At 65.8% G+C, this 52,367-nt stretch carries 44 protein-coding genes; 24 read left to right on the top strand and 20 right to left on the bottom strand.

Features of this window, described 5'->3' with window-relative positions:
• Positions 1 to 109 precede the first annotated feature (109 nt).
• A complete protein-coding gene (locus EHH60_RS35020) occupies positions 110 to 1,846 on the bottom strand; it encodes a caspase family protein (RefSeq protein WP_199752424.1) in 1,737 nt (578 codons plus the stop codon).
• Positions 1,847 to 2,011: 165 nt separating this feature from the next.
• On the opposite strand from EHH60_RS35020, the gene EHH60_RS35015 reads away from it, so the two are divergent.
• Positions 2,012 to 2,455 carry an RbsD/FucU family protein gene (locus tag EHH60_RS35015; protein WP_124163759.1) on the top strand — a complete coding sequence of 148 codons (444 nt, stop codon included), beginning with the start codon at positions 2,012 to 2,014 and terminating at the stop codon, positions 2,453 to 2,455.
• On the opposite strand, the gene EHH60_RS35010 is transcribed toward EHH60_RS35015, so the two are convergent.
• On the bottom strand, positions 2,448 to 2,831 hold the full coding sequence (locus EHH60_RS35010) for a VOC family protein (RefSeq protein WP_124163758.1): 384 nt from the start codon (positions 2,829 to 2,831) through the stop codon (positions 2,448 to 2,450). The genes EHH60_RS35015 and EHH60_RS35010 overlap by 8 nt on opposite strands.
• Before the next feature lie 139 nt (positions 2,832 to 2,970).
• On the opposite strand from EHH60_RS35010, the gene EHH60_RS35005 reads away from it, so the two are divergent.
• Positions 2,971 to 3,330, top strand: coding sequence for a hypothetical protein (locus EHH60_RS35005; RefSeq protein WP_199752422.1), 360 nt, complete (start codon positions 2,971 to 2,973; stop codon positions 3,328 to 3,330).
• 10 nt (positions 3,331 to 3,340) lie between these two features.
• On the opposite strand, the gene EHH60_RS35000 is transcribed toward EHH60_RS35005, so the two are convergent.
• Together EHH60_RS35000 and EHH60_RS34995 are read right to left on the bottom strand one after the other, a co-directional pair.
• A complete protein-coding gene (locus EHH60_RS35000) occupies positions 3,341 to 3,694 on the bottom strand; it encodes an ADP-ribosylation/crystallin J1 (RefSeq protein ID WP_124163756.1) in 354 nt (117 codons plus the stop codon).
• 122 nt (positions 3,695 to 3,816) lie between these two features.
• The gene (locus tag EHH60_RS34995) at positions 3,817 to 5,247 is read right to left on the bottom strand and encodes a hypothetical protein (protein ID WP_199752420.1); all 1,431 of its coding nucleotides are present in this window, start codon (positions 5,245 to 5,247) and stop codon (positions 3,817 to 3,819) included.
• A 75-nt stretch (positions 5,248 to 5,322) separates the two neighbouring features.
• Here EHH60_RS34995 and EHH60_RS34990 point away from each other — a divergent pair, with 75 nt between their 5' ends.
• On the top strand, positions 5,323 to 6,519 hold the full coding sequence (locus tag EHH60_RS34990; RefSeq protein ID WP_124163754.1) for an MFS transporter: 1,197 nt from the start codon (positions 5,323 to 5,325) through the stop codon (positions 6,517 to 6,519).
• Here EHH60_RS34990 and dgcA read toward each other — a convergent pair.
• Positions 6,489 to 7,484 (bottom strand): N-acetyl-D-Glu racemase DgcA, encoded by a 996-nt coding sequence (dgcA, locus tag EHH60_RS34985; RefSeq protein ID WP_124163753.1) that lies wholly within the window; start codon positions 7,482 to 7,484, stop codon positions 6,489 to 6,491. The two genes, EHH60_RS34990 and dgcA, sit on opposite strands and share 31 nt — an antisense overlap.
• 134 nt (positions 7,485 to 7,618) lie before the next feature.
• Here dgcA and EHH60_RS34980 point away from each other — a divergent pair, with 134 nt between their 5' ends.
• From EHH60_RS34980 to EHH60_RS34970, 3 genes are read left to right on the top strand one after another with little or no spacing between them, the layout of a single operon-like run.
• A complete protein-coding gene (locus EHH60_RS34980; protein ID WP_124163752.1) occupies positions 7,619 to 8,752 on the top strand; it encodes an MlaE family ABC transporter permease in 1,134 nt (377 codons plus the stop codon).
• Between the two features lie 2 nt (positions 8,753 to 8,754).
• Positions 8,755 to 9,537 (top strand): ABC transporter ATP-binding protein, encoded by a 783-nt coding sequence (locus EHH60_RS34975; RefSeq protein ID WP_199752418.1) that lies wholly within the window; start codon positions 8,755 to 8,757, stop codon positions 9,535 to 9,537.
• 29 nt (positions 9,538 to 9,566) lie between these two features.
• Complete coding sequence (locus EHH60_RS34970) at positions 9,567 to 10,433, top strand: MlaD family protein (RefSeq protein WP_124163750.1); 867 nt, start codon at positions 9,567 to 9,569, stop codon at positions 10,431 to 10,433.
• A gap of 244 nt (positions 10,434 to 10,677) precedes the next feature.
• On the opposite strand, the gene EHH60_RS34965 is transcribed toward EHH60_RS34970, so the two are convergent.
• Complete coding sequence (locus EHH60_RS34965) at positions 10,678 to 16,449, bottom strand: apolipoprotein A-IV repeat region-like domain-containing protein (protein WP_124163749.1); 5,772 nt, start codon at positions 16,447 to 16,449, stop codon at positions 10,678 to 10,680.
• A 426-nt stretch (positions 16,450 to 16,875) separates the two neighbouring features.
• On the opposite strand from EHH60_RS34965, the gene EHH60_RS34960 reads away from it, so the two are divergent.
• The gene (locus EHH60_RS34960) at positions 16,876 to 17,220 is read left to right on the top strand and encodes an Hpt domain-containing protein (RefSeq protein WP_245454670.1); all 345 of its coding nucleotides are present in this window, start codon (positions 16,876 to 16,878) and stop codon (positions 17,218 to 17,220) included.
• A gap of 166 nt (positions 17,221 to 17,386) precedes the next feature.
• The gene (locus EHH60_RS34955) at positions 17,387 to 17,707 is read left to right on the top strand and encodes a 2Fe-2S iron-sulfur cluster-binding protein (protein WP_008143731.1); all 321 of its coding nucleotides are present in this window, start codon (positions 17,387 to 17,389) and stop codon (positions 17,705 to 17,707) included.
• Between the two features lie 15 nt (positions 17,708 to 17,722).
• Here EHH60_RS34955 and EHH60_RS34950 read toward each other — a convergent pair whose 3' ends face one another.
• Positions 17,723 to 18,190 carry an acyl-CoA thioesterase gene (locus EHH60_RS34950; RefSeq protein WP_124163747.1) on the bottom strand — a complete coding sequence of 156 codons (468 nt, stop codon included), beginning with the start codon at positions 18,188 to 18,190 and terminating at the stop codon, positions 17,723 to 17,725.
• A gap of 182 nt (positions 18,191 to 18,372) precedes the next feature.
• On the opposite strand from EHH60_RS34950, the gene EHH60_RS34945 reads away from it, so the two are divergent.
• The 3 genes from EHH60_RS34945 (at position 18,373) to EHH60_RS34935 (ending at position 20,727) form a co-directional block, all read left to right on the top strand.
• Positions 18,373 to 19,401, top strand: coding sequence for an NAD(P)/FAD-dependent oxidoreductase (locus EHH60_RS34945; protein ID WP_124163746.1), 1,029 nt, complete (start codon positions 18,373 to 18,375; stop codon positions 19,399 to 19,401).
• Between the two features lie 102 nt (positions 19,402 to 19,503).
• Positions 19,504 to 20,097 carry a DUF2147 domain-containing protein gene (locus EHH60_RS34940; RefSeq protein ID WP_124163745.1) on the top strand — a complete coding sequence of 198 codons (594 nt, stop codon included), beginning with the start codon at positions 19,504 to 19,506 and terminating at the stop codon, positions 20,095 to 20,097.
• Between the two features lie 273 nt (positions 20,098 to 20,370).
• Entirely contained in the window at positions 20,371 to 20,727 is a 357-nt protein-coding gene (locus tag EHH60_RS34935) for a hypothetical protein (RefSeq protein ID WP_028177426.1), read from the top strand.
• 78 nt (positions 20,728 to 20,805) lie between these two features.
• On the opposite strand, the gene garD is transcribed toward EHH60_RS34935, so the two are convergent.
• The 8 genes from garD to EHH60_RS34895 all read right to left on the bottom strand — a co-directional run bounded on the left by garD (position 20,806) and on the right by EHH60_RS34895 (position 32,120).
• Complete coding sequence (gene garD, locus EHH60_RS34930; protein WP_124163744.1) at positions 20,806 to 22,347, bottom strand: galactarate dehydratase; 1,542 nt, start codon at positions 22,345 to 22,347, stop codon at positions 20,806 to 20,808.
• Positions 22,348 to 22,462: 115 nt separating this feature from the next.
• Positions 22,463 to 23,911: an aldehyde dehydrogenase family protein gene (locus tag EHH60_RS34925; protein WP_124163743.1), complete on the bottom strand. Its 1,449-nt coding sequence runs from the start codon at positions 23,909 to 23,911 to the stop codon at positions 22,463 to 22,465.
• A 79-nt stretch (positions 23,912 to 23,990) separates the two neighbouring features.
• Complete coding sequence (gudD, locus tag EHH60_RS34920) at positions 23,991 to 25,334, bottom strand: glucarate dehydratase (RefSeq protein WP_124163742.1); 1,344 nt, start codon at positions 25,332 to 25,334, stop codon at positions 23,991 to 23,993.
• A 26-nt stretch (positions 25,335 to 25,360) separates the two neighbouring features.
• Entirely contained in the window at positions 25,361 to 26,305 is a 945-nt protein-coding gene (gene kdgD / locus EHH60_RS34915) for a 5-dehydro-4-deoxyglucarate dehydratase (protein ID WP_124163741.1), read from the bottom strand.
• Between the two features lie 123 nt (positions 26,306 to 26,428).
• Positions 26,429 to 27,334 (bottom strand): LysR family transcriptional regulator, encoded by a 906-nt coding sequence (locus tag EHH60_RS34910; RefSeq protein WP_124163740.1) that lies wholly within the window; start codon positions 27,332 to 27,334, stop codon positions 26,429 to 26,431.
• 121 nt (positions 27,335 to 27,455) lie between these two features.
• Positions 27,456 to 28,808 (bottom strand): MFS transporter, encoded by a 1,353-nt coding sequence (locus EHH60_RS34905; protein ID WP_124163739.1) that lies wholly within the window; start codon positions 28,806 to 28,808, stop codon positions 27,456 to 27,458.
• A 192-nt stretch (positions 28,809 to 29,000) separates the two neighbouring features.
• Positions 29,001 to 30,953 (bottom strand): SGNH/GDSL hydrolase family protein, encoded by a 1,953-nt coding sequence (locus EHH60_RS34900; RefSeq protein ID WP_124163738.1) that lies wholly within the window; start codon positions 30,951 to 30,953, stop codon positions 29,001 to 29,003.
• A gap of 84 nt (positions 30,954 to 31,037) precedes the next feature.
• Entirely contained in the window at positions 31,038 to 32,120 is a 1,083-nt protein-coding gene (locus EHH60_RS34895) for a lysylphosphatidylglycerol synthase transmembrane domain-containing protein (RefSeq protein WP_124163737.1), read from the bottom strand.
• Between the two features lie 429 nt (positions 32,121 to 32,549).
• Here EHH60_RS34895 and EHH60_RS34890 point away from each other — a divergent pair, with 429 nt between their 5' ends.
• Positions 32,550 to 33,056, top strand: a complete 507-nt coding sequence (locus EHH60_RS34890) for a YciE/YciF ferroxidase family protein (RefSeq protein ID WP_124163736.1) — start codon at positions 32,550 to 32,552, stop codon at positions 33,054 to 33,056.
• A 95-nt stretch (positions 33,057 to 33,151) separates the two neighbouring features.
• Here the strand turns inward: EHH60_RS34890 and EHH60_RS34885 are convergent, their stop codons facing one another.
• A complete protein-coding gene (locus EHH60_RS34885; protein ID WP_124163735.1) occupies positions 33,152 to 33,586 on the bottom strand; it encodes a hypothetical protein in 435 nt (144 codons plus the stop codon).
• 56 nt (positions 33,587 to 33,642) lie between these two features.
• Between EHH60_RS34885 and EHH60_RS34880 the strand changes: the two genes are divergently transcribed.
• Positions 33,643 to 34,233 (top strand): hypothetical protein, encoded by a 591-nt coding sequence (locus EHH60_RS34880; protein WP_502697434.1) that lies wholly within the window; start codon positions 33,643 to 33,645, stop codon positions 34,231 to 34,233.
• 8 nt (positions 34,234 to 34,241) lie between these two features.
• On the opposite strand, the gene EHH60_RS34875 is transcribed toward EHH60_RS34880, so the two are convergent.
• Complete coding sequence (locus EHH60_RS34875; protein WP_199752416.1) at positions 34,242 to 35,585, bottom strand: aminotransferase-like domain-containing protein; 1,344 nt, start codon at positions 35,583 to 35,585, stop codon at positions 34,242 to 34,244.
• Positions 35,586 to 35,768: 183 nt separating this feature from the next.
• Here EHH60_RS34875 and EHH60_RS34870 point away from each other — a divergent pair, with 183 nt between their 5' ends.
• Positions 35,769 to 36,005 carry a DUF1127 domain-containing protein gene (locus EHH60_RS34870; RefSeq protein WP_124163733.1) on the top strand — a complete coding sequence of 79 codons (237 nt, stop codon included), beginning with the start codon at positions 35,769 to 35,771 and terminating at the stop codon, positions 36,003 to 36,005.
• A 363-nt stretch (positions 36,006 to 36,368) separates the two neighbouring features.
• On the opposite strand, the gene EHH60_RS34860 is transcribed toward EHH60_RS34870, so the two are convergent.
• The gene (locus EHH60_RS34860) at positions 36,369 to 36,794 is read right to left on the bottom strand and encodes a universal stress protein (RefSeq protein ID WP_061883091.1); all 426 of its coding nucleotides are present in this window, start codon (positions 36,792 to 36,794) and stop codon (positions 36,369 to 36,371) included.
• A 50-nt stretch (positions 36,795 to 36,844) separates the two neighbouring features.
• A complete protein-coding gene (locus EHH60_RS34855; RefSeq protein ID WP_124163732.1) occupies positions 36,845 to 37,381 on the bottom strand; it encodes a SixA phosphatase family protein in 537 nt (178 codons plus the stop codon).
• A 93-nt stretch (positions 37,382 to 37,474) separates the two neighbouring features.
• On the opposite strand from EHH60_RS34855, the gene EHH60_RS34850 reads away from it, so the two are divergent.
• The 9 genes from EHH60_RS34850 (at position 37,475) to EHH60_RS34810 (ending at position 51,185) form a co-directional block, all read left to right on the top strand.
• Positions 37,475 to 38,935: an NAD(P)/FAD-dependent oxidoreductase gene (locus EHH60_RS34850; RefSeq protein ID WP_124163731.1), complete on the top strand. Its 1,461-nt coding sequence runs from the start codon at positions 37,475 to 37,477 to the stop codon at positions 38,933 to 38,935.
• A gap of 134 nt (positions 38,936 to 39,069) precedes the next feature.
• Positions 39,070 to 39,582 carry a peptide-methionine (R)-S-oxide reductase MsrB gene (gene msrB / locus EHH60_RS34845; protein WP_035671899.1) on the top strand — a complete coding sequence of 171 codons (513 nt, stop codon included), beginning with the start codon at positions 39,070 to 39,072 and terminating at the stop codon, positions 39,580 to 39,582.
• Positions 39,583 to 39,851: 269 nt separating this feature from the next.
• Positions 39,852 to 42,104 carry a flagellar hook-basal body complex protein gene (locus tag EHH60_RS34840; RefSeq protein ID WP_124163730.1) on the top strand — a complete coding sequence of 751 codons (2,253 nt, stop codon included), beginning with the start codon at positions 39,852 to 39,854 and terminating at the stop codon, positions 42,102 to 42,104.
• A 34-nt stretch (positions 42,105 to 42,138) separates the two neighbouring features.
• Positions 42,139 to 44,022, top strand: a complete 1,884-nt coding sequence (flgK, locus tag EHH60_RS34835; RefSeq protein ID WP_124163729.1) for a flagellar hook-associated protein FlgK — start codon at positions 42,139 to 42,141, stop codon at positions 44,020 to 44,022.
• Between the two features lie 21 nt (positions 44,023 to 44,043).
• A complete protein-coding gene (locus EHH60_RS34830) occupies positions 44,044 to 45,927 on the top strand; it encodes a flagellar protein (RefSeq protein ID WP_124163728.1) in 1,884 nt (627 codons plus the stop codon).
• 70 nt (positions 45,928 to 45,997) lie between these two features.
• On the top strand, positions 45,998 to 46,783 hold the full coding sequence (locus EHH60_RS34825) for a hypothetical protein (RefSeq protein WP_124163727.1): 786 nt from the start codon (positions 45,998 to 46,000) through the stop codon (positions 46,781 to 46,783).
• A gap of 10 nt (positions 46,784 to 46,793) precedes the next feature.
• A complete protein-coding gene (locus tag EHH60_RS34820) occupies positions 46,794 to 48,434 on the top strand; it encodes a hypothetical protein (protein ID WP_199752414.1) in 1,641 nt (546 codons plus the stop codon).
• A 1-nt stretch (position 48,435) separates the two neighbouring features.
• Complete coding sequence (locus tag EHH60_RS34815) at positions 48,436 to 49,689, top strand: ATP-grasp domain-containing protein (RefSeq protein ID WP_124163725.1); 1,254 nt, start codon at positions 48,436 to 48,438, stop codon at positions 49,687 to 49,689.
• On the top strand, positions 49,686 to 51,185 hold the full coding sequence (locus EHH60_RS34810; RefSeq protein WP_124163724.1) for a pyridoxal phosphate-dependent decarboxylase family protein: 1,500 nt from the start codon (positions 49,686 to 49,688) through the stop codon (positions 51,183 to 51,185). The genes EHH60_RS34815 and EHH60_RS34810 overlap by 4 nt, the downstream gene beginning before the upstream one ends.
• A gap of 87 nt (positions 51,186 to 51,272) precedes the next feature.
• Here the strand turns inward: EHH60_RS34810 and flbT are convergent, their stop codons facing one another.
• Complete coding sequence (gene flbT / locus EHH60_RS34805; RefSeq protein WP_035671936.1) at positions 51,273 to 51,713, bottom strand: flagellar biosynthesis repressor FlbT; 441 nt, start codon at positions 51,711 to 51,713, stop codon at positions 51,273 to 51,275.
• 320 nt (positions 51,714 to 52,033) lie between these two features.
• On the opposite strand from flbT, the gene EHH60_RS34800 reads away from it, so the two are divergent.
• Positions 52,034 to 52,367 (top strand): flagellin N-terminal helical domain-containing protein (locus tag EHH60_RS34800; protein ID WP_502697433.1); only part of this gene is annotated, 334 nt, incomplete at its 3' end.

The raw sequence follows: 52,367 nt of genomic DNA, 5'->3' as shown, positions 1-52,367 counted from the left end.
GCGCCGGGTGGGGGCTCTTTCCTCTTGGGGGGCCCTCGATTTTGGAAGCACCCTCTCCCCAACCCTCCCCCGCAGGCGGGGGAGGGAGCGCACCTTCTTTCTTGCGCGATCAGCGCATGAAGCCGCCGCGACGGTTGCCGCCGCCGTTCATGCTCGGCGCCTGGTTCATCGACTGCCGGAAGTTGTTGTTGCTGCTGACCATGCGGTTCGGCACCGTGTTGAGCTGCGGACGGCTGTTTTGCACGTTGGTCTGCACCTGCACCTTGTTGACCGGGGTGGTGTTGGGCTTCACGATGCCGGTGTTGCCGTTGTTGATGCGGACCGGCTGGTTCTGCGTCTGAACATTGACTGGCTTCGCGTCGATCTTCGATCCGCCCTTGGCGATATTCACCGGCATGCTCACGATCTTGCTCGGGGTGCGGGTGCCGGCGTCCGGCTTGGTGTTGGTCGCGGGCAGCGTCACGATCTTGCCGATGCCGCCATTGCTCTTGCTCGTGTTGGTCGGCGCAGGCAGGGTGACGATCTGGCCGCCATGGCCGAGCTTGCCGATCACCTTGCCATCCATCGGCTTCTGCACGACCGGCAGATTGCCGTTCACCTGCACGCCATTGCCCTGCTGCAGCGGCATGTATTTGGGCTGGCCGAGATTGCCGATCTTGAGGGTCGGCGCAATGTTCTGCGGCGCCAGGAACTTGGTCGCCTGCATCAGGGGGATCTGCTTGGGCTGGGCCTGCAGCTTCAGCGCGACCTGCGCATAGGGGCTGTTGCCGTAGTTGTCGTAGAAGCTCTTGTAGGCAAGCGGCGAGTTCGCGAGCACCGTCTTGTGCCAGGCCTGCGAGATCAGGAGGTTCTTGAGCAGCCAACGGACGTGGTCGCACAGCGGGTCGTGCGGATACATCTGGATGAACTCCTGATAGTATTCCGGACGGCCCTCGGACACGACGTAATCATAAGCCTGGCGTGTCGAGCGGCTCGGCAGGTTGGAGACCATCTGCACGACAGGTGCCCTCACCGGCGCGCGGTTGGCGGCAACCGCGGTGTCACCGAAGAAGGTGAAGTCGCTCGTGAGCGAGGAGCTCTCCCACGGGATCTGCCCGCCGCTCGTGGTCTGGTTGACCTGCAGGCGCACGCGCTTGAACAGCTGCTCGATCGGCACGTTGGGCTCGCGCGCGATGTTCAGGAAGGCCTGCGTATAGGGGCTGTGGCCGCCCGTGCCGTCGAGCGCCTCGGCGCCCGGCGCGGTCGAGTAGCCGACGATGGAGCCGTTCGGTGCGTCGACGATGGCGAGGCCCCGGCCGGCGTCGTTGACTTCTGGGAACGGGTTGTTGCGGCAGGCATCGAGGATGACGATGCGCATCCGGCTCGGGATCGTCTCCAGCGTCGACATCACGTCGACGAGACGCACCGAATTGTTGACGAGCTCGGCGGGGCTGGAGACCTTGGCGTCGACGGGAACGAGATAGTTCTCGCCGGCGAGCTGCACGCCGTGACCGGCGTAATAGACCATCGCCACCGTGTTGGGACCGCGCGAGGCGACCTTGGCGGAAAAGTCCTGGACCACGCGGAGCATGTCGTTCTGGGTCAGATCGGTCGCGGCGACCACTTCGAAGCCGGCGGAGTTCAGGAACTGCGCCATCGATTGCGCGTCATCGTCGGGATTCGCAAGTTGCGGCGCGTTCTGGTAGTTCGCATTGCCGATCACCAGCGCCACCCGCTGCTCCGGGCCTTGCAGCACGGTGGGGGCAGGCTGGACCGGGGCGACCTGCGCGGAAACGGGCCCGCAGGCGAAGCCGAACAGGCTTCCCACGAGGCTGGCCGTCATCAGGAAAGGCTTTAGGCGGAACATGGCGTGCTCCTCTGGCACTTATCTCGATGCGAGATTGGTTGCGAGGAAGCGTGACCGCGTTCGAGCCTTGCCGTCCGTGATCCCTATCACCGTGGCTGCGTACGTGATCTGGATCACGCTCGGAACCTGCTATGGTTGACGATCGATTGGGAGGAAGTCCGCCACATGCTGAAATCGATCGATCCGATCCTCACCCCCGATTTGCTCTGGCTGCTCGCCGCGATGGGCCATGGCGACGACCTCGTTTTGGTCGATGCCAATCACCCGGCCACCCGGATCGCGCAGAGCACCTCGTCGCAGCGTCTGATCCAGCTGCCGGGCATGAGCATGGAGGTCGCCATCCGCGCCATCATGTCGGTCTATCCGCTCGACGATTTCGATCCCGATCCGGTACGCGTGATGATGCCGGTCGACGATCCCGATAGGGTGCCCGAGGTGCAGCATGCGGTGCTGGCGGAGATCGCGCGCGCGGCCGGTCACCCCGTCACACCCGGCAAGCTCTCACGGGCGGATTTCTATCGGGCGGCGGCGGCAGGCTTTGGCGTCGTGCAGGTCGGCGACAGCCGAGCCTATGGCTGCTTCCTGATCCGGAAGGGCGTGATCAGCTAGCGGGCCTCATCAGCTCCGAGGGCCAGCCGATCCGAACGAGGAGGCCGTCAGGGCCGTTGATGCCGACTTCATACATGCCCCATTCGCGGTGACGCAGCACGCCGCCGGGACGGATGATCAGATCGTCCACGCGCGCCGCGATGGCCTCGACCTCCGGCGTGCGAATGAAGACGCCAAAGGGGTTGTGCTCCGGCACGCGCCACGGGCCGTCCCCGGCTGGCGTGAGATGCACCTCGCATCCCCAGCCCGTCACGATGACATAGCCGGTATCGCCGCCCGTGCGCGCGAAGCCGAGGCGTTCCCAGAACGGAATTGCAGCAGCAAGATCGTTGCTTGGAACGATGGCGAAAGCGCCGATGTGCGGTGTTTCAGACATGCGTTCACTCCGCAAATTATTCGCGCAGCTGCTGCTGCGCTGGCAAGCTTAACGGGACAGGCCGACATGTCGAAGCGGCAAAAAGCCTCCCACTCGAATTTGAATGGTCTTCCGACAGGCGAGCGTCTATCGTCGATTCATGTCCCGCCTCATGTGTCTATTCGTTGCCATCATCCTGTGTCTGCTCCCCGCCGTCGCGCCCGCTGAGGCCGCGCAAAAGCGTCCCAAGCCGGTCTGGAAGGGTTATGGCTTCCTGCCCGGCTATCGCCAGCCGCTGAGCAACAGCATTCCGCTCTACAAGCAGAAGGACGCGATGCGCCGCCTCGCGCGCAACGACCGGCGCCATTGGTACATCGACCCGGTTCCTCAGTATTACCGCTGGGACGGCGAGTGGCACTATTTCGGCCGCCCGGGCTTCAACGGCGGCCGCTACAATGGCGGCAGCTTTGGCCCATGCTGGACGCGCACGCCGATCGGGGCGGTGTGGAATTGCGGGTGAGGCGGGGCGGCTAGGGAAAGCTGCGAACGACCTCGATCAAGCCGACGATTGCGGCATTGAACGCATCGAGGTCCTCGGCCGGAATCCAGTACTCCAGATGTGAGCGCCCGCCCGCTTCCTGCATGTCGTATTTTTCGATGAAGCTGCGCTTGACTGCAAAACGGGTCACGAAGCCCGATCCGCTCGCCGGGACATTCCAGTCCCGCGCGATCTTGATGGCGTAGTCTTCGGTCAGCACCGGATAGAAGATCGGCTGGTCGGGCAGGCGCGGCGGAAACGCGCGCATGCCGGATTGCTGGATCAACTCCAGCTCTTTTGGACCGACGGGCCTCCAGAGGGTGAGGGTCTCTTCGGTGAGGGACATGTTCGTGAGTTCCAAGATCGAGCGTCGTCATTGCGAGCGCAGCGAAGCAATCCAGACTGTCTCCGCGGAGGGATTCTGGATTGCTTCGCGCACAATGAGAGTGTGGGCTGAGCGCGCGCTCCTTACGAGAAGAACGCTATCTTCTCGGCCTGGGTCATGCGGCGGATCGGGGCGAGCGGGTCGTTGACCGGTGCGCGGGGTTTTTGCAGGATGCCGCTGGCGAGGATGGTGGCGCCCAGCGAGGCGTCGGACATGGATGCGGGCAGGGGCGAGGGCATCGGCAGCTTCGCAGTCGGGGCTGCCGCCATTGATGCGGCGGCCGCCATGGCCGGAGCCTGCTGCTCCATCACTTCGGCGGCGGCTTCCGCGATGGCGTCGGTGAGACGCGCGAGCGAGTCCAGCGCGATCGGCGCGTCCGCGGCGGGCTCTTCGGCGATGGCTGCGATGACCGGCTCGGCTGCGACCGACTCCGGATGCGCGGTAGCAATCGGCGCCACGACATCCGAGGGCGCCGGCTCCGGCGTCGCGGCTGCCATCTCCACCGGCTCGATGATCTCGTCGAAGTCGGGATCGGGCGCGGCCATCTCCATCGCGATGGCCTCAAGGATGGCTTCGTCCTCGGCCTCGGCTGCGGCGTCGAGCGAGAACTCCTCGTTTGATTCCGTCAAGGCCTCCGGCTCAGGGGCCGGCTCTTCAAACGCGACGGGTTCGAGCTCGGCATCATCAGGCGCGATGTTTTCGAGCGCTGCGCTTTCGACAGGAATCTGGCTTTCGGCCGCGATCTCCTGTGTGACAGCCGCGTCCATCGCCTGCTCGGCTATGGCGGCGGCTTCAGGGACCGCCGTTGCTTCGACGGCTGCATCGAGTTCCGGAGCTGCTGCGATCTCTTCGCGCGTCTCCGTAAAAGCCACGGGGGCATCGCCCGCCATCGCGGCCGGCGCCGTCTCGACGGGCGAGGCTTCTGCGACCGATGGTGGTGCCTCCTGCGCCGGAGCCGACGCGGCCTGCGGCGTTGCGCCGCCGTCGAGCTGCTCGACCCGATCCTTCAGCAGATCGAACGCAGCCTTGAGCTCGACGCGAGGATCAAGGGTCGAGATCTGCCCGCAGGCGGCCTCGATCGAGGCGAGCTGCGAATCAATGAGGTCGCAGATTCGCCCGTCGGCGCCGATCTCGCGCCAGCGCCAGGAGATCTCCTTGATGATGCGCACGCCGCGCGGGATCGGCGCGAGGCTCGCCTCGATCGCGGCGGGATCGAACGCCGCGATCGCGATCGTCTCGGCCTCGCGAATGGCGCGGCGGATCTCGACCAGCGCTTCGGGCAGGCGGTCCTCGACGACGGGTTGTCGCTGCGCCGCAAGGGTTTCTTCGATTCTGGCGACCGCATCCAGGACCATGCTTGTGTCGGCATTGCGGTTGCGCTTGGCGTATTCGCCGAGGAACCAGCGGCCGCGCGCGGTCTCCATGAAGGCTTCGCGGATCGCGTCGTAATCCTGCTCGTTCGGCTCGGCCGCGCGGGCAGACATGGGCGAGAGGGCGAATGCTTCGTTGGCCATGACAATCTCGTCGCGCAAATCAGTGCGCGCTACTGTAACGATCACCACGATATCGACCGAATCGCAATTGGTTTGATGCAGTCCGAATCACAAATTCCCATCGCGGCAGCGAAGAAGCGGCGATTCGCCGTGAGCCTCGCCCTGTTCTATTCGGCCGTGTTCGCGGTCTCGGGAACGCATCTGCCGTTCTTCCCGGTCTGGCTGAAGGCGATCGGCATCGACGCGGCCTGGATCGGGCTCATCAACGCGCTGCCGGCGATCACGCGCTTCACCACGCTGCCGCAGGTCACGGCGTTCGCCGAGAAGCGGCATGCCATTCGCGCCGCCATGATGGTGTCGGTGCTGGCGACCGCGATCGGCTTGACGGCGGTCGGACTACAGCAGCAGCCGCTGGCACTGTTCCTGATCTATGCGCTGACCTGCATGATGTGGACGCCGACGATGCCGCTGACCGATGCCTATGCGCTGCGCGGTGTCGCCCGCTACGGGCTCGACTACGGACCCCTGCGGCTGTGGGGCTCGGCGGCGTTCGCCGCCGGCTCGCTCGCCTGCGGCTATCTCGTCGACGTCATCGCGGCGCGCGATCTGATCTGGGTCATCGTGGCCTGGGCGGTCGTTGCGGTTCTCGCCAGCTTGCTGCTTCAGCCGCTCGACGATGTCAGGCACAGGACGACGGAGAGACATGCCGGCAAGGCGCTGCTGCGCGATGCCGGCTTCTGGGCGGTCATCGCCTCGGCCGCGCTGATCCAGGGCAGCCATGTCGCCTATTATACCTTCTCGGCCATCAACTGGCAGCTCCATGGGATCAGTGGGCTGACGATCGCGGGCCTGTGGACGCTGGGCGTGATCGCCGAGATTTTCGTGTTCGCGCTGTCGCCGCGCTTTTCGCTCCACCCGTCCACGATGATCGCGATCGGGGGGCTCAGCGCGGTGGTGCGCTGGATCGTCACCGCGCATGAACCGCCGCTCGCGCTGCTCGCGATCGTGCAGCTCGGACATGGCCTCACCTTCGGCATGACCATTGTCGGGACAATGAATCTCCTGGTGCAGCGCGTCCCGGCGCATCAGATCGCGCGGGGGCAGGGCTATTATGCCGCTTGCAACGGACTGCTCGGCGCGGCGACCTCGATCGCGTCAGGCGCGATCTACGCCCGCATCGGCGACGGTCTATATTACGTGATGGCCGCGATGGCCGGCCTCGGGGCGCTCGTCATCTGGTCGGCGCGGCACCGGTTCACGGCTCATCCCCACAGCGCGGAATCAGGCGGATAAACCAGGCTGCCGTCATAGCGCAGTCCGTGATCGCGGTCGCGCGCCAGCAGCAAGGGGCCGTCGAGATCGACGAAACGCGCCTGCGGCGTCACCAGCATCGCAGGCGCCATCGACAGAGAGGTTGCGACCATGCAGCCGATCATGATCTCGAAGCCGAGCGCCTGCGCGGCATCGGCCATGGCAAGCGCCTCGGTGAGGCCGCCGGTCTTGTCGAGCTTGATGTTCACGGCATCATAGCGTTCGCGCAGGGGCGCGAGCGATGAGCGGTCATGCACGCTCTCGTCGGCGCAGACCGCGAGCGGCCGCTTGATCCGCGCCAGCGCCTCGTCCTTGCCTGATGGCAGCGGCTGCTCCACCAGGGTGACGCCCGCCGCGGCGCAGGCGGCAAGATTGTGCTCCAGATTGGCCTCGGTCCAGGCCTCGTTGGCGTCGACGATCAGCTCCGATTTGGGGGCGGCCTTGCGCACGGCTGCGATTCGCTCCGGATCGCCGTCGCCGCCGAGCTTGATCTTGAGCAGGGGCCGGTGCGCCGCTTTGGCGGTCGCCGCGGCCATGTCCTCGGGGGCACCTAACGAGATCGTGTAGGCGGTGGTGCGCTCGCCGGGCTCCGGGCGGCCGAGCAGGTTCCAGGCCCGCAGGCCCACCGCCTTGGCCTCGAGGTCAATCAGGGCGCAATCCAGGGCGTTGCGGGCCGCACCGGGGGGCATGGCGGCCTGGAGGGCCTGCCGCGTCAGCCCGCCCGCGACGGCCTGTTGCATGGCCTGGATGGCGGCAAGGGTCGCCTCCGGTGTCTCGCCGTAGCGGGGATAGGGCACGCACTCGCCGCGGCCGTTCAGGCCGTCCCGGCTTACCTCCGCCACGACGGTCACCGCCTCGGTTTTGGCGCCCCGGCTGATGGTAAAGCTGCCGGCGATCGGGAAGCGCTCGATTCGCGCCGCCAAAGTTGCAAATTTCATGGAAGTCATTTTGAACTCTGGCGAAATCTGAACCTGCTAGTTACCTGTAGGAACTAACATTAACCACTTGGGGATACCTTCTCTGGGTAAGGGCGCGTGCGCAACCATCTGATTTTCTCCGCCCCGGCACGGGAGCGGACATCTTGAATAGCGATCCGAAGCTCGAACGGATTACCAAGGGCAACGCGCTGGCACTTTGCGCTACCGGGACCTGGACCGCGAGCTTCGCGCCGGTCCTGGAGCGGATGGTGGCTGACGCCGAGAAGCTCGCCGGCACCCCGCAAAGCATCTTCATCGACGTCTCCGAAGTCGCCAAGCTCGACACGTTCGGGGCCTGGCTGATCGAGCGCCTGCGCCGCAGCCTGACCCAAGGCACCGTCGAAGCGCAGATCGCGGGCCTCTCCGCCAATTATTCCAGCCTCGTCGACGAGGTGCGGCGGGTCAGGGCGACCCCTGTGGTCGACGGCAGCACGATCACCATCTCCGGCATGATGGAGCAGATCGGCCGGGCCGTGGCCGGTGTGGCCGGGACCGTGGCGGGCCTCGTCGACATGCTCGGCGCCGTGCTCGCGGCGGGGTTTCGCGTCCTGATCCACCCGCGCTCGTTCCGCCTGACCTCGACCGTGCACCACATGGAGCAGGTCTGCTGGCGCGCGGTGCCGATCATCGTGCTGATCACCTTCCTGATCGGTTGCATCATCGCGCAACAAGGCATCTTCCATTTCCGCCGCTTCGGCGCCGACATCTTCGTTGTCGACATGCTCGGCGTGCTGGTGCTGCGCGAGATCGGCGTCTTGCTGGTCGCGATCATGGTCGCGGGACGTTCGGGCAGCGCCTACACCGCCGAGCTCGGCTCGATGAAGATGCGCGAGGAGATCGACGCGCTGCGCACCATGGGCTTCGACCCGATCGAGGTTCTGGTGCTGCCGCGCATGCTGGCGCTGGTGCTGGCGCTGCCGATTCTCGCTTTCCTCGGCGCCATGGCTGCGCTCTATGGCGGTGGTCTGGTCGCCTGGCTCTATGGCGGGGTCGAACCCGAGGCCTTCCTGCTGCGCCTGCGCGACGCCATCTCGATCGATCATTTCATCGTCGGCATGGTGAAGGCGCCCGTCATGGCCGCCGTGATCGGCATCGTCGCCTGTGTCGAAGGGCTCGCCGTGCAGGGCAGCGCGGAATCGCTGGGACAGCACACCACGGCATCGGTGGTGAAGGGCATCTTCTTCGTCATCGTCATGGACGGGGTGTTCGCCATCTTCTTCGCCTCGATCGGGATGTGACGATGGCAAAAGAAGCTCAAAGCGAGATTCAGGATCCCATCATCCGCGTTCGCGACATCACCGTGCAGTTCGGCACGACGCGCGTGCTCGACGGGCTCAATCTCGACGTCAAGCGCGGCGAGATTTTGGGATTTGTCGGCCCATCGGGTGCGGGCAAGTCGGTGCTGACGCGCACCATCATCGGCCTCGTGCCGAAGGTCGCGGGCTCGATCGAGGTGTTCGGCGTCGACCTCGATTCCTCCAGCACGTCGCAGCGGCGCAACGTGGAGCGGCGCTGGGGCGTGCTGTTCCAGCAGGGCGCGCTGTTCTCCTCGCTCACCGTCGGGCAGAACATCCAGTTTCCGATGCGCGAATATTTGCGCGTCTCGCAGCGCCTGATGGACGAGATCACCATGGCCAAGCTCACCATGGTCGGGCTCAAGCCGGAAGTCGCCGAGCGTTTTCCGTCCGAGCTCTCCGGCGGCATGATCAAGCGCGTGGCGCTGGCACGCGCGCTGTCGCTCGATCCGGACCTCGTCTTCCTGGACGAGCCGACCTCCGGCCTCGACCCGATCGGCGCCGGCGACTTCGACGAGCTGGTCAGGACCCTCCAGCGCACTTTGGGGCTGACAGTTTTCATGGTAACTCACGACCTCGACAGCCTCTACACAGCATGTGATCGCATCGCCGTTTTAGGGAACGGTAAGATCATTGCGGCAGGGTCGATCGCCGACATGCAGGCCTCGCAGCATCCCTGGCTGAGGCAGTATTTTCATGGCAAGCGCGCCCGCGCGGTCATGGGTTGAATAGCTGGGTCGAGTAGCCGGAGCACCTGATGGAAACGCGGGCGAATTACGTATTGATCGGCTCGTTCACGCTGGCAGTGATCGCCGCGGCGATCGGCTTCGTGCTGTGGTTCCAGTCGCTGCACGCCACCAAGCAGCGCAGCCCTCTGCGCGTCGTGTTCGAGGGGCCGGCGGCGGGCCTGCGCAACGGCGGGAGCGTCAATTTCAACGGTATCAGGGTGGGCGAGGTGGTCTCGGTGAAGCTGGACAACCCGCGGCGGGTTGTCGCACTCGCCATGATCGAGAACAACGCACCGATCCGCAAGGACACTCTGGTCGGCCTCGAATTCCAGGGCCTCACCGGGGTCGCCGCAATCTCGCTCAAGGGCGGCGACGAGGCGGCGGCCCCGCCGCCGCTCGACCAGGACGGCATCCCGACGCTCACCGCCGATCCCAACAAGCTCCAGGACGTCACCGAGGCGATCCGCGCCACGTTGCAGAACGTCAACAAGATCGTCGCCGACAATCAGGAATCGGTGAAGAACTCACTGAAGAACCTCGAGACCTTCACCAACTCGCTGGCGCGCAATTCCGAGAAGATCGACGCCGTCATGGCCAAGGTCGACGGCGTGATGCTCAAGGCCGACAATCTCATGCTCGGCCTCAACACGCTGGCCGGCGGCAAGGACGGCGGCGAGCTGTTCCAGGCGGTGAAGTCGATCCGCGAACTCGCCGACGATTTCGACAAGCGCTCCGGCGCGCTGATGGCCGACGGCCGCCGCACCCTCGGCGACATCAGCCGCGCTGTGAACAATTTCGACCGCAACCCGACCCGCGTGCTGTTTGGCGCCAGCAACTCGTCGCAGCCCGCCCCGCCGCCCGAGCCGCCGAGACCGGCGGCAGCGCCGAGGCGGTAGGCGGCGAGTGAGTTCGTGTCCCGGACAAGCGGCAACGCATAAGCGTTGCCGCGCAGAGCCGGGATCCAGAAGGCAACACGGCACACGTTGAGAGATGGGCCCCGGCTCTGCAGCGCACCGCTGAAGAAAGCGCTGCGCCGCGTCCGAGGCACGAGAGCGCGGATGATGCACCCAAACAGAAACGGAGGCCGTGGGGCCTCCGTTTTCATTCGCTATTCGCTATCCGCCATTGGCGAGCTTCCGCTCACCCCAGCCGGCCCGCCGCATGCGCGAGCAGCGTGTACACCAGGCCCGTCTCCGAGATCAGGTGGCTGCGCAGCTCCTGCGGGCCGCGGCCGTCGCGGGCGACTTCGTCCAGCAGGCGTTCGAACTCGGCGACATAGCGGTCGACCGTGCCCTTGAAGTTGCGGTCGGCGCGGTACTTGCGGGCGACCTCGTCGAAGGCCTTCTGGCCGGCGGGCGTGTAGAGGCGCTTGGTGAAGGCCTTGTTCTCGCCGCGCTGGTAGCGGTCCCACATCTCGGCCGCGAGGTTGCGGTCCATCAGCCGGCCGATGTCGAGCGACAGCGATTCCAGCGGATTGGCGCCAGCCTGCGGCGCCGGGGGCTGCGGAGCGGGCGCAGGGCGGCTGCGCGGCGCCTCACGTCCGGTCGGAGCGCCCTGGTTGGCATCCGTCCGGTTGAGCAGATCCGACAGCCAGCCGTCACGGCCCTGGTCGCTCCCTGCGGGCGCGACCGGCGGGGCCTCGGTGCGGCGCGAGGGAGCCGGCATGCCGAGGTCCGGCGGCGGCAGCGTCGAGGCGCTGCCGGTGTCGCGCATGCGGGTCTCGGGAGCCCGGCCGCCGACGGCTGCCAGCACCGGCTCCTCCTGGCGCTGCAGGCTGGCGCGGCCCGCCGTGGTGACATCGAGGCCGCGGCCATGCTGGGCCACGATGCGGTTGAGCTCGGCGAGGGCCTCGATCTGGTCGACGATCACCTTGCGCATCTGCGCCGTGCTCTCGGCAGCCTCCTGCGGCATCTCGAGCACGCCGCGGCGCAGCTCGTTGCGGGTGGCTTCGAGCTCGTTGTGCATCTCGAAGGCCATCTGCTTCATGCTGGAGACGAGATTGGTGAACTTCTCGGTCGACTGCTTGAACATCGCATCCGCCTCGTCGGTGGTCTGGCGGTAGATGTCGTGCATGGCCTCGATCGTCTGCCGGTGCTCCTCCTCGGACGCCGCGCGCACCGCCTCGAACTGGCGGGTAATCGCGGCCGAGCCTGCGCCGGCGGTCTCGGCGACGACGCGGGCGATGTCGCGGGCGCGCTCTTCGGCTGCGGCCAGCGATTCATCGAGCAGTCCGGTGAAGCGCGACAGCCGCTGGTCGAGATCGGCCGTGCGCAGGTCGATCGTGGTGACGAGCGATTCCAGCGCCTGCTTGCGTTCGGCGAGCGAGGCGGTGGTGTTCTTGTTGCTCTGCTCGACGACCTGCGCGGCCTCGACCAGCGCCTGGCCGTGCTTGTCGAACTGGATCGACAGCTCGCCGAGATCCTGCAGCGCCTTGGTGGTCTTGCTGTTGAAGACGTTGAGCTGCTCTTCCAGGTTCTGCGTCGCATCGCCGTTGCGCGAGGTCACGTCGTTCATCGCCGAGACGAAGTCGGCGACGCGCGTCACCAGCGCCCGCTCGAGCGAGTTGAGGTTGTCGTGCGCACCGGTCAGCACTTCCTGGAGCAGGATGTTGCCTTCGCGCAGGCGCTCGAACAGGGCCACCGTGTCGGTGCGCAGGATCTTGCTGGTCTCCTGCATCTCGGTGACGGCCGCGATCGAGACCTGGCGCGACTGGTCGATCGCGGAACGCGAGGCCTGCTCGAGGTCCTTGAGCGACTTGCCGACCGCGCTGGTGGCGATCTCGCTCGCCGCGTTGATGGTGCGGGCGACTTCCGAGCCGTTGCCCATCATGGTTTGCGAGAAGGCCTGGCCGCGCGTCTCGATCGACTTCAGCGCATCGGAGGTGACGCGGTCGATGTCGAGCGTGAGCTGGCTGGTCTTCGAGCCGATCGCATCGACCAGCGAACCGCGCTTGGCGTCGATCATGTTCGACAGGCGGTCGGCCTGCTGCTGCACATAGGTGACGATCTCGTCGGTCTTGCCGGTCATGGCCTGGCCGAAGCTGCTGCTGGCGGCGAGCACCGACCGCTCGACGTCGGCCGAGCTCGACTTGACCCGCGAGCTCGCCTCGTTGGAGGCCGATATCAGCGCGTTCTGGGCGTTGAGCGCGCTGGTCTGGATGTCGTTGGTCGCGTTGGCGGCCGCCGCGCTCAGCGTCCGCTCGATCTCGGTCGAGATCGTGCGGATCTGGCTCGCGGCGTCGGCCGAGGTCGAGGTCAGCGAGATCTGCGCCTCACGCGCGCTGCTGAGGATGGTCGAGGCGGTGTCGGCGCCGACCGAGGTCAGCGTGCGCTCGATGTCCGTCGTCAGCGACTTGATCTGGCTCGCCGCATCGCTCGAGGCGGAGATCAGCGAGCCCTGGGCCTCGCGAACGCCGCTGGTGAGCGCCTCGATGGTGGCGCCGCCGGCGGTCGCCAGCGCGCGCTGCATCTCGGCCGCGAGCGAGCGGACCTGGCTGGTTTGTTCCGCGGAGACAGCAAGAAGAGTGCTCTGGGCGTCGCGAGCGCTGCTGGTGATCGTCTCGGCGGTCGACTGGCCGACCTGCGAGAGCGAACGATGCACTTCGGCCGCGAGCGACTTGACCTGGCTCGCCGCATCCGAGGACGCCGTGACCAGCATGTTCTGCGCCTCGCGAGCGCCGGAGGTGATGGTCTCGGCGGTCGAGGTGCCGGCCATCGCGAGCGAACGCTGCACATCGGCCGTGAGCGATTTGACCTGCGCGGCCGCATCCGAGGATGCCGTGACCAGCGTGCTCTGGGCCTCGCGGGCGCCGCTCATGATGGTCTCGGCCGTCGAGGTGCCCGCCATCGTGAGCGAGCGCTGCACGTCCGAGGACAGCGCCTTGATCTGGTTGGCGGTCTCGGTCGAAGCCGCGATCAGCGCACCCTGCGCATCGCGGGCGCCGGCGGTGATCGATTCCGCCGTGGTGGTGCCGGCCAGCGACAGCGAACGCTGCACGTCGGCGGCGAGCGTCTTGACCTGGTTGGCCGCGTCCGAGGAGGCGGTGACGAGAGTGGTCTGCACCTCGCGGGCGCCGGCCAGGATCGAGGCTGCGGTGGCAGCGCCTGCCGCCGACAGCGTGCGTTCGACGTCGGCCGCGAGCCCCTTGATCTGGTTGGAGGCATCGCCCGATGCCGCGACCAGCGTCGACTGCGCTTCGCGGGCGCTGGTCAGGATCGAGTTCGCCGCACCGGTGCCGACCGCGGTCAGCGCCTGCTCGACCTCGGCCGAGGTCATCTTGAGCTGGGCGTTGACGTCGGAGGAGACCGTCAGCAGCGACTGCTGAGCGGTGCGAGCGCCGGTCTGGATCGTCTCGCTGGTGTTGACGACGAGGTTGGTGAGCGAGCGCTCGGCGTCCTCGACATGCGAGCGGATCGCGGTCGAGATCATCTCGGCGCGGGACATCATGTCCTCGCTGGCCTGGCGTCCGCTGCTCTCGATGCGGCCGGCGACGGCCTCGACGCGCGAGCCGAGCAGGTCCTCGAACTGCGCCACGCGCACGTCGATGTCGCTTGCGACCGAGCCGACCCTGGTCTCGATGACCTGATGGATCTCCTGGAAGCGCGCCGTGACCGTGTCGGTCAGGTGCGTGCTGCGGCCGTCGATGATCTCGGTGACGCCGGTGATGCGGCGGTCGACCGCCTCGATCGCCTGCGCGGTGCCGTCCGTGAGCGTCGAGCTCAGCAGCGTGAGGCGCGTGTCGATCGACTGCACGGCCTGCGTCGCGCCGTTCGTCACGGCGGTGGTCAGGTAGGTGAGGCGGGAGTCGATGGATTCGAGCGCCTGCGTCGCGCCGCCGGTGAGCGTCGTGGTGAGGTGCGTCAGGCGGCTATCGATCGACTGGATCGCCTGGGACGCGCCATCGGTCAGCGACGTCGTGAGATAGTTGAGGCGGGAGTCGATCGAGTGGATCGCCTGCGCGGCGCCATCGGTCAGCGACATCGCCAGCGTGCTGATGCGTCCGTCGATGGTTTCGGTCATGGACTTCGCGCGGCTGTCGAACGACTGTTCGAGTGCGGCGACCCGGCCGACGAGCTGCTCGTCGAAGGTCCTGATGTGGCCTTCGATCGTGCCGTCGAGGCTGGTGATCTTGCCGTTCAGCGAGGCGTCGAGATTGCTGACGCGTTCCCCGACCGTAGTCTCGAATTGCACGAGGCGCTGGTCGAGCACCGCCGTGATCTCGCCGCCGTTCGCCGTGAAGCGGGTGTCGAAATTGTCGACATAGGTCTTCAGCGTCTCGGCGATGTCCTGCGTGCGCTGGCCCATGCGCTCGACGATCTCGCCGCCGAAGTTCTTCACGGTGCGGTCGAACTCGGAAATGTGACGCGTGATCAGCGCGCCGAGCGTGCCGGAGTCGCGGGCGAACTTCTCGACCAGCTCGGTGCCCTGGTTCTTCACCAGCTCGTCGAAGGCGCTCATCTGGAGCGACAGCGAATCGTGTGCGGTCTCGGTCTGGCTGACGACCTTGGCGACCAGCGTGTTGACGGTGGCGTCGAGCGCCTCGCTCGCCTTGTCGCCGCTCGTCATGATGTGGTTGGCGAGCCGGTTGCCGGCATCGTCGATCTTGGCCGAGAGGTCGTTGGAGCGCAGCTCGAGCTCGAGCAGCAGCGAGTCCGACGAGTTCTTCAGGGAATCGTGCACCTGCTCGGTACGCTCGGAGATGCCGTCGACGATTGCGGCGGAGCGCTGCTCGAATTCGCCGGTGATGCGGTCGATGCGCTCGTTCAGCATCTCGTGGACGCGGTCGGCGAGGTCGACGAACTCGTCGTGGACGTGGCCGGTCTTGAAGTTGAGGCTGGTGGTCAGCCGCTCGCTGGCGTCGAGCACCGCGCGTGTGGTCTCGTTGCTGGCTTCCTCGAGGCGGTCGAGCAGGTCGCCGCCGCGCTCGCCGAGCGCCAGGATCATGTTGTCGCCGGCATTGCTCAGCGCCTGGGTGATGTGGGCACCGCGCTCTTCGAGCGCGCCGGTGATCGACTTCGCAACCTCGTCGACGCGGGAGGCGATCGCGTCCGAGATCAGCGCGATGTCGTGGCGCAGATCGATCTGCACGCCGGAGATGGCGCTGCGGACCTGCTCGGCCTGGCCGACCAGATTGTCGCGCTGATGCGCGATGTCCTGGAGCAGGGCGCGGATGCGCACCTCGTTGTCGCTATAGGCGCGCTCCAGCGCGGCGACCTCGTTGGCGACCAGCGTCTCGAGCTCGCCGGCGCGCGCAATCGCGCGCTCGATGCCGTCGCCCATCGCCGCGACCTCGCGGCGGATGGCCTGGCCGACCGTGACCATGGAATCGGAGGCCGAGCCTTCGGGCTCTGAGAAGCGGATCGCGACCTGCGCCATCGCCTGCGCGATCATGCGCATTTCCTGGCCGCGCCAGACGAGGCTGGCGAGGAAGTAGAACAGCATGATCGGCGCGAACAACATCGCGACGAGACCGGCAATGACGAGCACGCCGCCGCTCTGGCCCATGGCGGCCTGGATCCAAGGCAGGAAGCCGACGGTCAGCGCGGCGCAGGCGGCGAGCCAGACGCCGGCGAAGATCGTGGCGAAGGTGTAGACGCTGCGGGCAGGGCGGCCCTTCTGAAGCGCCTGGAGCAGCTGGCCGATGGTCTCGCGGTCGTCATTGGCGGCGCGGCGCGAGGTGCGCGGCTCCTCGACCGTATCGAACACGGTTGCCCGCTCATTGGCGGCCGGTCGCGGCTCGAAGCTCGGCTCGTCGAAGATCGGGGGCGCGGGCGGCACCGGAGGCGCCGCTTCGTCGCGCATGGTGGCGTTGCGGCTGGTATCGGCAGCCGTGTCACTGATGTTCAGGGCTTCCTGGATCGCAGAAAGCGCAACTTCTGTGGGGTCTTTGACCTTTTTCGGAGTGTTCGCCATGTTCAGTCCGAGCCCTCGTTACTTGTACGCGTCCCCCCGCGAGCCCTGCGCTCGGCGCAAGCCCACAGACCGGATCATGCCGCTTGCGCGGATCTCCGAGCCGTCCCCACCCGGACGGCTTGTCCGCCAATTTCCGCAACATCCTATTGGCAGAGCGTCGCGAATGAAATGCCTGCGATTAAGACAATCTTAATCATCGTTAACAGGATCGCGCCGTAACGCCTTAGCAATCAATGGAATTCTCCACCGAACTCGGCTGATTGCGGCAACTTTGCGTCAATAAACGGACGGATATGCGTCAAACAGCCCAAACATTTCGTTAACTATTTTCATGCTTGGTTGAGAGGAACCTGACCGCCGGAACGGCGGTCGCCACGCGACGCCGGGGCCTGCGCGATGACGCCTGAACTGCAACGGATGGACTGGATGCCTTCGCCCCCGCTTGCACCTATCGACAGCCCGCTCGATCTCGATCACCTCTCCCGGATGACGCTCGGCGACACCGAACTGGAACAGGAAGTGCTGGCGATGTTCGGCGAGCAGGCCGGACGCCTGCTCGCGGCGATGGCTGCGAGGCCGGCCGAGGCCGGCGCGCTCGCACACAAGCTCAAGGGTTCGGCGCGCGGAATTGGCGCCTTTGCGGTTGCCGATGCCGCCGCCAGCCTGGAGAGTGCGATCCGGGCCGGCCATGGCCGGTCCCATGCTTTCGCCGCTCTGAAAGAGGCCGTGACCGATGCCCGCGCCGCCATCGCGGCGATCCTGAAGCCGTAAGCCGATACGGTCGGAGCCGGGCCCCTAGTCGTTTGTTTTGACGCGTTTTCTTCCCGCAAAGCGGGATTTATTTCGCATCAAAACGCTATGGCGCCGGGCTAACCGACCCGTTATAGGACAGCCCGGACCCTCCTTCATTCCCAGCACCTCGGCAGCACGAGCACACATGGCCAAGATTCACTTTGTCGACCACAAGGGCGAAACCCGCACGGTAGAAATCGAGAACGGCGCAACCGTGATGGAAGCCGCGATCCGCAACAGCATTCCCGGTATCGAGGCGGAATGCGGCGGTGCCTGCGCCTGCGCGACCTGCCATGTCTATGTCGACGAAGCCTGGCGCGAGAAGGTCGGCAGCCCGACGCCGATGGAAGAGGACATGCTGGACTTCGGCTTCGACGTGCGCCCGAACTCGCGCCTGTCCTGCCAGATCAAGGTTTCCGACGAGCTCGACGGTCTCGTGGTGGCTACGCCGGAACGCCAGGCCTGATCCTCCCTCGATATATCAAGTGCGCGGCGGCGCGACGTCGATGCCGCGCTTGTGCCAGGGTCTGAGCTTCTCGATCACCTCTGCGGTCAGCGGCGCGGGGCGCCGCGTGGCCTCGTCGAGCAGGACGCCGACCGACGTCGCTGACGCAATGCACTTCCCGTTCGAGAACACGACCTGTTCGAAGGTCACGGACGTCCGTCCAAGCTTCACCACGCCAAGGCCGAGCTCGATCGCATTGGGCCAGTGCAGCTCGGCGCGAAAATGCATGTCGAGCCGGACCATGATCCAGGCGAGGCCCGGTGGAGTCAGCCCGTATTCGGGAAGCTTCATCAGCGTGACACGGCCGGTCTCGAAATAGGTGGCGTAGACCGCGTTGTTGACGTGCTGGTTGGGATCGAGATCGCCGAAGCGAACGTTATCGCTGAGGCGGAAGGGATAGTCCTCCAGGCGTGGCGTCGTATCGAGGCGGCTTGGTGCGTTCACCGGTTGATCTCCGTCATATCCTTGGTCGTTACAACCCAGTTATTCTGCGGCGGCAAGTGGGCGCGGCTGCGGGGCGCTCCTGCTTTTATGCCTTTCCTGATCCATCCCCGTTGGCTAGACAGGCAGGGTCACCTCTGCCCGCCGGGCGCCGTCCAACCGATAACGATAGATAAAGAGACGATATGAGCGACGCGATCAAAACCGATGTGCTGATCATTGGCGCCGGCCCCTGCGGTCTGTTCGCCGCCTTCGAGCTCGGCCTTCTCGACATGAAGACGCACTTCGTCGACATCCTCGACAAGGTCGGCGGACAGTGCGCCGAGCTCTATCCGGAAAAGCCGATCTACGACATTCCCGGCATTCCGCAGGTCTCCGGGCAGGGCCTCACCGACGCGCTGATGGAGCAGATCAAGCCGTTTCACCCGACGTTCCATCTCGGCGAGATGGTCGAGACCGTGGAGAAGATCGGCGATCCCGCCTTCCGCTGTACCACCGATACCGGCAAGGTGTTCGAATGCAAGGTGGTGGTGATCGCGGCCGGCGGCGGCTCGTTCCAGCCCAAGCGTCCGCCGGTGCCGGGCATCGAGGCCTATGAAGGCACGTCAGTCCACTACGCCGTGCGCAAGATGGAGACGTTCCGCGACAAGAACGTGCTGATCGTCGGCGGCGGCGACTCCGCGCTCGACTGGACGCTCAACCTGCATCCCTTGGCCAAGCGCATCACGCTGTTGCACCGACGGGACGAGTTTCGCGCCGCACCCCACAGCGTCGAGCAGATGCGCGCGCTGGTCGCTGGCGGCAAGATGGATCTGCGGCTCGGCCAGGTCACCGCGCTCTCCGGCGCTGACGGCAAGCTCACCGGCGCGACCGTCAAGGGCAATGACAACAGCGTGAGCGAAATCGCCTGCGATACCATGCTGCCGTTCTTCGGGCTGACCATGAAGCTCGGCCCGGTCGCGAATTGGGGGATTGCGCTGGAGAACAATCTGGTGCCGGTCGAGACATCCGCGTTCGAGACCAACGTGTCGGGCATCTTCGCCATCGGCGACATCAACACCTATCCCGGCAAGCTCAAGTTGATCCTGTGCGGCTTCCACGAGGGCGCGCTGATGTCGCAAAAAGCCCATCGCTACGTCTATCCGGAGAAGCGGCTCGTGTTCCAGTACACGACTTCGTCCTCCAGCCTGCAAAAGAAGCTCGGTGTCAACTGAGGGAACGCAGTGAGGCGATGCCCCATGTTTCTGGTGCTGGAACCGTTCGCGAAATCGCCGTAGTCTACGGCCATTCCGGTTGTGGAATAGCAAGGTGATCTAATGCGAATTTGTTCCAGCTTTCGGCTGCTCTCCTTCCTCGCGCTGGCATTGTCGCTCGCGACGGTGAGCCCGTGTGCGGCGCAGACCACCGAGCCCACGGCGGCGGGCCTCTGGCAGAAGGTGGAAGACGGCAGGACGGTCGGATGGTTCCTCTTCATCGACCACAACGGCGTCTTCGAAGGCGTGATCGCCAAGACCTTTCCGCGGCCGACCGACGACCCGAACGAGGTCTGCAGCAAATGCACCGACGACCGCAAGAACGCCCGGGTGCTCGGCATCTCCTTCGTCCGCAACATGAAGCGCGAAGGATTGAAATACGAAGGCGGCAACGTGCTTAATCCGCGCGACGGTCAGATCTGGAAGGCCAACATGCGGATCAGCCCCGACGGCCAGACCCTGACGCTGCGCGGCTATCTCGGCATCGCGCTGCTCGGCAAGGACGAGACCTGGACGCGTCTGCCTGACGCCAACATCGCCCAGGTCGATCCCGCCATCGTCGCGAAGTATCTGCCTGCGCAAGCCGCCGCAGTGAAGCCGCCGGCGCCCGCGACGAAGAAGGGCGGCGGCATGATGGCGCCGGCACCGAAGCAGTAAGGCCCGCAAAGCACTGTTGCCCGATCGGCGGTAGCTTCGGCGCCCGGTCATTTCCCGCATGGGCAGACGGTCTGCGCGGCCACGTTCGCCGAAGGGCGAATGCGTGCCGAGCCTGCTCCAGTAGTTCCCCGGAATGCGTGCTGGCGCCGGATTTGCATAGCTGTCGGCAAAGCCGCTGGGGAGCGAGTCGCCGTCTCCATGCCTGTCGCGCGCGGTGCTGCGGGCAGACGGTGGCGTTTGCCTCGCGGCGATCACTTCGACCGCGGAGACGACATGAGACCTGCCATATCAGGTGCGGCCACGCTGCTGGGGCTGACGACGCTGCTCGCGGCTTCGGCGCTGGCGCGCGACGACGGCCGCTACGCCAACTCGCCGCTAAAACCCTGGTTCGAGAGTCTGCACAGCGAATTCGGGCAGTGCTGCTCGGATGCCGACGGCTACGTCATTGCCGACGTCGATTGGGAATCGGATCGCGGCCGCTACCGCGTGCGGATCGACGACGAATGGGTCGTGGTGCCGGACGGTGCGGTGATCACCGTGCCGAACAAGTTCGGCCGCACCATGGTCTGGAAGCACTACATCGACGGCCATCCGCGCGTGCGCTGCTTCATGCCGGGCAGCATGACCTAGACGCCATCAATCGCGCGATGAGAGCGAAGATGACACTCTTCGCGCTATTGCAGGATGGTTTCGTCGCGCTTGCCGCGCTCAGGTCACCGGCGCCGGATTGAACAGCGTCAGATCGTTGTGGATGCCCCAGCGGTCCGACCATGGCTTGGTGCGGCCGGAGGCGACGTCGAGGATCAGGCGAAACAGGTCCCAGCCGCATTCCTCGATGGTCTTCTCGCCAGTGGCAATGCTGCCGGCGTCGAAGTCGATCAGGTCCTTCCAGCGCCGCGCGAGCTCGCTGCGGGTCGCGACCTTGATCACGGGCGCGGCCGCAAGACCGTATGGCGTGCCGCGGCCGGTGGTGAACACCTGCAGCGTCATGCCCGAGGCGAGCTGCAGCGTGCCGCAGATGAAGTCGGAGGCGGGGGTTGCCGCGAACAGCATGCCTTTCTGCGTCGCCTTCTCGCCGGGCGACAGCACGCCGGTGATGGCGGATGACCCGGACTTCACGATCGAGCCCAATGACTTCTCGACGATGTTGGCGAGGCCGCCCTTCTTGTTGCCGGGCGTGGTGTTGGCGCTGCGGTCGGCGCCGCCGCGGGCCAGATAGGAATCGTACCAGGCCATTTCGCGCACCAGTGCGCGGCCGACGTCCTCGTTGATGGCGCGGCGCGTGAGCAGCTGGATGGCGTCGCGCACTTCCGTCACTTCCGAGAACATCACGGTGGCGCCGGCGCGCACCAGGAGGTCGGCGGCGAAGCCGACGGCGGGATTTGCGGTGACGCCCGAGAAGGCGTCGCTGCCGCCGCACTGCAGGCCGATGACGAGATCGGACGCCGGGCAGGTCTCGCGCTTGCGGGTGTCGAGCACTTTTAGCCGCGCCTCGGCCTGGCTCATGATCGCATCGACGATGGCGCCGAACCCGTCGAAGACCTCGTCCTGCATGCGCACGATGGCATCGCCGACGCCCTCCGGCACCAGCCGTTCCGGCGCCAGCTTCTCGCAGCCGAGGCCGACAACCAAGATCTCGCCGCCGAAATTCGGATTGAGCGCGAGGTTCTGCAGGGTGCGGATCGGCACCACCGCGTCGGGCGCATTGATGGCGACACCGCAGCCATAAGCGTGGGTCAGCGGCACGACGTCATCGACGTTCGGGTATTTCGGCAACAGCTCGGCGCGAATGCGCTTGACCGCATATTCCATCGTGCCCTTGACGCATTGCACGGAGGAGGAGATGCCGAGAATGTTCTTGGTGCCGACCGAACCGTCGGGATTGCGGTAGCCTTCGAAGGTGAAGCCTTCGAGCGGCGGCAGCGGGGCGGGGACGGCGGTGGAGATCTCGAGCTTGTCGAGGGCGGGGGCCTCCGGCATGCGGATGCGCGCCTCGTCCACCCATTCGCCGGCCTCGATCGGCGACAGCGCATAGCCGATGATCTCGCCATAACGGATGATCGGTTCACCTTCCGCGATGTCGACCAGGGCCGTCTTGTGCCCCTGCGGCACGAAGGCGCGCAGCGTCAGGCCGCTGGCAAAGCGCGAGCCGGCGGGAAGCCCGAAATCGTTGACCACGATCGCGACATTGTCGCGCTCGTTGAGCTTGATGTAGCGGGGCTGCTCTTTCGCCGCGACGTCCTGGTCCATGATGGACTCCGGATTTGTAGGGTGGGTTAGCGCGGCGTAACCGACCAATGTCGGTATCCGCGGAAGCAGAAGAGTTGGGTTACGCTGCGCTAACCCACCCTACGATATCGGCCTATCAGCCGGGGAAGGTGTAAGCCGTCTTCACCGTCGTGTAGAACTCGCGGGCATAGGAGCCCTGCTCGCGGGCGCCGTAGCTCGAGCCCTTGCGGCCGCCGAACGGCACGTGATAGTCGACGCCGGCGGTCGGCAGATTGACCATCACCATGCCCGACTCGCTGTTGCGCTTGTAGTGCGAAGCGTATTTCAGGCTGGTGGTGCAGATGCCGGAGGCAAGGCCGAACTCGGTGTCGTTGGAGATCGCGAGCGCCTCCTCGTAGTTCTTGGCGCGGATGACGGCGGCGACCGGGCCGAAAATCTCCTCGCGCGCGATGCGCATGTTGTTGTTGGCTTCTGTGAACAGCGCCGGTTGGAGATAGTGACCGGGGTTCTCGCGCTTGAGCAGCTCGCCGCCGAAGGCGAGCTTGGCGCCCTCGTCCTGGCCGATCTTGATGTAGCGCAGGTCCTGGTCGAGCTGGCTCTGGTCGACCACCGGGCCGATATGCACGCCGGCCTTGAGCGCGTCGTCCACCGACAGGCCCTTCAGCCGCTCGGCCATCGCCGCGACGAAGCGGTCATGGATGCCTTCGGTGACGATCAGGCGCGAGGAGGCGGTGCAGCGCTGGCCGGTGGAGAAATAGGCGCCGTTGACGGCGACCTCGACGGCGGTCTTGAGGTCGGCGTCGTCGAGCACGACCAGCGGATTCTTGCCGCCCATCTCGAGCTGGAATTTCTTCATGGGGTTCGACAGCACGCAGGCCTGCGCGATCTTTCGGCCCGTTTGCACCGAGCCGGTGAAGGAGATCGCGGCGACATCGGGATGCTCGAGCAGCGTCTGGCCGACTACGGAGCCGGAGCCGACCACGAGGTTGAACACCCCGGCGGGAATGCCGGAACGGGTGATGATCTCGGCGAGCGCATGTCCAGAGCCAGGCACCAACTCGGCCGGCTTGAACACGACGGTGTTGCCATAGCACAGCGCCGGGGCGATCTTCCAGGCCGGGATCGCGATCGGGAAATTCCAGGGCGTGATCATGCCGACGACGCCGACCGGCTCGCGCGTGAGCTCGACATCGAGGCCGGGACGGACGGAGGCGCCCTTCTCGCCGATCAGGCGCAGCGCTTCACCGGCGAAGAACGCGAAGATCTGGCCGGCACGGGCGACCTCGCCGATGCCTTCCGGCAAGGTCTTGCCTTCCTCCCGCGCGAGTAGGCGGCCCAGCTCTTCCTTGCGGGAGAGGATCTCGGCGGAGATCTTGTTCAGCGCGTCATAACGCTCCTGCGGCGTCGAGCGCGCCCAGGCGGGGAAGGCGGCCTTTGCGGCGGCGATCGCCTTCTCGGTCTGCGCCTTGTCGGCCTTGGCGTATTCGCCGACGAGGTCGTTGGTGTTGGAGGGATTGATGTTCCTGGTGACGCCGGAGCCGTCGACCCATTCGCCGCCGATGAAGTTCTTCAGGATCGCTGTCATCTTTTTTTCCTCCCTGTTCAAGGGCATGATCCCATCGGAAAACCGGTGTCCACTTTTGCCGGTTCATGCCCGAACTTTTTTAACGCACGAGGCACGGACGCTTGTCGTCGAAGGTCCAGCCGGGGATCAGGTCCTGCATGGCCATAGCGTCATTCCGTGCGCCAAGTCCATGCTTCTTGTAAAGCTCGTGCGCGGCCTCGATGGCCGCGCGGTCGATGTCGATGCCGAGGCCGGGGCGACCGGGCACTGCGATCTTGCCGCCCCTGATCCGGAGCGGCTCCTTCGTCAACGCCTGGCCATCCTGCCAGATCCAGTGGGTGTCGATCGCGGTCACCTTGCCGGGGGCGGCGGCGCCGACATGAGTGAACATGGCGAGCGAGATGTCAAAGTGGTTGTTGGAGTGCGAGCCCCAGGTCAGGCCGTTGTCACGGCAGGTCTGGGCCACGCGCACCGAGCCTTGCATGGTCCAGAAATGGGGATCGGCCAGCGGGATGTCCACCGACCCCAAGCGCAACGCGTGGGAGAGTTGCCGCCAGTCTGTGGCGATCATGTTGGTTGCGGTCGGCAGGCCGGTGGCGCGGCGAAACTCGGCCATGATCTCGCGGCCGGAGAAGCCGGCCTCGGCGCCGCAGGGGTCCTCGGCATAGGCGAGGACGCCGTGCATGCCCCTGCAGAGCCTGATGGCCTCGTCGAGCGACCAGGCGCCGTTAGGGTCGAGCGTGACGCGCGCGCGGGGGAAGCGTTTTGCGATGGCGGTGACGGCCTCGATCTCCTGCTCGCCGCGGAGCACACCGCCCTTCAGCTTGAAGTCGGCGAAGCCGTAATGGTCGTGGGTGGCCTCCGCGAGCCGCACCACGGCCTCGGGCGTCATCGCCTCCTGATGGCGGAGGTTGAACCATTCCGCCTTGCCGGTCTCGCCGGTGACGTAGTCGAGCTTCGACTTGCGCCGGTCGCCGACGAAGAAGAGATAGCCGAGAGTCTCGACGCTCTTGCGCTGCTGGCCTTCGCCGAGCAGCGCCGCGACGGGAAGATCGAGATGCTGGCCGAGCAGATCGAGCAACGCGGATTCGATCGCCGTGACCGCGTGGATCATGACGCGGAGGTCGAACGTCTGCTTGCCGCGGCCGTCGGCGTCGCGGTCGGCGAAGGCGGTGCGGACGTCGGCGAGGATGTTGTTCATCGCGCCGACGGCCTTGCCGACGACGAGATCGCGGGCGTCGTGCAGCGTCTGCCAGATCTTCTGCCCGCCCGGCACCTCGCCGACGCCGGTGTGACCGGCATTGTCGGTGAGGATGACGATGTTGCGAGTGAAGAACGGCGCATGCGCGCCGCTCAAATTGAGGAGCATGCTGTCGCGGCCCGCGACCGGGATCACCTGGATCGCGGTGACAACAGGTGCGCCAGAAATCTCGGTCCGGGCCATTGCACGCTCCTCCCTGTTGTCGACTGCTATTCTGCAGCCTGTTGTGACGATCGTGCGGCGGGCAGCTTCTTCACCAGCGTGGTCAGCTCCGCGATCTCCGGTTCGGTGAGATCGGTCAGCGGCGGCCGGACCGGGCCGGAATCGCGGCCGATCACCTTCATGCCGGCCTTGATGATCGAAACCGCATAGCCCTTCTTGCGGTTGCGGATCGCGATCAGCGGCAGGATGAAGTTCTTCAGGCCGGCTTGGATCGTCTCATGGTCGCGCTTGCGCACGGCGGCGTAGAAGTTGGTGGCGAACTCCGGAACGAAGTTGAACACCGCCGAGGAATAGGTCGTCACGCCCATGTCGAGATAGGGCAGCGCGAACGTCTCCGCGGTCGGCAGGCCGCCGATATAGGTGAGGCGGTCGCCGAGCCTGGTGTAGACGCGGGTCATCAGCTCGATGTCGCCGATGCCGTCCTTGTAGCCGACGAGGTTCGGGCAGCGCTCGGCGAGACGCGCCAGCGTGTCGGGCTGGAGAATGGCGTTGTCGCGGTTGTAGACGATGACGCCGATCTTCACGGCGGCACAGACTGCCTCGACATGGGCGGCGAGGCCGTCCTGCTCGGAATGGGTGAGATAGGGCGGCAGCAGCAAGAGGCCGTCGGCGCCGGCCTTCTCGGCACCAACCGCGATCTCGCGCGCGATTGCGGTGCCGTAGCCGGTGCCGGCAAGCACGGGCACGCGGCCCTTGGTCTCCTCGACGGCGACCTTGACGATCTGCGGAACCTCTGATGGCGTCAGTGAGAAGAACTCGCCGGTGCCGCCGGCGGCGAACAGGCCGGCAACGTCGTAGCCGCACAGCCAGTCCATGTTGGCGCGGTAGATCGCCTCGTCGAAGGAGTAGTCAGCCCTGAACGGCGTGACGGGGAAAGACAGGAGGCCGGATCCGATCGTTCGGGCCATTTCCTGCGGGGTCATCTTGCTCACGGGCGCTGCTCCCTTCGTGCGTGCTGCGGAGGACGCAAGCCTGCGCGTCCATGCGCCGTGGTTTAGAAGACCGTTCGATGCGCGTCCAAGCCAAAGCCTATATCGACCGATGCGGATTGAGCATCAATCCTCTGTCGGCTCCGCGGAGGACAATTCGCCGGCGATTTTGACCAGCGCCGACAGCAGCGGATTCTCGTCCTCGCGGCGCCACACCATGAACAGTTCGACGGGCACGCGAGTGCGCAGCTTCAGGGGACGCAGGCGCACGTCGGAGATCTTCAGGCTGGCGGCTGCGGCCGGCACGATGGCAAGGCCGAGGCCGGCGCGCACCATCGCGAGGATCGAGTGGATCTGGCTGAGGTGCTGGACGTAACGTGGCAGCACGTCGGCGCGGGTGAACAGCGCCACCAGGAGGTCGTGGAAGTAGCGGCTCTCATAGGGCGAGTACATCACGAAGGGCTGGTCGTCGAAATCCTTGATGGTGATGCTGTCGGCGCTGGCCAGCGGATGCTTCTTCGGGATCGCCGCGAGCAGCGGCTCGGCGACGACCCGGCGGCTGGCAAGTTCGGGACGTGCGATCGGCGGCCTCAGCAGGCCGGTGTCGATCTGGCCGGAGGTCAGCGCCTCGAACTGGTCGCCGGACACCATCTCCTTCAGCGAGAAATCGACCTCGGGCAGCTTGGCGCGGCAGGCGGCGACGAGTTCGGGGAGGAAGCCGTAGGCCGCGGCCGCGGTGAAGCCGATCTTGAGCGAGCCGGTCTTGCCGAGCGCGATGCGGCGGGCGACTTGCGAGGCGCTTTCCGCAAGCTTGAGGATACGCCGCGCCTCCGGCAGGAAGCTGCGCCCCGCAGGGGTGAGGCGTACCGATCGGCTGGTGCGTTCCAGCAGCGGCGCATCGATGATGTGCTCGAGCACCTGGATCTGCCGGGACAACGGCGGCTGGGTCATGTTCAGCCGCGCGGCGGCGCGGCCGAAATGCAGTTCCTCCGCCACCGTGACGAAGCAGCGGAGCTGGTTGAGGTCGAACATCGATGCATGCCTTAGATGGATAAGGCGTTTCCCCGGCACTTCTAACATCGATCACCACCAATACAAAGTCGGCGGCTGGTGAGCCGCCGTAAGTTGCCTGGTCAAGCTCCCGTGGGAGCCCTCAGGAGGAACGTTCGAGCACGACCCGCTCGATCTTGCCGACGACGACGAGATAGGCGAACGCCGCCACCAGCGCGTTGAGGCCGACGAAAACCAGCGCGCCGTTGAACGAGCCGGTCGCAGCCAGGATGTAGCCGATCACGATCGGAGTGGTGATCGAGGAGAGATTGCCGAAGGTGTTGAACAGGCCGCCGGAGACGCCGCCGGCTTCCTTCGGCGAAGTGTCGGAGACGACGGCCCAGCCGAGCGCGCCGATGCCCTTGCCGAAGAAGGCGAGCGCCATGAAGCCCACCACGAGCGCCTGGCCGTCGACATAGTTGCAGGCAATGATCGACATCGACAGCAGCATGCCGCCGACGATCGGGATCTTGCGCGCCATGGTCAGCGAGCCGGTCCGGCGCAGGATCGCATCTGAGATGATGCCGCCGAGCACGCCGCCGATGAAGCCGCATAGCGCGGGGAGCGTCGCGACGAAGCCGGCCTGCAGGATCGACAGCCCCCGTTCCTTGACGAGGTAGACCGGAAACCAGGTCAGGAAGAAATAGGTCAGCGTGTTGATGCAGTACTGGCCGAGATAGACGCCGAGCATCATGCGGTTGGAGAGAAGCTGGCGGATGTGGTCCCACCCGGAGCCGGATTGCGGTGCACGCTTCTGCTTCAGATCGTCCCTGGACGCATCGAGATCGACCAGCGCGCCGCCGTCCTTGATGTAGTCGAACTCGGCCTCGTTGATCGAAGGATGCTCCTTCGGGCCGTAGACGGTCTTGATCCAGGCGAGACCCATGACGATGCCGAGCGCACCCATCACCAAGAACACGAAGCGCCAGCCATAGGCGTGCGCGATCCAGCCCATCAGCGGCGCGAAGATCACGGTCGCGAAGTACTGCCCCGAATTGAAGAAGGCCGACGCGGTGCCGCGCTCATTGCCCGGAAACCAGGCCGCGACGATGCGGGCGTTGGCTGGGAAGGAGGGCGCCTCGGCAATGCCGACCAGGAAGCGCAAGCCGAACAGCACGATGACCGCGGTGCCGGCGCTGAAGAAGCCGACCCAGCCCTGCAACATCGTGAAGATCGACCAGACGATGATGCTGAAGGCATAGACGAGGCGCGAACCATAGCGGTCGAGCAGCCAGCCGCCCGGCACCTGGGCGATCACATAGGACCAGCCAAAGGCCGAGAAGATGTAGCCCATGCCAACGGGATCGAGATGCAGCTCCCTGGAGAGCGCCGGGCCTGCGATCGAGAGCGTGGCGCGGTCGGCATAATTGACTGTCGTGACCAGGAATAACATGGTCACGATGAACAGCCTGACGCGAGACCTCCTCACGTCCGCTGCGGACACCATTGCGCTCATGACGCGCCTCCTTGGAACTCGAACATTTCCTCGAGGCGAGTCCTAGAGGCGCGCGCGGCAAAGTGTCCAAGTTCAAGGGAGTATCGATCGATGCCGTCTTTGGATCGATGGGACGGCAGGTTGGGGGAAGTGAGGAAGGCGGGACGCCAACCCCAAGGGCGCAATGACGGTGTGGAGAGCTCGCTCTCGCTTCTACTGACTTGCGCTCGGCAGCAGCTGCGGCAAGAATCCGCGCGTCACGCTTGGCGGCACGGCATCGAGACCAAGCACGGCGCTCGCGGCCGGCAGCGCCGCATCCGCCATCGCGGCGTGGCCTTCGGCGCTCGGATGCACGGCGCCGCCATAGACGGCGGAGAGCACGCCCCAGGTGGCATCGTGAATGTCGGTCGGCTGGCTCGCGGCCGGCAGGCCTTGCGGATAGGTCATCGCAGCGAAGTAGCTGTCATTGGCGTCGCGGATCCAGCGCGCGCGGGGCAGGTAGGCGCGGTATTCCGAGGCGCCGCGGCCGCACAGCATGGGCTGGCTCGCTGCGCTGACAATGTCTGGATTGAAGCTCTGGCCGTTCTCGGCAAAGCAGGTCCGGTCGAATTCGGGGTCATTGCCCGAATGGGCGCAGAAGCCGTGATCGGCGAACGCGGCCTGGTGCGCGTCGACGAAGGTCATGCGGTCGGCTTCGGGGTCGCGGCACAGCGCGCCACGGGTGCAGGTGGCGAGCCCTTTCAGCTGCGGCAGGAATTCGGTGTCGACGAAGGTGGAGACGCGGGCGAGCCGCTGCGGATCGGCGTTGAAGGACGGATGGATGTCGAACCCGGCGCGGCCGCCGCGACAGGGCACGCCGCCGTCCGCGAGCGCAGGATTGGCGTAGGAGACATAGACGACGCGCGAGAGGTCGCCGCCGACGAGCGGCTTCAGCGCCTCGCGCAGCTTGACGAAGCTTTGTGGCAGCTCACGCGTCAGCGCATCGCGGGAATCATCGACGCTCGCCATCACGCCGGAGCGGCGGAACAGCGTCCGCTCGGTCGCGGTGTCGACGATGACGTCGGCGACGAGGCCGGAGAAGTAGACGTCGTTGGCGCCGACCGAAAGCAGCACGAGGTCAAGCGTCCGATCGGGCTGGCGCTTCTTTGCCGCGGTGAGCGCTTCGCGCAGCTCGGCGACCTGCGCGTTCACGCTGGTGTTGCAGACGCCGGACTTGCCGGGCGGGCATTCGCGGGCGCGCTGCGAGCCAAGCAGTCCGTCGGCAATGCTGGCGCCGGTGCAGGCGAGCGGCAGGAAGGTCACGGCGATATGGGTGTAGCGCACGGCGAGCGCCAGCGCGGTGCGGGCTTGGTAACTGTAGAGCGAGCGGTGGCAGGGTGCGTTGAACCAGAGCGCGCTGTAGCGCTGCCAGTTGGCGAGGGTATCCGGCGCCTCGCAGGCGCGGCCTCCCTTGAAGCCGTGGCGGCTCGGCCGGTAGTACTGCGCACCTGCGGTGCCGAGATAGGAGCGGAAGCAAAATCCTTCGTCCGAGAGTGCCAGCGGCCGGTCCGGATTGCCCTCGCCGGAGGCGATGCTGTCCCCGAGGCCAGCGACGAAAATGTCGCGGACCTGGATCTCGGTCTGGACGCGCTGGGTCGGATCCGAGCCGGCCGAGACATCGACGGTTGCGACCGTCTGCTTGCCGTAGCGGACGCGCAAATTGATCGGCTCGGCGCAGTCGAAGGTCGATTGTTGCGGCCCGTCCCCGTCGTCGAACGACCAGGCGCAGGTGGCGCCCACCGGCACCGCGCCGGTCAGACGTACCGTCACCGGATGGTCGATCGGGGTGATGTAGTTCTCTTTGACGTTGTCGCGTGTACAGGGCTGGTTGACCCGGCCCTGGAGGTCGATGCAGAGCCGGTTGACCATGTTGCGGGCCCAGCCGCGGCCTTCGCTCTGGAGCTCCAGTGATTGCTCGGCGGCGAGGATGCTGCGGTTGCGCGCGTTCTCGACATGGAGCAGGAAGTCGCGCTCCTCGCGGAACAGCCGGAAGCGGTTACGCACCTCCCAATCGATTTGCATGGTGCCGGCATCCTGCCCGGCGGCGCGCTCGGACGGCAAGGCGGTCAAGAGCCCGGAGAGCAGCAGAGCGCCCGCGGCGAGAGTACGAAGGGATAAAGGGATCATGGCCCGGGTCTTCAACGGCAAAGTTGAGGCGGAAATAAGAGAGCATTGCTCCGCCGCCCGCAACGTTTGTCTGCGCCAGCTGCCTTAGCGCTTGTTGGCCTGCCGCAGCAACCGCTCCCGCTCCATCGGTGTCACCTGCTTGGGCAGGTTGGCCTGCGCGCAGGCCTCCGCCAGCCGCCGCCGCTCCTGCCAGGGCTCGACCACGTTCATCCAGAGCTCGCGCGTGCCCATGATGGAGATGGCGAGGCCGAACGGGATCACGAAATAGAGAATGCGGAACACCAGCAGCGTGGCCAGAAGCTCCTCGCGGCCGAACTGGGGCAGCGCCACCAGCATGGCAGCATCGAACACGCCGATCGAGCCGGGCGCGTGGCTGGCAAAGCCGATCAGGGTCGCCAGAATGAACACGACGGCGAGCGACATGAAGTCGATCGATGGGCTGGTCGGCATCAACAGGTACATGGCCGTGGCGCAGAAGCCGAGATCGACCACGCCGATCAGGATCTGCACCAGGGTCAGCGGTGCCGATGGCAGCACCACCTTCCAGCCCTTTTGCCCGAGCTCGCGGCGCTTCTCGCCCATGCAGAGCCAGACCAGATAGGCGCCGATCGAGGCGAGGCCGCCGAGGGCGATCAACCGGTTGAGCGACGAGGGGAGCTGATCCATCGAGGAGGCCGCATCCGGATGGATGGCCATGCCGATCGAGAGCACGAAGATGTTACCGAGCCAGAAGGTCAGACCCGACAGGAAGCAGATCTTGGCGACGTCGATCGCGTTCAGCCCGTAGTCCGAATAGATCCGGAAACGGATCGCACCGCCGGTGAATACCGTCGCGCCGATGTTGTGGCCGATCGAATAGGACGTGAAGCTCGAGAGCGCCGCGATGCGATAGGGCACGTGCTTCTTGCCGATCGTTCGCAGTGCAAAAAAGTCGTAGAAGGTCAGCGTGCAGAACGCGAAGAAGACGCAGATCGCCGCCAGCCCGATGCTGCCGCGCGGGATCTCGGTCAACGCGGTCAGGATAACCCCGGTATCGATGCCCTTGAGGGTCCGCACCAGCGTGGTGATCGCGAAGGCGATGATGAAGATGCTCGCGGCAATTCCCAGCCGTCGCCAGCCGATCCATCTCTTGAAGCCGCGCTTCAACGCGGGCAGCAGTCCGTGCATTCATCCTCCCGGCGGGGGCAACACCGGCCGAGCCAGGCTTGGCCGGTCGGGCGCGATCATGGCCAAAGGCAGGCATCGATCGCTAGGCATGATCAAGCTCATTTAAGGCAAAATCAGCGGCTTGTGCAGCCCTTGACAACAATAGGTTCTGCGCTGGACCGGCCACTTCTGTCATACGCGGTTCATATCGGATGCGCGTTAAGCATATGAGTCGTGAAACCGGCTCCTCTCGCGCGCTTGGTGCACCGACATGATTTCAAATCCTGGCGCGGTCCGCATTGTTCCAGCGCAAGCGGTATCGGCATTTTTGGAACGTCGACGCTGCGTACTCGTTAGCATCCATCAGCAATCGAACATGGGCGGAATAAACGGCTTTTCTCGTGCAAGCCGGCGCCTCCGTGTTCCCCGAAACCCGAGAGGATCGGAACGATGGGACTGTTCACAAAAGACATCAAGACCATGAACGACCTGTTCGTGCATCAGCTCCAGGACATCTATTACGCCGAGCAGCAGCTCACCAAGGCGCTGCCGAAGATGGCAAGCAAGGCCACCGATCCGCAGCTGAAACAGGGCTTTTTGACGCACCTCGAAGAAACCAGACAGCACGTCACACGACTTGAGGAGGTGTTCAAGATGCACGGCGTCGCCGTGAAGGCGGTCGATTGCCCAGCCATCGACGGCATCATCGAGGAAGCCGACGAGACCGCCGGCGAAGTCGCCGACAAGGCGGTGCTCGACGCCGCGCTGATCAACGCGGCCCAGGCCGCCGAACATTACGAGATCGTGCGCTATGGCAGCCTGATCGCCTGGGCCAAGCAGCTCGGCCGCAACGACTGCGCGGCAGTGCTCGCCAAGACGCTCGAGGAGGAAAAGGCGACCGACAAGAAGCTGACGACGCTCGCCGAGAGCAAGGTGAATTTGCGCGCGGCGAGCTAGTAACAACAGTGCAGCCAGAAAGCGCCGCGCGCCAACGCGCGGCGCTTTCCTGTCACGTGCATCATTCGGCGTTATGAGCGCGCCTGCGCAGCACGTCAGCCGCGGCGCAGTGCGAAATGCGCACCGCAAAACGCCATCACGGCACCGAGGCAGAGCGCGGCGAGCCCGGCCAGCACGCCCGAGACGGTCGGGATCGGGCTCGGCGCCGAGGCCGCCTGGCCCGCTCCCGCAAGCAGCAACACACCGACCGCGATCAGGAATTGCCGCATCCGCTGCGGGATCTGTCCGGAGGCGGCGCTCTGCATCAGGCTGGCCGTGAAATAGCCGCCGGAGAAGCCGACCGTGGCGATCAGCCACCAGGCGATCGCCGCTCCCGCGGGCATGAACTCATGGGTGTCGGAGCGCCAGAGGCCGCCGAGATCGAGACCATAGCGCGCGCCCAGCATGTGCACCGCGAGCGCGAGCAGCACGCCGGAGATCATAGCGGCGCCGAGAATCAGCCGGCGCGGAAAAAACGTCGTCTCAGCCATGCCCCGCTTGTAGGATGGGCGAGGGCGATCGCGCAAGCCGATCGCGAATGGGATCGATGATCGAGATGCGGGGAGCTGAAGCCGGTTCGGCCACGAGCTACGCCTACAAGGCCTCGCTGATCGGCTCGGCGCATCGTTTCGAACTGACGGAGCAGGGGCTGTCCTGGCACATCGCGGGACGCTCCGGCCTGTGGCGCTACGACGAGATCTCGGCGATCCGGCTGTCGTTCCGCCCTGTTTCGATGCAGCAGCACCGCTTTCGTGCCGATGTCAGCCGCACCGGCGGCGGGCGCATCGCGATCCTCTCGACGAGCTGGCAGACCGCGGCGCTGATGGCGCCGCAGGACAGCGGCTTCCGCGATTTCATTCTCGCGCTGCATGCGCGGATGGCGCAGGCCGGCAGCCGGGCCGAATTGACCGCCGGCCTTGGCCGCAAGACCTATGCGGCGGCGCTGGTTTTCCTGGCGGTGCTGACGGTGGCGATGGCGGGGCTGTTGATCCGCGCGCTTCTGATCGGCGAGTTCGCCGGCGCGCTGTTCATCCTCGGCTTCGCCGCGCTGTTCGCCTGGCAGGTGGGCGGCTTCGTGTGGCGCAACAAGCGGCGGAGCTACAGTTTCGATCGCGTGCCGAAGGCTCTGCTGCCTTAGATGGAGCGCTACTCCGTCGAGTCGAAATCCTCCTCCTTGGTGCCGAGCAGCGAGGCGATCGTGCGCAGGCCGGCATCGAGCTGCTCGGGTGAAGGCGGGGCGAGGGCGAGCCGCACCGCGTTTGGTGCATGACCATGTGCGATCGCGAAGGTCGAGGACGGCGTCAGCGCGATGCCGCGCCTTGCCGCCGCGGCGACGAAGGTTTGCGAACGCCAGTGCGGCGGCAGCGTCAGCCAGAGATGATAGGAGCGCGGATCGGCGGCGAGCTGGTAGCCGGCGAGCAGCCTTGCAGCGGTTTGCTGGCGGCGCACCGCGTCGATGCGCTTCAGGCGCGTCAGCTCGGCGACGGTGCCGTCGGCCATGAGCCGCTGCCCGGCCGCCAGCGCGTGGCCGGAGGCGATCCAGCCGCCGGTGCGGACCGCGCTCATGACGCTTTCGCGCAAGTGAGGCGGCGCGACCAGAATGCCGAGCGCGAGGCCGGGCGCGACCTTCTTCGACAGGCTGTCGATCACGACGCAGCGGTCCGGCCCGAGCGCGGCCAGCGGCGTGTCGTCGGCGAGGAAGCCGTAGACCGCGTCCTCGATGATGGGAAGATCGAGCTTTTCGGCGACGCGCATGATGTCGGCGCGCCGCGTCGCGCTCATGGTGACGCCGAGCGGATTCTGGATGATGGGCTGGAGATACAGCGCCGACAGGTGCGCCTCGCGATGCGCCTTCTGGATCGCGTCCGGCCGCGCGCCGTGTTCGTCCATCGCAATCGGGACCAGCGTCACACCCAGCCGCGCGGCGATGCTCTTGACGTATGGATAGGTCAGCGCCTCGACGCCGCAGCGGCCCCCGGTGGGAACGAGCGCCGCAAGCGCGGCCGCGAGCGATTGCTTGCCGTTGGCGGTGAAGAAGATCTGGTCCGCCTGCGGCGTAAAATCCTTGCGTGCGAGATAGGCGGCGGCAGCAACGCGCGCGCTCCTGGTGCCGGTGCTGGTCGAAACGCGCAGCGCGGACTCCAGCGCGTCGACCCGCTCCAGCCCTGCAAGGCTCTTGGCGATCATCGCCCATTGCTGGGGCAGCAGCGGATAATTGACCTCGAAATTGATGCGCGCCTCGGCCGGCTCGCGCGTCGTCTCGACCTGGCGCCTGATGTCGCCGGAGATGAAGGTGCCGCGGCCGACCTCGCCGACCACGAGGCCGCGGCGGAGCAATTCCGTATAAACCCGGCTCGCGGTCGAGACCGCGATGCCACGGTCATAGGCAAAATTGCGCTGAGGCGGCAGCCGGTCGCCGGGCCTTAACGTGCCGTTAGTGATATCGGCCGCAATGGCATCGGCAAGCTTCACGTACTCGAACTTGGACATTATTGCACCGAGAGCAATGTTTTGCTTGCTCCGAGGAATGTACCGGAGCATTTAAGTTCCATCAAGATCCGCGATTGAGCCGAGGAGAGCGAGAGCAATCCGACGGCAAATGAGGTGCAGGCGCTGACAGCGTCCGCGCCAACGCCATCGGCTTCGCCGCGGAACGACACGCCGGAGAAGAAAATGACCACGATTTCGCAAACTGCCGGGCGGAGTTTACGCCCATCCTCGTCGGGCGGATTTTTCAGCACGCTCGCACACGGTGTCTCTGCGCTGTTCGATCGCATCGAGCGCCGCTCCGCCGTCAAGACGCTGAACGAGCTCGACGACCGCGCCCTGCGCGACATCGGCATCACGCGCAGCCAGATCGAGGATGCGGTGTACGGGCAGTTCAAGGCCGAGTTGACCCGGTATCTGTGATCACTCCGTGTCCCGGACGCGCTGCAGCGTTCTTACCCTGCTGCGCAGAGCCGGGACCCAGCAGGCCACGGCATGCGCTGATGCATGGGCCCCGGCTCTGCAGCGCACCGCCGAAGAGGCGCTGTGCAGCGCCCGGGGCACGAGACCTTCGTTCAGCGATTGACATGGTTCGTCTTCCTCGCGGCTTGTTCGCCCGAGCTTTGCTTCTTGCTCACCCTCTTGGCGGGCTACCGGAGTTGAGGCAGGTGAGCGACGAAGTTGCCGCCGCGTTGGTAGGCGTTGCTCCTCCAGCCAAGTCGACAGCAGACTCTGTCGCCTTTGGGCGCAAACGGGCTCAGTTCCGGCAACGGGATCGGTCGGCGCCTAGTGCCTGACGACCAGCACCGAGCACTTCGCGTAGCGCACGACGTGTCCGGCGTTGGAGCCGAGGAAATAGGTGCGCATCGCCGGCCGGTGCGAGGTCATCACGATCAGGTCGGCCTTCATATTCGCGGCTTCCTCCAGGATCTCGTGGTAGATGCCGCCCTGGCGCACCACGCTGGAGATGCGGCTCGGCTCGATGCCGGACTCGCGCGCGACGATGGCGAGGGCTTCCTCCGAAGTCTGGCGCTGCTGCTCGTCGAAATCGGCCGGGACGTATTCGGCCAGCATCACCGGCGTCATCGGCAGCACGTTGAGCAGGCGCACCGTGCCGCTCCAGGTCTGCGACAGCGTCGCCGCCGTTGCGATCGCCGGCTTGGCGAGATCGGTGTCGGCGAGGTCGATGGGCACGAGGATGGACTTGAACATCTGCGCCTCCAAATCTTTCGGTCAGCACGTCTTGCTGGTACGTCGCGCGATCACTCCGATCGAAGCAGCTTGGGGCTGACGAACAGCACCAGCTTGCCGCGGCGGTAGGCCACGTCCCCCCAATCCTTGACGTCAAAGTCGAAGATCGCAAGCCCCGCCGTGGGCAGGTTGTGGGCGAGGGCCCTGGCGCCATCAGGATCGCCGCCGCCGATCAGCATCAGGGCGACCTCATGCATGCCGGGATTGTGCCCGATCAGCAGCAACCGCTTTGGGTCGGCCGGGGCGGTTGCAGTGCGAATGGCCTCCAGGATCTCCGCGGAATCGGCGCCGTAGAGTTCCGGCAGGACCTCGACCTGCGGCACGGGGACGCGGTCCTTCATCGCCTCCCAGGCGATGTCCCAGGTCTGCCGGGCCCGCACGGCGTGCGATACCAGCACGGTATCGGGGAAGGGTGGATGGGCGGCGATCCAGTCGCCCATCCGCGCAGCATCCTTGTGGCCGCGCTCGTCGAGCCGGCGGTCCTGGTCACGGCCGCTCGGCGCGTCGGTCTCGGTCTTGGCGTGACGCAGCAGCATCAAACGGCGCATGGCATTCTCGAATCGTTGTGTGTCCAGAATAATCTACGGGCGCGGGTTGAGGACAAGGTGACAAGCGCCGGATCGGTCCTTTAAGAAAACGACATGAGTGAGACCTTCACAAGTGCATCCCAGGAAGAAGCCGGCTTTCGCGATCGCGAGCGGCTGACGTTCGATCTCGATGCCGACATCTGCGTCATCGGAGCGGGCCTTGCCGGCCTTTCCATCGCGCTGGAGGCGGCCCGGCTCGGGGCCAGCGTCGCGGTGCTGGAGGGCCGTCATATCGGCTGGAACGCCTCCGGCAACCAGCTCGGCACCGTGATGCCAGGCTTCGCGCTGCCGCTCGCCGACCTGATCGAGCGCATCGGCTTCGAGGACGCGCGCGAGTTGTGGGCCCTGTCGAAGGAAGGCGCCGAGTTCGTCCGCGCCAATGCCACGGAAGAGAACATGCCGGGAATCGGCCTCAGCGATGGCGTGCTGGAGGTCTCCAACGTCGATACCGGCGACCGGCTGATCAGCCGGTTGCAGATGCTGAACGAGGATTTTGATACCGAGGTCGAGGGCTGGCAGGCCGATCGCGTTCGCGGGCTGCTCAAGACCGACCGCTACTTCCACGGCGTGTACTATCCCAAGGCGTTCCAGGTCGACGGCCGGAAATATGTGCACGGCCTTGCGGCGCTGGCGCGGCGGTCAGGCGCCCGCATATTCGAGGACACGCCGGTCGTCAGCATCGATCATTCCGGCATTCGCAAACGCATCGTCACGCCCTCGGCACGGCTGCGCGCAACCCACATCGTGCTCGCCGGCAACATTCATCTCGGCGCGCCCCTGAAACGCCTTTCGGAGACGCTGCTGCCGGTCTGGCGCTATGCCGGCGTCACCGGGCCGCTCGGCGAACGTCTTCATGAGATCATCGCCTTCAAGGGATCGGTGATGGATTCCGACGGCGTCGATCATTTCAGGATCGTCGAGGGCAACCGGCTGATGTGGGAGAGCCCGGAGACCACCTGGGCGGCGCGTCCACAGCGCTTCGCGGGCGCCGTCAGGCGGCGGATCCGCACGATTTTTCCCGAGCTCGGCAAAGTCGAGATCGCCGACACGTTCGCCGGCGTCACCGGCCAGACCGTGCACGGCATGCCGCAGATCGGCGAGTTGCGCAAAGGCCTGTGGGTGGCGAGCGGGTTCGGCCGCCAGGGTATGAACACTTCCGCCATGGCCGGACAGATGATCGCACGCAGCATTCTCCGGGGGGATCAGCGCTGGCGGCTGTTCTCGCCGTTCGAGCTGGTCTGGGCGGGCGGCGCCACGGGCCGCGTCGCGGGCCAGCTGGTCGGGATCTGGAGCAGGGCGAGTTCCGCCGCGGCAGGCGCGCTCGCCCGCTATCGCGAACGTGCCAGAGTCAAGGACAGGGAACGCGAGGCCCGCCTCGCCAAGGCCAACCGAGCCGCCGGCACCGGCCCGCGCCGTCCACCGTCCGGCGTTCGGCCGCGGCCGGCCCCGCCGCCGAAACCCGCGACCCAAGACACGGCGCAAGACACAGCGCAGGACACAGAACAGGCAACTTAGAACAGGACACGGAACCGGCTCCTCACGAAGCCGGCATCTCGCGATAAACCCGAGAAAAATCCCGCCCGGAAGTGTAACGTCGGCCGTTAGAGCCCGTATCTCAGGGCGTGGACTCCCCGCGCACGGAGAATGAGATGGTTGACCGCCGCATCCTGTTGACGACTGTCGCCGGCCTGTTTGGCCTTTCGGCCTTTCGCTGGCTGAGAGCATCCCCCGCCGAGGCCGGCGAGAAGGCCGCGGAAAAGTTCGAGATTGTAAAGACGGAGGCCGAATGGCGTGCCCAGCTCACGCCGCAGCAATACGAGATCCTGCGCAATCACGGTACCGAGCGGCCCGGCTCAAGCCCGCTGCTGAAGGAGCACCGCAAGGGCATCTTCGCCTGCGCCGGCTGCGACCTGCCGCTGTTTGCGTCCGAAACCAAGTTCGAGAGCGGCACGGGATGGCCGAGCTTCTACCAGCCGATCGAGGGCAATGTCGGCAAGACCGAGGACCGCACCTACGGCATGGTCCGCACCGAGGTGCATTGCCGCCGCTGCGGCGGCCATCTCGGCCACGTCTTCGACGACGGTCCGAAGCCGACCGGCTTGCGCTACTGCATCGATGGTTTCGGGCTGGTCTTCCATCCCGCGGCAGCGTCGGCGACGTAGGTTTTTCTAGAGTCATTCCGGAGCGATGCGCAGCATCGAATCCGGAATCTCGAGGTTCCGGGCTCGATGCTTCGCATCGCCGCGGAACGACGTCACGTCCCGGCAATTGTTGCCGGGCCCGGCAAATGTGCCCCGGTCGTCAGGCCGGGGCTTTTTCATTAAGTCATTGATTTTCTGAGGATACCCGCATTGGCATAGCCTTTGCGACTGTCTCCCCCGACTGCGGCCATGGTCGACCGGCCGCCGGGATCGGATTTGGAGACAAAGTTATGGGTATCTTCGATGCAATGAACACCTCGGTGGGTGGCCTGCAGGCGCAGTCCTTCGCGCTTCAGAACATTTCCGGCAACATCGCGAACTCATCCACCACCGGTTACAAGGGCATCGGCACCAGCTTCGTCGACCTCATTCCCGACTCATCCGTTCCGAGCAAGCAGGTCGCGGGCGGCGTGCAGGCCAACGCGAAGGCCACCATCACCACGCAGGGCACGATCTCGTCCTCCACCGTCGCCACCAACATGGCGATCACCGGTGACGGCTTCTTCTCGATCCAGAAGGCGAGCGGCGTCGTCGACAACGTGCCGGTGTTCACCGGCGTCACCTATTACACGCGGCGCGGCGACTTCCAGCTCAATGCCAACGGCAATCTGGTCAACGGTGCCGGTTACTACCTGATGGGCGTCACGGTCGACCCGAAGACCGGCAACCCGACCGGCAGCGTGGCGAACGTGCTGCAGTTCCAGAACAATTTCATCCCGGCGCAGGCGACCACCTCGATCCAGTACGCGGCGAACCTGCCGACCCAGCCGAACACGGTCGCGAAAACCACGGCGTCGACCGGTACGTTGCTGGCGGCCGGTGGGCTCAATCCGTCCGATTTCGCCGCCAACCCGCTGCCGGTCGGCACGCCGCCGGCGCCCTATGCCAACGCAACGGTGTCAGGCGCGGCAGCAACCGGCAACATCCGCTCGGCCTATTCGTCGACGACGGCGACGGGCACGGTTGCGCTCCAGAACAATTCGTCGGCGGTCGCCTCGACAACCACGTCGCTCGACAACGCCGCCGGCACGCATCTCGCCTCCAGCATTCTGACTGCCTTGAGCGGCCAGACGCTGACCATCAACGGCAACACCGTCACGTTCAACGGCGGTACCACGGTCTCGACCGTCGGCAGCAATACGACGATCGGCCTCGGTGCGGGCACGACGGCGACCGTGGCCGACATCCTGAATGCGATCCAGACTGCCGGCGGCGCCGGCGTCACCGCTTCGCTCTCGGTCAGCGGCAATATCCAGATCTCGACCGGCACCGGCACTGACGTCGCGATCGGCAGCGGCACGGCCGCCACCGCGCTCGGCATCAGCAGCGTGACGCGCGGCGGCAACGTGCTGTCCTCGCCGGCGATCTCGGGCGCGACCGTACTGAGCGGCACTGCGACCGCCGGCGGTGCCCAGGTGCTCACATCCGGCTTCTCCGCGGGCGATACCATCACCGTCAATGGTCAGACGCTGACCTTCATGAACTCGGGTGCGTCGGGACCGAACCAGATCAACATCACCGACAACGTCACGACCCTGCTCGGCAAGATCGACGCGCTCTCCGGCGCCTCGGGGTCGTCGGTCAGCAGCGGTGGCGTGATCACGCTGAACACCGGCACCGTCTCCAACCTCTCGGTGTCCAGCTCCAACAGCGCTGCCTTCTCGGCGCTCGGCTTCACCTCGACGATCACCAAGAATCGCGACGGCGGCGGCACCGCCGGCACCGGTGGCGTGATCGGCAACGACATCGCCACCTTCACCAAGGAATCGATCAGCGGTGGCGCGGTGACCGCTTACAACGCCGCCGGCACGCCTGTGAACCTGCAATTGCGCTGGGCTAAGACCGACAGTGCCTCGCTGGGCGCGGGTCATTCGGACAGCTGGAACCTGTTCTACCAGACCGATCCGAACGCAACCGGCACGACCGTCGGCTGGGTCAACACCGGTCAGACCTTCACTTTCGCGGCCGACGGCTCGCTGACCTCGCCGAGCGGCTCGGGCATCACCATCAACAACGTCACCGTCAGCGGCCAGTCGCTCGGCTCGGTTGCCTTCAACATCTCCTCGGGCGGGCTGACGCAATATGCCAGCACGAGCGGCGCGGTGACCATCAACACCATCACGCAGAACGGCTACGCCGCCGGTCAGCTCCGCTCGGTTGCCGTCAACAACAATGGCGTCGTGGTCGGCACCTTCTCGAACGGCCAGAACCTCAATCTCGCCCAGGTGCAGCTGTCGCATTTCAACGGCACCAACTATCTGAAGGCGCTCGATGGCGGCGCCTACGCCGCGACTGAACAGTCGGGAGACGCCATCGACGGCGCCTCGGGCACCATCAGCGGCTCGTCGCTGGAGGGATCAAACACCGACATCGCCGACGAATTCACCAAGCTGATCGTGACCCAGCAGGCCTATTCTGCCAACACCAAGGTGATCACGACCGCGAATTCGATGGTGCAGGATCTCTTGAACGTATTGCGCTGATCGGCGCGTAACGTAACCAAAGGCGGTCAGTGACATGGGTTTGAGTTCAGCCCTCGCCAGCGCGATGAGCGGGCTGCGTGCCAATCAGGCCGCGCTCTCGATCGTCTCATCGAACGTCGCGAATTCGCAGACGCCCGGTTACGTCGTCCAGACGCCGAACCAGATCGAGGTCACCACCGGCGACTTCGGCTCGACGGCGATGACGACCGGCGTCAGCCGCCAACTCGACACCTATGTGCTGAACCAGTTGCGCACGGAGGTCGGCGGCAGCGGCTACGCCGACCAGATGGCCAACATCCTGAAGCAGCTTCAGAATGTCTATGGCACGCCCGGCAACAGCGGTACGCTCGAAACTGCGCTGAACAAATTCACCACTGCGCTTCAGGCGCTCTCGACCAGTTCCGGGGCGTCGTCGGCGCAGACCGTCGCGCTCGGGGCGGCACAGGCCCTGGCGCAGCAGCTCAACATCACCACCAAGGGCATCCAGTCGCTCCGCTCCAACGTCGAGCAGGATCTCGGCAACTCGGCACGAGTCGCCAACGCGGCGATGCAGCAGATCGCCGACATCAACACCAGGCTCCAGGGGCTGTCGCCCAACGATCCCTCGGCCGCCACGCTGATGGACCAGCGTGACCAGGCCATCAACACGCTGTCGAAATATGTCGACGTCCGCGTCACCACCGACGGTTCGAACCAGACCAACATCTACACCACGACGGGCATTCAGCTGGTCGGCGCCGGGCTCGCCTCGGAATTCTCCTTTGCCTCCGCCGGCGCACTGTCGGCGACCTCGCTTTACAACATCGACCCGGCCAAGTCCGGCGTTGGCGCGTTCAACATCAAGCTGCCGAACGGCTCGCAGGTCGACGTCGTCGCCAACAACGTGGTGTCGTCCGGCCAGATCGCGGCCGACCTGAAGCTGCGCGACCAGACCCTGGTGCAGGCGCAGGACCAGATCGACCAGCTCGCCGCCACGATGGCGAGCGCGCTGTCCGACAAGACCACGGCCGGAAGCACGGTCACCGGCCCGCCGTCCGGGTTCGATCTCGACCTTGCCGGCGCGTTGCCGGGCAACACCGTCAACATCACGTACACGGACACGGCGACCAACACGCAGCGCCAGATCACGCTGATCAACGTGACCGATCCCGCCGCGCTGCCGCTTCAGAACGCGACGAACGCCAACCCGATGCGGATCGGCGTCAACTTCTCCGGCGGCATGGGAGCGATCGCCTCCGCGCTCAACACCGCGCTGTCGGGCACGCATCTGTCGTTCTCCGCCGCCCCGGCGCCGGCGACCGCCACGACGTTGCGGGTGACCGACGACAACACCGGCCTTGCCAAGGTGAGCTCGGCGTCGACTACAAAGACGATCTCGTCGCTGACCTCCGGCAATCCGCAATTGCCGCTGTTCACCGACGGCGGCCAGGCGCTCTACACCGGCGCGATCACGGCATCCGGCTCGCAGATGACCGGCCTTGCCGGGCGCATCGCGGTGAACACGCAGCTGGTTTCCGATCCGAGCCGACTGTCGGTCTACAACACTTCGCCGGTGACGCCCGCGGGCGACACCACGCGTTCGGACTATCTCTATTCGCAGCTCACCAATGCGGTGTTCTCCTATTCACCGCAGACCGGCCTCGGCTCGGCGAACCAGCCTTTCACCGGCAGCGTCTCGAACTACCTCCAGCAGTTCCTGAGCGTCCAGGCCAACGCCGCCACCCAGGCGACCCAGCTCCAGCAGGGCCAGAGCGTCGTCGTCTCGACGCTACAGGCCAAGTTCGACTCGACCTCCAGCGTCAATCTGGACTCGGAGATGTCGAACCTGATCCAGCTTCAGAATGCCTATGCCGCCAACGCCCACGTCATGTCGGTGGTGCAGAGCATGATGAACACGTTGCTTCAGGCTCAAGTGTAGCAAGTAACAGGGCTCTGAAAGATGTCGATCAGCAGCATCAACTATTCTTCGTCGATTCTCGGCGCACAGATCCGCAACATCAACCAGCAGCTCACCGACCTGTCGACCCAGCTTTCGACCGGCAAGCTGTCGCAGAACTATGCCGGCATGGGCACCAACGAGGGTTTTGCGATCGCAGGGCGCGCGCAGCTCTCCAACATCGCCGGCTATACCGACACGATCACCAACGTCAACGTCAGCATCAATCTCGCCAACACCGCGCTGCAGTCGCTGACGAAGATCCGCAACACGGTGCAAACGGGCTCGGCCAACACGGCGCAGGACCTCAACGTCAACGGCCAGACGATCGCGCAGAACACCGCCGCCGCCCAGTTCGGCTCGATGGTCGGCGTCCTCAACACGCAGACGGGCAGCCGCTATCTGTTCTCCGGGACGGCCGTCAACACGCAATCGGTTGCGGATGCCGGCGACATCATCAACGGCACCACGACGCAGGCCGGCTTCAAGACCGTCATGGCGGAGCGCCAGGCCGCCGACTTAGGGGCCAACGGGATGGGGCGGCTGGTGCAGACGCAGCCGACGCCGAGCTCCGTGCAGGTGTCGGAGGACGTTGCCGGCTCGCCGTTCGGGCTCAAGATCAAGGCGGTGTCCTCGACGCTCACGGGCGCGACCGTTTCCGGCCCGAGCGGCTCGCCGGTGTCGTTCTCGGTCGATCTCAACGGCGTCAATCCGAACAACGGTGACAAGCTCAGCATTCAGTTCACGCTGCCGGATGGCACCACAGAGCAGATCGACCTGACCGCCTCGACGGCGACGCCGACGCCGCTCGGCAGCTTCGCCATCGATGCGAGCACCCCTGTCAATCCGAACAACACCGCGACCAACCTCAACGCCGCGCTGAACACCGCGATCACCAAGCTCGCCAACACCTCGCTGGTGGCGGCATCGGCGGTCGTCGCCGGCGACAACTTCTTCAACACTGCGAGCTCTGCGATCGGCGCGCCGGTCAACAACCAGGCGGCACCGCCGGCACCCGTGACCGGCGCGACGGCGCTATCGGGCGCGAGCCCCTCGGACTCGATCTCGCCGGGCTTCGTCGCCGGCGACACCATCACCGTCAACGGCACCACGTTGACCTTCGTGGCCTCGGGCGCGACCGGCAACCAGCTCAACGTCACCGACAGCATCCAGACCCTGCTGAGCAAGATCGACCAGATCACGGGAACGTCGAAGCCCTCGACGGTCCATGGCGGTTCGATCACGATCAACACCGACGATGCGGCAAGCCTCAACATCACGACCTCGAATACGGGAGCGCTGAGTTCACTCGGCTTCAGCGCGACGCCCGTGACCGCCACGCAACCGCCGCTGCGCGTCGGCTCTTCGCCCGCGAGTTCGGCGACGACGCTGGTGAACGGCTCGGCCACAACCGTGAAGTGGTACCTGGGCAATGACGGTCCCGGGTCGCCGCGCTCCACGGCGACGGCGCGGGTCGACGATGCCGTCACGGTGCAATATGGCGCCCAGGCGAACGAGGATGCGATCCGCCGGCAATTGCAGGCGATCGCGGTGTTCGGGACCTTCTCGACTTCGCCGACCGGCCAGTATTCGGGCGGGCAGGTGTCGGCGCTGAGCCTGCGGGTGACGCAGGCGCTGACGCAGCAGCCCGGCCAGCAGCGGATCGAGGACATCCAGACCGACATCGCGATGGCCCAGAACACGATGAAGGACGCGACCACGCGCCAGACTCAGGCCAAGGCGCAGCTCCAGGGCATCATCGACCAGGCGGAATCGGCCTCGCCGGATCAGGTCGCGAGCGAGATCCTGGCGCTCCAGAACGCCCTCCAGGCGTCCTACCAGGTGACGTCGAACCTCGCGCAGCTGTCGCTCGTCAAGTTCCTGTAAGAGGGCGTTAAGGCGCCGTTAACCATGCCTGTTTACCTCTTGGTGAGGATTGGAGCGGGCGGGGCGGTCGATGTCGGACAGGATGCAGCTGGTGGTGGCAACGCCGTGCTTCGGCGGGCAGGTGTCGAGCATCTATGCGAGCTCGATCTTCGCGCTGCAGCGCGCCGTGCACGGCATGTCCAATCTCGAGCTCAAGGTGCTCCTGCGCGACGGCGACGCGCTGATCACCCGCGCGCGCGCCAATTTGGTCGCGATGTTCCTGGACGACCCCAAGGCGACGCATTTCCTGTTCATCGATGCCGATATCGGGTTCAAGCCGGAGCAGGTGTTCCGGCTGATGGAATGCGGCGCGGACGTCGTGGCCGGCTGCTATCCGATCAAGCGGGTCAACTGGGACAAGGCCGCGCGTGCGATCCAGTCCGGTCGGACCGACGTGCCGGCCGCCTCGCTCGATTACGTGCTCGAGATCGAGGATCCCGACCGCATCGTCGTGGTCAACGGCTTCACCCGCGTGCGCTATGCCGGTACCGGCTTCCTGATGATCCGGCGCCACGTGCTGGAGGCGATGTGTCGTCACCCGGACTATGCGAGCCTGCAATTCTTTCGCGAGCATTCACACGACACGCTGGCGGCGAGCCGGAACCGGTTCGCGCTGTTCGAATGCATGATCGATCCGGCGACGGGCACTTATCTTTCCGAGGACTTCGCCTTCTGCAAGCGCTGGACCGATATCGGCGGCGAGATCTGGGCCGATATCCAGAGCTCGCTCGATCACGTCGGGCCCTCGGTGTTCCACGGCGACATCGCCTCGCAATTCGCAGCCGTGCCTGCGGCGGCGGCCGATGCCGCGGCGTGAGGTTTGCGGCATGAGCGGCGGCGCGTCCCGCTGGTCAGAACGGGAACGGGCGTCCGACGGCGGGTCGCGCTATCGCCTGCGCGATCTCTTCACGCCGCTCGACACGCTGCTCGGCTCCGGCGGAGATCCGCGGCTCGCGCTCGATCCCGAGGACCGCGTCAACGCCTATGGCTGCGCGGCCTCGCCGGAGCCGGAGATCTGGAATTTCGCCTCCGCGACGGCATCGACGATCTCGCGGGCGGCCTATGACCGTGCTGCGCTGGCGCGCGAAGAGCTGATGCACAAGTGCCTGTTCGACGAGGTCGAGGTCGCCTTCGACGCACGCTGTGAGGACATGCGCGACGAGCTGCGCGGCCATCTGCAGCTCTCGCCGCGCGTCGACGTGGTGTTCTCGCCGTCCGGCACAGACTCCCAGCTCCACGCCCTGCTCCTGGCGCGCACGATCCTCGGCGCGCGGCCGGTGACGATCGTGGTCGGCGCCGACCAGACCGGAAGCGGGACGACCCATACCGCCCGCGGACACCATTTCAGCTCCATGACGGCGAGCGGCGTTGCGGTTCGCAAGGACGGCGCGGTTCCGGGCCTCGCCGGTACCAGTGTTGCGCTGCCGCTGCGCGAGGCCGCCCCCGGGATCGCGATGCGCGCGGACGCCGATGCCGCGGTGCTGCATGCGCTCGAGGCTACGATCGCGCAAGGCGCGCCCGTGCTGCTCCAGATCATGGATTGCTCGAAGCTCGGATGGCGTGCGCCGAGTGCGGCCTGCCTCGACGAGATCGCGCGGCGCTGGCCGCGCCAGGTCCAGATCGTCGTCGATGCCTGCCAGGCCAGGCTCGGGCGCCGCCGGCTGCGCTCCTATCTCGACCGCGGCTATATGGTGCTGATCACCGGCTCGAAATTTTTCGGCGGGCCTGCCTTCAGCGGTGCGCTGCTGGTGCCGAAGGGTCTTTCGCGCTCGCTCGACCGAGGCAAGGAGATCGCGCCCGGCATCTTCGACTACGCCGGCCGTTGCGATTGGCCGGTGGCCTGGACGGCGCTGCGTTCGCGCTTCGAGCGCCGCCCGAATTTCGGTCAATGGCTGCGCTGGGAGGCGGCGCTGGCCGAGATCGGCAGCTACTACGCCGTGCCCGCGGTTTTCCGCGCCGAGATGCTCGCCGAGCTCGCCGCCGGCATCGATGGCATGCTCGCCTTGTCGCCGTCGTTGCGCTCCGTTCCAACCGCGGTCAACTTGGCCGACGCCGACGACGACGCCGACGACGAGGAATTCGCTCGGGCCACGATCTTTCCGTTCACGCTGCTGCGCGACGGCAAGCCGGTCTCGATCGCGGAGACCCGGGCCGTTCATCGTGCGCTGGCGCGTGACATGAGCAAAGAGATCAGCGGGAGCACGGCGGACCGAGACGTTGCCGCGCAGCGCAGCCTGATCGGCCAGCCGGTCCGGCTGGAGCGGCAGGACGAGACGCCGCAGGCCGTGCTGCGCCTCTGCGTCGGCGCACGGCTCGTGACGGAAGCCTGGTCGCCGGACATGGCGAAGGCGCGACGCAATGTGCAGCAGGTTCTCGACCGCATCGCCCATGTCCTGGTCAAGATCGAGCTGCTGCTCGACCGTGGTGCAGCCGCGGCCGTGCCGGTCAAGTCCGCGTCCGAGGTGTGAAATGCAGCATCCAGTTTCCGCGCCGATCGGCTTGACAGCGGCGAACTATGCCGACCGCATCGGCTTTGCGCAGCTGACACGCCAGGCCTTCGAGGGCGTCGATCTACATCCGCTGCGCGACCAGCTCGTGGCGCGGATCGCGGCGGGGACCGCGCTGGCAGGCGAAGGGCTGGATCTGTCCTTGGTCACCCAGCTTCTGGGCGACAAGGATCAGGGGCTTGCGATCCAATCCGAGGTGCTGGCCTTCCATCAATTGTTCCGAACGCCAGGCGCGGCCCCGCAGCCGGGCCTGCGCGTACTCGCGCTTGCGGCCGACATCGACATGGGCGGCAACACGCCGATCGATTTCCTGCTCGAAGGCTCCGACATCGAGTTGCTGACACTTTATGTGGTCAAGGGCGTCGGTCTGCCGGAAGCCTTGCCCGAGCACGACGTCGCCATCGTGGTCGCGTCCGATTCCGAGGAATGCCGTGAGGCGCTCGCGCTGATCGAGAAGGCCGCACCGGCCTGGCCGCGGCCGCTGCTCAATCGCCCCGATCGCATCGGCAATCTCGATCGTGACAAGCTGCATCGGCTGCTCGCCGATGTGCCGGGTCTGGACATTCCCGCGACCATCCATGCGACGCGTGCGCAATTGTCCGATCTCGCCCTGAGCCGGATTGCCTGTGAGGACATCGCGGGCGGATTGCACTTTCCGATCATCGCGCGGCCGCGCGGCTCGCACGCCGGTGTCGGGCTCGCGAAGCTCGACGATGCGGCGGCGCTCGCGGCTTATCTCGCCGAACGGAAGGAGCAGAACTTCTTTGTCGCACGCTTCGTCGATTATGTCAGTCCCGACGGGCTCTACCGCAAATATCGCCTCGCCATGATCGACGGCAAACCCTACGCCTGCCACATGGCGATCGCCGACCGCTGGGACATCTGGTATCTCAACGCCTACATGGCGTTCAGCGAGGAGAAGCGGGCCGAAGAAGCCGTCTTCATGCGCGACTTCGACCGCGACTTCGCCGCGCGCCACAGAAGCGCGCTCGACGAGATGAGCCGCCGCGTCGGCCTCGATTATTTCATCGTCGATTGCGCCGAGAACGAGAGGCGCGAGCTCCTGGTGTTCGAGGCCGACAACACCGCCGTCGTGCACAACATGGATTCGCCAGCCGTGTTTCCCTACAAGCCGCCGCAGATGCGCAAGATCTTTGCCGCGTTCACGGCCATGCTGTCGCGGAACGCAAAGGCGGGCAGGGAGAGCGCAACATGAACGAGATCATCCGCAACACGCAGAGGTCCGTCACGGGCACCTCGCTCGATCCGCAGGACTGGAGCGAATTTCGCGCGCTGGCCCATCGCATGCTGGACGAGACGATCGACGGCATCGCCAACGTTCGGGCGCGGCCCGTCTGGCAGCCGATTCCAGAAGACGTTCGTGCAGCATTCAGGGCCGACCTGCCGCGCGAGGCGAGCGATCTCGCCGAGGTCTATCGCGAATACGCCGAGCATGTCGCGCCCTATGCGACCGGCAACGTCCATCCCGGCTTCATGGGCTGGGTGCATGGTGGCGGCACCGCGGTCGGCATGCTCGCGGAAATGCTTGCGGCAGGCCTCAACGCCAATCTCGGCGGCCGCGATCACATGCCGATCGAAGTCGAGCGCCAGATCGTCGACTGGATGCGCCGCCTGTTCGCCTTCCCCGACAGCGCGAGCGGTATCTTCGTCACGGGCACGTCAATGGCCAATCTGATGGCGGTGCTGGTGGCGCGCACGAGTATGCTCGGCACTCTGGCGCGGCAGCACGGCATCGGCAATGACGGTGCGCTGCTCACGGCCTACACGTCGCAGGCGGCGCATGGCTGCGTCTCCAGGGCGATGGACGTTGCCGGGCTCGGCACCGATGCGTTGCGCAGGATCGTTGTCGATGCCGAACATCGCATCGACGTTGCCGCGCTGCGTGCGCAGATTGCTGTTGATCGCGAGGTCGGCTTCAAGCCGTTCCTTGTGGTCGCGTCCGCCGGCACCGTCGATATCGGCGCGATCGACGATCTCAGGGCGATCGCCGAGCTGTGCCGCGAGGAAGGAATCTGGTTTCACGTCGACGGCGCTTTTGGTGCGCTGGCGATCCTGTCGCCCGAGCTCGCGCCGCTGCTCGGCGGCATCGAGTTCGCGGATTCCATCGCACTCGACTTCCACAAATGGGGACAGGTGCCCTACGACGCAGGCTTCCTGCTGGTGCGCGACGGCGAGCAGCATCGGCAGGCCTTTGCGCAGCCGGCGGCCTATCTGCGCCGCGAGGCGAGGGGGCTTGCGGCGGGCGCGGTCTGGCCCTGCGATCTCGGCCCCGATCTGTCGCGCGGCTTCCGTGCGCTGAAGACGTGGTTCACGCTCAAGACGTTCGGCACCGATCGGCTTGGTGCGGCGATTGCGCGAAGCTGTGCGCTGGCGAAATATCTGGAGGCGCGCGTGTTGGCCGAACCTCGGCTGGAATTGCTGGCGCCGGTCAATCTCAACATCGTCTGCTTCCGCTACCGTGCCGATGATGCGGTCAATCGCGAGATCGTCGCCGATGTCCAGGAGTCCGGCGTCGCAGCGCCGTCGAGCACGACGCTTGATGGCAGGCTCGCGATCCGCGCCGCAATCGTCAATCACCGCACCGAGGAGGCGGACATCGATGCGCTGGTCGCGGCCGTGCTGGAGTTCGGCGGACGGCGGAGCCGTGGCAAACTGATCGAGGTCGAGGCGCCGCCGCTCGCGGCGCAGTAGCATCGATGCGTGCCTGAAACGACGACGGCCCCGGAGATGATCCGGGGCCGTCGTCGTTGGCAGCTTGGGCGACGCGAAAGCGTGTGGTCAGGCGGCAGAGCTCACGTCGGCCTTGTCCGCTTCGGCCTTGGGATGCGCGGCCGCGTACTGATCCCGCAGCTTCTCTTCATAGGCAATCAGCTTGCGGGCGTCCTTCAGCGCGCGGTAGAGGTCGCCATTGAGGATGTTGTTGTTGATGCCTTCGATGATCGGCCAGGAGCTCGGCACCGCAGTGACGATGTCGCGCACCAGGTTGAAATAGGTGCCGTGCTGGGTCTGCGGATCCGGCGAGATGTACATGAGCTGGACCGCGAGATAGACGAGCTTGGCGGGCGTGTTGGCGGTCTCCGGCGTGAGGATGTCGCGCTCGCGCAGGATCGGCACGTTGTCGCCGTCGATCAGGAGGCGGGCGCGCTGGTCCGTGTTGGTAATCACGCAGTTACCGACGATGATGCGTTCGTGCGGTCTGAGCTCGACCTTGAGGGCCATGCCTGTTCTCCATCAACGCTTTCGTAACCGAGCGTTCGTTGCGGCTCATCAAGGCCTGATTCTCGCCCGGAAATAGTTAACGAGCTGTAAATCTCCGGCATTCGCAAGAAAAAGCTCAATCTTCCCAATGTCATGTCTGCGCGGCCGTGTCGCGGCGTGCGCGGCTTCACGCCCCGAATCACGCGTGACCCGGCAAAAGCGCGGATTTCATTTCATGCTTCGTTAGAAATCTCGGCGCCACGGTCCGCCGGTCGCTGGGTCAATCTCGATCCAAGCAGACGCGTAACAGTAGCGTCGTTTACCAGAAAGGTAACAGAGTCATGTCCGGTATCGTTCTCTCCGCGTCGGTTCGTCAGAACCTGCTCTCCCTCCAGTCCACCGCTGACCTCCTCGCCACCACGCAGAATCGTCTGTCGACCGGCAAGAGCGTCAACTCGGCCCTGGACAATCCCACCAACTTCTTCACCGCCCAGTCGCTCGACAACCGCGCCAGCGACATCAACAATTTGCTCGACGGCATCGCCAACGGCGTGCAGGTGCTGCAGGCTGCCAACACCGGCATCACCTCGCTGCAGAAGCTGATCGACAGCGCCAAGTCGATCGCCAACCAGGCGCTGCAGACCACGGTCGGCTACTCCACCAAGTCCAACGTCT

The organism is Bradyrhizobium sp. RP6, assembly GCF_003837805.1.
Lineage (GTDB): Bacteria > Pseudomonadota > Alphaproteobacteria > Rhizobiales > Xanthobacteraceae > Bradyrhizobium.
This window is presented reverse-complemented; position numbering and strand designations above follow the sequence as displayed.

Bases quoted from the DNA above. Each gene is read 5' to 3' on its own strand.
- EHH60_RS35020 (WP_199752424.1), bottom strand. From the start codon at position 1,846: ATGTTCCGCCTAAAGCCTTTCCTGATGACGGCCAGCCTCGTGGGAAGC.
- EHH60_RS35015 (WP_124163759.1), top strand. From the start codon at position 2,012: ATGCTGAAATCGATCGATCCGATCCTCACCCCCGATTTGCTCTGGCTG.
- EHH60_RS35010 (WP_124163758.1), bottom strand. From the start codon at position 2,831: ATGTCTGAAACACCGCACATCGGCGCTTTCGCCATCGTTCCAAGCAAC.
- EHH60_RS35005 (WP_199752422.1), top strand. From the start codon at position 2,971: ATGTCCCGCCTCATGTGTCTATTCGTTGCCATCATCCTGTGTCTGCTC.
- EHH60_RS35000 (WP_124163756.1), bottom strand. From the start codon at position 3,694: ATGTCCCTCACCGAAGAGACCCTCACCCTCTGGAGGCCCGTCGGTCCA.
- EHH60_RS34995 (WP_199752420.1), bottom strand. From the start codon at position 5,247: ATGGCCAACGAAGCATTCGCCCTCTCGCCCATGTCTGCCCGCGCGGCC.
- EHH60_RS34990 (WP_124163754.1), top strand. From the start codon at position 5,323: ATGCAGTCCGAATCACAAATTCCCATCGCGGCAGCGAAGAAGCGGCGA.
- dgcA (WP_124163753.1), bottom strand. From the start codon at position 7,484: ATGACTTCCATGAAATTTGCAACTTTGGCGGCGCGAATCGAGCGCTTC.
- EHH60_RS34975 (WP_199752418.1), top strand. From the start codon at position 8,755: ATGGCAAAAGAAGCTCAAAGCGAGATTCAGGATCCCATCATCCGCGTT.
- EHH60_RS34970 (WP_124163750.1), top strand. From the start codon at position 9,567: ATGGAAACGCGGGCGAATTACGTATTGATCGGCTCGTTCACGCTGGCA.
- EHH60_RS34965 (WP_124163749.1), bottom strand. From the start codon at position 16,449: ATGGCGAACACTCCGAAAAAGGTCAAAGACCCCACAGAAGTTGCGCTT.
- EHH60_RS34960 (WP_245454670.1), top strand. From the start codon at position 16,876: ATGCCTTCGCCCCCGCTTGCACCTATCGACAGCCCGCTCGATCTCGAT.
- EHH60_RS34955 (WP_008143731.1), top strand. From the start codon at position 17,387: ATGGCCAAGATTCACTTTGTCGACCACAAGGGCGAAACCCGCACGGTA.
- EHH60_RS34945 (WP_124163746.1), top strand. From the start codon at position 18,373: ATGAGCGACGCGATCAAAACCGATGTGCTGATCATTGGCGCCGGCCCC.
- EHH60_RS34940 (WP_124163745.1), top strand. From the start codon at position 19,504: ATGCGAATTTGTTCCAGCTTTCGGCTGCTCTCCTTCCTCGCGCTGGCA.
- EHH60_RS34935 (WP_028177426.1), top strand. From the start codon at position 20,371: ATGAGACCTGCCATATCAGGTGCGGCCACGCTGCTGGGGCTGACGACG.
- garD (WP_124163744.1), bottom strand. From the start codon at position 22,347: ATGGACCAGGACGTCGCGGCGAAAGAGCAGCCCCGCTACATCAAGCTC.
- EHH60_RS34925 (WP_124163743.1), bottom strand. From the start codon at position 23,911: ATGACAGCGATCCTGAAGAACTTCATCGGCGGCGAATGGGTCGACGGC.
- gudD (WP_124163742.1), bottom strand. From the start codon at position 25,334: ATGGCCCGGACCGAGATTTCTGGCGCACCTGTTGTCACCGCGATCCAG.
- EHH60_RS34910 (WP_124163740.1), bottom strand. From the start codon at position 27,334: ATGTTCGACCTCAACCAGCTCCGCTGCTTCGTCACGGTGGCGGAGGAA.
- EHH60_RS34905 (WP_124163739.1), bottom strand. From the start codon at position 28,808: ATGAGCGCAATGGTGTCCGCAGCGGACGTGAGGAGGTCTCGCGTCAGG.
- EHH60_RS34900 (WP_124163738.1), bottom strand. From the start codon at position 30,953: ATGATCCCTTTATCCCTTCGTACTCTCGCCGCGGGCGCTCTGCTGCTC.
- EHH60_RS34895 (WP_124163737.1), bottom strand. From the start codon at position 32,120: ATGCACGGACTGCTGCCCGCGTTGAAGCGCGGCTTCAAGAGATGGATC.
- EHH60_RS34890 (WP_124163736.1), top strand. From the start codon at position 32,550: ATGGGACTGTTCACAAAAGACATCAAGACCATGAACGACCTGTTCGTG.
- EHH60_RS34885 (WP_124163735.1), bottom strand. From the start codon at position 33,586: ATGGCTGAGACGACGTTTTTTCCGCGCCGGCTGATTCTCGGCGCCGCT.
- EHH60_RS34880 (WP_502697434.1), top strand. From the start codon at position 33,643: ATGATCGAGATGCGGGGAGCTGAAGCCGGTTCGGCCACGAGCTACGCC.
- EHH60_RS34875 (WP_199752416.1), bottom strand. From the start codon at position 35,585: ATGTCCAAGTTCGAGTACGTGAAGCTTGCCGATGCCATTGCGGCCGAT.
- EHH60_RS34870 (WP_124163733.1), top strand. From the start codon at position 35,769: ATGACCACGATTTCGCAAACTGCCGGGCGGAGTTTACGCCCATCCTCG.
- EHH60_RS34860 (WP_061883091.1), bottom strand. From the start codon at position 36,794: ATGTTCAAGTCCATCCTCGTGCCCATCGACCTCGCCGACACCGATCTC.
- EHH60_RS34855 (WP_124163732.1), bottom strand. From the start codon at position 37,381: ATGCGCCGTTTGATGCTGCTGCGTCACGCCAAGACCGAGACCGACGCG.
- EHH60_RS34850 (WP_124163731.1), top strand. From the start codon at position 37,475: ATGAGTGAGACCTTCACAAGTGCATCCCAGGAAGAAGCCGGCTTTCGC.
- msrB (WP_035671899.1), top strand. From the start codon at position 39,070: ATGGTTGACCGCCGCATCCTGTTGACGACTGTCGCCGGCCTGTTTGGC.
- EHH60_RS34840 (WP_124163730.1), top strand. From the start codon at position 39,852: ATGGGTATCTTCGATGCAATGAACACCTCGGTGGGTGGCCTGCAGGCG.
- flgK (WP_124163729.1), top strand. From the start codon at position 42,139: ATGGGTTTGAGTTCAGCCCTCGCCAGCGCGATGAGCGGGCTGCGTGCC.
- EHH60_RS34830 (WP_124163728.1), top strand. From the start codon at position 44,044: ATGTCGATCAGCAGCATCAACTATTCTTCGTCGATTCTCGGCGCACAG.
- EHH60_RS34825 (WP_124163727.1), top strand. From the start codon at position 45,998: ATGTCGGACAGGATGCAGCTGGTGGTGGCAACGCCGTGCTTCGGCGGG.
- EHH60_RS34820 (WP_199752414.1), top strand. From the start codon at position 46,794: ATGAGCGGCGGCGCGTCCCGCTGGTCAGAACGGGAACGGGCGTCCGAC.
- EHH60_RS34815 (WP_124163725.1), top strand. From the start codon at position 48,436: ATGCAGCATCCAGTTTCCGCGCCGATCGGCTTGACAGCGGCGAACTAT.
- EHH60_RS34810 (WP_124163724.1), top strand. From the start codon at position 49,686: ATGAACGAGATCATCCGCAACACGCAGAGGTCCGTCACGGGCACCTCG.
- flbT (WP_035671936.1), bottom strand. From the start codon at position 51,713: ATGGCCCTCAAGGTCGAGCTCAGACCGCACGAACGCATCATCGTCGGT.